This window comes from Mediterranea sp. An20 (genome assembly GCF_002160055.1).
Lineage (GTDB): Bacteria > Bacteroidota > Bacteroidia > Bacteroidales > Bacteroidaceae > Bacteroides > Bacteroides avicola.
On sequence record NZ_NFJV01000004.1, the window covers coordinates 1 to 57,671 of the forward strand.

General features: G+C 51.2%; 56 protein-coding genes and 1 tRNA gene (1 of these 57 running past the window's edge). 34 read left to right on the forward strand and 23 right to left on the reverse strand.

The window, feature by feature from the left end:
* The 4 genes from B5F34_RS03610 to B5F34_RS03625 all read right to left on the reverse strand — a co-directional run.
* The coding region (locus B5F34_RS03610; RefSeq protein WP_087335381.1) for a BT1926 family outer membrane beta-barrel protein at positions 1 to 611 on the reverse strand (611 nt) is incomplete at its 3' end.
* Positions 612 to 641: 30 nt separating this feature from the next.
* Entirely contained in the window at positions 642 to 2,354 is a 1,713-nt protein-coding gene (locus B5F34_RS03615; RefSeq protein WP_140392946.1) for a hypothetical protein, read from the reverse strand.
* Between the two features lie 737 nt (positions 2,355 to 3,091).
* Positions 3,092 to 4,039 carry a GNAT family N-acetyltransferase gene (locus tag B5F34_RS03620; protein WP_087335179.1) on the reverse strand — a complete coding sequence of 316 codons (948 nt, stop codon included), beginning with the start codon at positions 4,037 to 4,039 and terminating at the stop codon, positions 3,092 to 3,094.
* Between the two features lie 2 nt (positions 4,040 to 4,041).
* Positions 4,042 to 4,863 carry a 1-acyl-sn-glycerol-3-phosphate acyltransferase gene (locus B5F34_RS03625; protein WP_087335383.1) on the reverse strand — a complete coding sequence of 274 codons (822 nt, stop codon included), beginning with the start codon at positions 4,861 to 4,863 and terminating at the stop codon, positions 4,042 to 4,044.
* A 410-nt stretch (positions 4,864 to 5,273) separates the two neighbouring features.
* On the opposite strand from B5F34_RS03625, the gene B5F34_RS03630 reads away from it, so the two are divergent.
* A complete protein-coding gene (locus tag B5F34_RS03630) occupies positions 5,274 to 5,777 on the forward strand; it encodes an RNA polymerase sigma factor (protein WP_087335181.1) in 504 nt (167 codons plus the stop codon).
* Between the two features lie 420 nt (positions 5,778 to 6,197).
* On the opposite strand, the gene B5F34_RS03635 is transcribed toward B5F34_RS03630, so the two are convergent.
* Positions 6,198 to 6,641, reverse strand: coding sequence for a DUF3592 domain-containing protein (locus B5F34_RS03635; protein WP_087335183.1), 444 nt, complete (start codon positions 6,639 to 6,641; stop codon positions 6,198 to 6,200).
* A 668-nt stretch (positions 6,642 to 7,309) separates the two neighbouring features.
* Between B5F34_RS03635 and mraZ the strand changes: the two genes are divergently transcribed.
* The 14 genes from mraZ to B5F34_RS03705 all read left to right on the forward strand — a co-directional run bounded on the left by mraZ (position 7,310) and on the right by B5F34_RS03705 (position 23,756).
* Positions 7,310 to 7,792, forward strand: coding sequence for a division/cell wall cluster transcriptional repressor MraZ (gene mraZ, locus B5F34_RS03640; protein WP_087335185.1), 483 nt, complete (start codon positions 7,310 to 7,312; stop codon positions 7,790 to 7,792).
* Positions 7,785 to 8,699: a 16S rRNA (cytosine(1402)-N(4))-methyltransferase RsmH gene (rsmH, locus tag B5F34_RS03645; RefSeq protein WP_087335186.1), complete on the forward strand. Its 915-nt coding sequence runs from the start codon at positions 7,785 to 7,787 to the stop codon at positions 8,697 to 8,699. The genes mraZ and rsmH overlap by 8 nt, the downstream gene beginning before the upstream one ends.
* 32 nt (positions 8,700 to 8,731) lie before the next feature.
* A complete protein-coding gene (locus tag B5F34_RS03650; RefSeq protein ID WP_087335385.1) occupies positions 8,732 to 9,079 on the forward strand; it encodes an FtsL-like putative cell division protein in 348 nt (115 codons plus the stop codon).
* A gap of 48 nt (positions 9,080 to 9,127) precedes the next feature.
* A complete protein-coding gene (locus tag B5F34_RS03655; RefSeq protein ID WP_087335188.1) occupies positions 9,128 to 11,257 on the forward strand; it encodes a penicillin-binding protein in 2,130 nt (709 codons plus the stop codon).
* 46 nt (positions 11,258 to 11,303) lie between these two features.
* On the forward strand, positions 11,304 to 12,767 hold the full coding sequence (locus tag B5F34_RS03660) for a UDP-N-acetylmuramoyl-L-alanyl-D-glutamate--2,6-diaminopimelate ligase (RefSeq protein WP_087335190.1): 1,464 nt from the start codon (positions 11,304 to 11,306) through the stop codon (positions 12,765 to 12,767).
* A gap of 44 nt (positions 12,768 to 12,811) precedes the next feature.
* Positions 12,812 to 14,080, forward strand: coding sequence for a phospho-N-acetylmuramoyl-pentapeptide-transferase (locus B5F34_RS03665; protein ID WP_087335191.1), 1,269 nt, complete (start codon positions 12,812 to 12,814; stop codon positions 14,078 to 14,080).
* A gap of 118 nt (positions 14,081 to 14,198) precedes the next feature.
* The gene (gene murD / locus B5F34_RS03670) at positions 14,199 to 15,545 is read left to right on the forward strand and encodes a UDP-N-acetylmuramoyl-L-alanine--D-glutamate ligase (RefSeq protein ID WP_087335387.1); all 1,347 of its coding nucleotides are present in this window, start codon (positions 14,199 to 14,201) and stop codon (positions 15,543 to 15,545) included.
* A gap of 115 nt (positions 15,546 to 15,660) precedes the next feature.
* Positions 15,661 to 16,977 (forward strand): FtsW/RodA/SpoVE family cell cycle protein, encoded by a 1,317-nt coding sequence (locus B5F34_RS03675; RefSeq protein WP_087335193.1) that lies wholly within the window; start codon positions 15,661 to 15,663, stop codon positions 16,975 to 16,977.
* A gap of 33 nt (positions 16,978 to 17,010) precedes the next feature.
* Positions 17,011 to 18,183, forward strand: coding sequence for an undecaprenyldiphospho-muramoylpentapeptide beta-N-acetylglucosaminyltransferase (gene murG / locus B5F34_RS03680; protein ID WP_087335194.1), 1,173 nt, complete (start codon positions 17,011 to 17,013; stop codon positions 18,181 to 18,183).
* A gap of 13 nt (positions 18,184 to 18,196) precedes the next feature.
* The gene (murC, locus tag B5F34_RS03685; protein WP_087335196.1) at positions 18,197 to 19,585 is read left to right on the forward strand and encodes a UDP-N-acetylmuramate--L-alanine ligase; all 1,389 of its coding nucleotides are present in this window, start codon (positions 18,197 to 18,199) and stop codon (positions 19,583 to 19,585) included.
* 21 nt (positions 19,586 to 19,606) lie between these two features.
* A complete protein-coding gene (locus B5F34_RS03690; protein WP_087335198.1) occupies positions 19,607 to 20,347 on the forward strand; it encodes a cell division protein FtsQ in 741 nt (246 codons plus the stop codon).
* A gap of 60 nt (positions 20,348 to 20,407) precedes the next feature.
* Positions 20,408 to 21,862: a cell division protein FtsA gene (gene ftsA / locus B5F34_RS03695; RefSeq protein WP_087335199.1), complete on the forward strand. Its 1,455-nt coding sequence runs from the start codon at positions 20,408 to 20,410 to the stop codon at positions 21,860 to 21,862.
* 28 nt (positions 21,863 to 21,890) lie between these two features.
* Entirely contained in the window at positions 21,891 to 23,192 is a 1,302-nt protein-coding gene (gene ftsZ / locus B5F34_RS03700; RefSeq protein ID WP_087335201.1) for a cell division protein FtsZ, read from the forward strand.
* A 111-nt stretch (positions 23,193 to 23,303) separates the two neighbouring features.
* Complete coding sequence (locus B5F34_RS03705; protein ID WP_087335204.1) at positions 23,304 to 23,756, forward strand: GatB/YqeY domain-containing protein; 453 nt, start codon at positions 23,304 to 23,306, stop codon at positions 23,754 to 23,756.
* A 128-nt stretch (positions 23,757 to 23,884) separates the two neighbouring features.
* On the opposite strand, the gene B5F34_RS03710 is transcribed toward B5F34_RS03705, so the two are convergent.
* The 3 genes from B5F34_RS03710 to B5F34_RS03720 form a co-directional block, all read right to left on the reverse strand.
* Positions 23,885 to 25,132 carry a glutamate-5-semialdehyde dehydrogenase gene (locus tag B5F34_RS03710; RefSeq protein WP_087335389.1) on the reverse strand — a complete coding sequence of 416 codons (1,248 nt, stop codon included), beginning with the start codon at positions 25,130 to 25,132 and terminating at the stop codon, positions 23,885 to 23,887.
* Position 25,133: 1 nt separating this feature from the next.
* The gene (gene proB / locus B5F34_RS03715; protein WP_087335391.1) at positions 25,134 to 26,255 is read right to left on the reverse strand and encodes a glutamate 5-kinase; all 1,122 of its coding nucleotides are present in this window, start codon (positions 26,253 to 26,255) and stop codon (positions 25,134 to 25,136) included.
* A 267-nt stretch (positions 26,256 to 26,522) separates the two neighbouring features.
* A complete protein-coding gene (locus B5F34_RS03720) occupies positions 26,523 to 27,251 on the reverse strand; it encodes a DNA repair protein RecO C-terminal domain-containing protein (RefSeq protein WP_087335206.1) in 729 nt (242 codons plus the stop codon).
* A 258-nt stretch (positions 27,252 to 27,509) separates the two neighbouring features.
* On the opposite strand from B5F34_RS03720, the gene B5F34_RS03725 reads away from it, so the two are divergent.
* The 3 genes from B5F34_RS03725 (at position 27,510) to gyrB (ending at position 30,186) form a co-directional block, all read left to right on the forward strand.
* Positions 27,510 to 27,581: transfer RNA gene (locus B5F34_RS03725), tRNA-Glu, on the forward strand.
* 40 nt (positions 27,582 to 27,621) lie between these two features.
* Positions 27,622 to 27,876 carry a 30S ribosomal protein S20 gene (gene rpsT / locus B5F34_RS03730; RefSeq protein ID WP_087335207.1) on the forward strand — a complete coding sequence of 85 codons (255 nt, stop codon included), beginning with the start codon at positions 27,622 to 27,624 and terminating at the stop codon, positions 27,874 to 27,876.
* Positions 27,877 to 28,212: 336 nt separating this feature from the next.
* The gene (gene gyrB, locus B5F34_RS03735) at positions 28,213 to 30,186 is read left to right on the forward strand and encodes a DNA topoisomerase (ATP-hydrolyzing) subunit B (RefSeq protein WP_087335209.1); all 1,974 of its coding nucleotides are present in this window, start codon (positions 28,213 to 28,215) and stop codon (positions 30,184 to 30,186) included.
* Positions 30,187 to 30,879: 693 nt separating this feature from the next.
* On the opposite strand, the gene B5F34_RS03740 is transcribed toward gyrB, so the two are convergent.
* On the reverse strand, positions 30,880 to 34,134 hold the full coding sequence (locus B5F34_RS03740) for a S41 family peptidase (protein WP_087335211.1): 3,255 nt from the start codon (positions 34,132 to 34,134) through the stop codon (positions 30,880 to 30,882).
* 492 nt (positions 34,135 to 34,626) lie between these two features.
* Between B5F34_RS03740 and B5F34_RS03745 the strand changes: the two genes are divergently transcribed.
* Genes B5F34_RS03745 through B5F34_RS03755 form a run of 3 tightly spaced genes read left to right on the forward strand, consistent with a single transcriptional unit; the run spans position 34,627 to position 36,522 of the window.
* Positions 34,627 to 35,469, forward strand: a complete 843-nt coding sequence (locus tag B5F34_RS03745) for an alpha/beta hydrolase (RefSeq protein WP_087335213.1) — start codon at positions 34,627 to 34,629, stop codon at positions 35,467 to 35,469.
* Entirely contained in the window at positions 35,466 to 35,945 is a 480-nt protein-coding gene (locus B5F34_RS03750; protein ID WP_239448783.1) for an RNA polymerase sigma factor, read from the forward strand. Before B5F34_RS03745 ends, B5F34_RS03750 begins: the two co-directional genes overlap by 4 nt.
* A complete protein-coding gene (locus B5F34_RS03755) occupies positions 35,932 to 36,522 on the forward strand; it encodes a hypothetical protein (protein WP_087335215.1) in 591 nt (196 codons plus the stop codon). Before B5F34_RS03750 ends, B5F34_RS03755 begins: the two co-directional genes overlap by 14 nt.
* Positions 36,523 to 36,678: 156 nt before the next feature.
* Here B5F34_RS03755 and B5F34_RS03760 read toward each other — a convergent pair whose 3' ends face one another.
* From B5F34_RS03760 to gpmI, 6 genes are all read right to left on the reverse strand, one after another.
* A complete protein-coding gene (locus tag B5F34_RS03760) occupies positions 36,679 to 37,515 on the reverse strand; it encodes a copper resistance protein NlpE N-terminal domain-containing protein (protein ID WP_087335217.1) in 837 nt (278 codons plus the stop codon).
* A 119-nt stretch (positions 37,516 to 37,634) separates the two neighbouring features.
* Positions 37,635 to 37,949 (reverse strand): DUF3784 domain-containing protein, encoded by a 315-nt coding sequence (locus B5F34_RS03765; protein WP_140392947.1) that lies wholly within the window; start codon positions 37,947 to 37,949, stop codon positions 37,635 to 37,637.
* Positions 37,950 to 37,995: 46 nt separating this feature from the next.
* Entirely contained in the window at positions 37,996 to 38,490 is a 495-nt protein-coding gene (locus B5F34_RS03770) for a hypothetical protein (protein WP_087335222.1), read from the reverse strand.
* Positions 38,491 to 38,492: 2 nt separating this feature from the next.
* Entirely contained in the window at positions 38,493 to 39,080 is a 588-nt protein-coding gene (locus B5F34_RS03775) for a DUF3109 family protein (RefSeq protein WP_087335224.1), read from the reverse strand.
* 51 nt (positions 39,081 to 39,131) lie between these two features.
* Complete coding sequence (locus B5F34_RS03780; RefSeq protein ID WP_087335226.1) at positions 39,132 to 39,497, reverse strand: four helix bundle protein; 366 nt, start codon at positions 39,495 to 39,497, stop codon at positions 39,132 to 39,134.
* 133 nt (positions 39,498 to 39,630) lie between these two features.
* The gene (gene gpmI / locus B5F34_RS03785; RefSeq protein ID WP_087335227.1) at positions 39,631 to 41,151 is read right to left on the reverse strand and encodes a 2,3-bisphosphoglycerate-independent phosphoglycerate mutase; all 1,521 of its coding nucleotides are present in this window, start codon (positions 41,149 to 41,151) and stop codon (positions 39,631 to 39,633) included.
* A gap of 291 nt (positions 41,152 to 41,442) precedes the next feature.
* On the opposite strand from gpmI, the gene B5F34_RS03790 reads away from it, so the two are divergent.
* The gene (locus B5F34_RS03790; RefSeq protein WP_087335229.1) at positions 41,443 to 42,369 is read left to right on the forward strand and encodes a magnesium transporter CorA family protein; all 927 of its coding nucleotides are present in this window, start codon (positions 41,443 to 41,445) and stop codon (positions 42,367 to 42,369) included.
* Positions 42,370 to 42,373: 4 nt separating this feature from the next.
* Here the strand turns inward: B5F34_RS03790 and B5F34_RS03795 are convergent, their stop codons facing one another.
* Positions 42,374 to 42,982, reverse strand: coding sequence for a ribonuclease HII (locus B5F34_RS03795; RefSeq protein WP_087335231.1), 609 nt, complete (start codon positions 42,980 to 42,982; stop codon positions 42,374 to 42,376).
* 159 nt (positions 42,983 to 43,141) lie between these two features.
* Between B5F34_RS03795 and B5F34_RS03800 the strand changes: the two genes are divergently transcribed.
* The 4 genes from B5F34_RS03800 (at position 43,142) to B5F34_RS03815 (ending at position 46,771) form a co-directional block, all read left to right on the forward strand.
* Complete coding sequence (locus tag B5F34_RS03800) at positions 43,142 to 43,423, forward strand: LysO family transporter (protein WP_087335233.1); 282 nt, start codon at positions 43,142 to 43,144, stop codon at positions 43,421 to 43,423.
* Positions 43,420 to 44,022: a lysine exporter LysO family protein gene (locus tag B5F34_RS03805; protein WP_087335235.1), complete on the forward strand. Its 603-nt coding sequence runs from the start codon at positions 43,420 to 43,422 to the stop codon at positions 44,020 to 44,022. Before B5F34_RS03800 ends, B5F34_RS03805 begins: the two co-directional genes overlap by 4 nt.
* Positions 44,023 to 44,279: 257 nt before the next feature.
* Positions 44,280 to 45,554, forward strand: a complete 1,275-nt coding sequence (locus B5F34_RS03810) for a DUF4934 domain-containing protein (RefSeq protein WP_087335237.1) — start codon at positions 44,280 to 44,282, stop codon at positions 45,552 to 45,554.
* 2 nt (positions 45,555 to 45,556) lie between these two features.
* Positions 45,557 to 46,771, forward strand: coding sequence for a DUF4934 domain-containing protein (locus B5F34_RS03815; RefSeq protein ID WP_087335239.1), 1,215 nt, complete (start codon positions 45,557 to 45,559; stop codon positions 46,769 to 46,771).
* On the opposite strand, the gene B5F34_RS03820 is transcribed toward B5F34_RS03815, so the two are convergent.
* Positions 46,753 to 47,466 carry a YgjP-like metallopeptidase domain-containing protein gene (locus tag B5F34_RS03820; protein ID WP_204245579.1) on the reverse strand — a complete coding sequence of 238 codons (714 nt, stop codon included), beginning with the start codon at positions 47,464 to 47,466 and terminating at the stop codon, positions 46,753 to 46,755. The two genes, B5F34_RS03815 and B5F34_RS03820, sit on opposite strands and share 19 nt — an antisense overlap.
* A gap of 264 nt (positions 47,467 to 47,730) precedes the next feature.
* Between B5F34_RS03820 and B5F34_RS03825 the strand changes: the two genes are divergently transcribed.
* Positions 47,731 to 48,573, forward strand: a complete 843-nt coding sequence (locus tag B5F34_RS03825; protein ID WP_087335241.1) for a head GIN domain-containing protein — start codon at positions 47,731 to 47,733, stop codon at positions 48,571 to 48,573.
* Positions 48,574 to 48,809: 236 nt separating this feature from the next.
* Here B5F34_RS03825 and B5F34_RS03830 read toward each other — a convergent pair whose 3' ends face one another.
* The 5 genes from B5F34_RS03830 to B5F34_RS03850 form a co-directional block, all read right to left on the reverse strand.
* On the reverse strand, positions 48,810 to 49,304 hold the full coding sequence (locus B5F34_RS03830) for a hypothetical protein (RefSeq protein WP_087335243.1): 495 nt from the start codon (positions 49,302 to 49,304) through the stop codon (positions 48,810 to 48,812).
* Complete coding sequence (locus B5F34_RS03835; protein ID WP_087335245.1) at positions 49,294 to 49,803, reverse strand: RNA polymerase sigma factor; 510 nt, start codon at positions 49,801 to 49,803, stop codon at positions 49,294 to 49,296. The genes B5F34_RS03830 and B5F34_RS03835 overlap by 11 nt, the downstream gene beginning before the upstream one ends.
* A 61-nt stretch (positions 49,804 to 49,864) precedes the next feature.
* Complete coding sequence (gene argB, locus B5F34_RS03840) at positions 49,865 to 50,659, reverse strand: acetylglutamate kinase (RefSeq protein WP_087335247.1); 795 nt, start codon at positions 50,657 to 50,659, stop codon at positions 49,865 to 49,867.
* Between the two features lie 159 nt (positions 50,660 to 50,818).
* Positions 50,819 to 52,711 carry a biosynthetic arginine decarboxylase gene (gene speA / locus B5F34_RS03845; RefSeq protein ID WP_087335249.1) on the reverse strand — a complete coding sequence of 631 codons (1,893 nt, stop codon included), beginning with the start codon at positions 52,709 to 52,711 and terminating at the stop codon, positions 50,819 to 50,821.
* Between the two features lie 63 nt (positions 52,712 to 52,774).
* Positions 52,775 to 53,302 carry a shikimate kinase gene (locus B5F34_RS03850; RefSeq protein WP_087335251.1) on the reverse strand — a complete coding sequence of 176 codons (528 nt, stop codon included), beginning with the start codon at positions 53,300 to 53,302 and terminating at the stop codon, positions 52,775 to 52,777.
* Between the two features lie 156 nt (positions 53,303 to 53,458).
* On the opposite strand from B5F34_RS03850, the gene B5F34_RS03855 reads away from it, so the two are divergent.
* Genes B5F34_RS03855 through B5F34_RS03865 form a run of 3 tightly spaced genes read left to right on the forward strand, consistent with a single transcriptional unit; the run spans position 53,459 to position 54,692 of the window.
* The gene (locus tag B5F34_RS03855; RefSeq protein WP_087335253.1) at positions 53,459 to 53,725 is read left to right on the forward strand and encodes a hypothetical protein; all 267 of its coding nucleotides are present in this window, start codon (positions 53,459 to 53,461) and stop codon (positions 53,723 to 53,725) included.
* Positions 53,713 to 54,051: a hypothetical protein gene (locus B5F34_RS03860; protein WP_239448785.1), complete on the forward strand. Its 339-nt coding sequence runs from the start codon at positions 53,713 to 53,715 to the stop codon at positions 54,049 to 54,051. Before B5F34_RS03855 ends, B5F34_RS03860 begins: the two co-directional genes overlap by 13 nt.
* Before the next feature lie 8 nt (positions 54,052 to 54,059).
* Positions 54,060 to 54,692 (forward strand): ribonuclease H family protein, encoded by a 633-nt coding sequence (locus B5F34_RS03865; protein ID WP_087335256.1) that lies wholly within the window; start codon positions 54,060 to 54,062, stop codon positions 54,690 to 54,692.
* 762 nt (positions 54,693 to 55,454) lie between these two features.
* Here the strand turns inward: B5F34_RS03865 and B5F34_RS03870 are convergent.
* Positions 55,455 to 55,916: a DUF2059 domain-containing protein gene (locus B5F34_RS03870; protein WP_239448787.1), complete on the reverse strand. Its 462-nt coding sequence runs from the start codon at positions 55,914 to 55,916 to the stop codon at positions 55,455 to 55,457.
* A gap of 143 nt (positions 55,917 to 56,059) precedes the next feature.
* Here B5F34_RS03870 and B5F34_RS03875 point away from each other — a divergent pair, with 143 nt between their 5' ends.
* The 4 genes from B5F34_RS03875 to B5F34_RS03885 form a co-directional block, all read left to right on the forward strand.
* A complete protein-coding gene (locus tag B5F34_RS03875; protein WP_087335259.1) occupies positions 56,060 to 56,491 on the forward strand; it encodes a hypothetical protein in 432 nt (143 codons plus the stop codon).
* 118 nt (positions 56,492 to 56,609) lie between these two features.
* Positions 56,610 to 57,338, forward strand: a complete 729-nt coding sequence (locus tag B5F34_RS03880) for a HAMP domain-containing sensor histidine kinase (RefSeq protein ID WP_087335262.1) — start codon at positions 56,610 to 56,612, stop codon at positions 57,336 to 57,338.
* A 12-nt stretch (positions 57,339 to 57,350) separates the two neighbouring features.
* Positions 57,351 to 57,539, forward strand: coding sequence for a hypothetical protein (locus tag B5F34_RS17835; RefSeq protein ID WP_239448789.1), 189 nt, complete (start codon positions 57,351 to 57,353; stop codon positions 57,537 to 57,539).
* A protein-coding gene (locus B5F34_RS03885) for a response regulator transcription factor (protein ID WP_239448791.1) crosses the window boundary here: on the forward strand, positions 57,505 to 57,671 show its 5' end (the start). 349 nt of this gene lie beyond the right edge of the window; only the first 167 of its 516 coding nucleotides appear in the window; it begins with the start codon at positions 57,505 to 57,507; its stop codon lies off the right edge, out of view. Before B5F34_RS17835 ends, B5F34_RS03885 begins: the two co-directional genes overlap by 35 nt.

Below are 57,671 nucleotides of genomic sequence, written 5' to 3' on the forward strand. Positions count from 1 at the left end.
TCGGCACCGATGAAGAATGATTCGGTGAAGAAATAGTCCACACCGGCGGTGATGGCACCGCGGATGTTGAAGGCTTCGCCTACCGATTCGCCCATGTAGGTCTCGTCGTCCGTCATGCTGCGCTCACGACCGTAAGCGTAGCCAACGCGAAGACCCACGTAAGGCAAAAGGCCGTCTACCTTTGTGCGGAAGTAGCGGTCCACACCGGTGTATACTTGGAACTGTATCACCGAGCGGTCCGATACCGCACCATAGTTGGGGATGGAACCGTCACCGGGCTCATACGTCTCGTCTATCGTTCCGGGGACCGGACCGTAGCCGGGAGCCTTGGTGATGTTCATGCCGCCTCCCAAATTCAGTTTCCACAAGTCGCGGAAGAACCAGCCACCTTCTATGCCGACAGACAGTGCCTTGTCGTTCCAGTTGGTGGAGGCTGCCTGCAGGCTGTAATCCGTAAGGTTGCCTGCGGCCGCGTTCTGCATCACACTTGAATTGTAACCAAGGGTAAGCGCTACCGTGAAGTCGCCCTGCTGGGGATTCTTCTCCTGCGCACTTACCGCAAGGCTCATCATGGGCATAACGGCATACAGTAAAAGTTTTCCTATTCTCATTTTACTTGATTTTAAGCCGTTAATAAGGGATTATGCAGCTGCTTCGCCGCCTTCTTCGGGAGTCTCAGGAGTTTCAGGTTCAGACGGAGTCTCTTCATCCAAATCTGAATTGATAGCTGCCTCCAAAGCTGCTTTGCAAGACTCAACAATAACGGTCTGCGCCTTAATCTTTTCTTGCAGTTCTGCAATTGTTGCTTCAGCATTTTCCAAAGTCCAAGTTGCATCAGTCAAGTTCTCTTCTACCCCAGCGATTGTTTCATTAGCTTCTGCTATCTTTCTTTCCAGTTCTGCGATACGAGCATTGATGTCAGCACCAGCTTCTCCATAAGATATAAGGTTATAAATTGCATTATATTCGGCACTCAAATCTCCCAAGTTTTCATTCCATGCTTCTTGCCAAGCAGTATAAGCATCCTGCTGTGCTTCTAACAAGGTCTCAAAGTCTGCAACAGCCTTATTATAAGCATCTACATCCAGAGCAGCAATTGCATCTTTGAATTTCGTCTGATTCTCAAGAGCTTCATCAGCAGCAGCTTGTTTGCCTGCCAAGTTATCTTTCGCCTGCGCTACTGCCAGTTCTGCATCTCTAACGTCTTGAGTATATGTTTTAATGGCTGTTTCCTTATCCATACCATTAAGGACATCATCCTTACCCAAACCATTAGCTTTCGTTAAATTATCCTGAGCAGTCTTCAAATTCTCATTTGCCAAAGCTAACATAGCATAAGCCGTGAGAGCGCCTTCATATTGAGTATCCTTCTTGTCTTCAGGTTTACCCAGTTCTCCGTTTGCTTTAGCGAGTTCATCAGCTAAATCTCTTGTAGCTAACAATGTCTGTTCTTCATTCAGTCGAAGGTCTGAATAAAATGTAACGTATTCCACCTGATAAGCCGGTATGATAGACGTAACAGTCTCATAAATATAGTAAGAAACATAACTATTCAGAGTTCCATCTATAACAGCATAAGTAGTAGCATCTTCGATATCATCTACTAATTCTTGCAGATCTTCAATTTTCGCATCAGCTTCTTGCAAAGGTGCCACAGTTGCCATCAAATCCGAACAAGCCTGGTTGTTTGCAAATGAGGTTGCAGCCATCTCGTATTTAGTACGCGCTGCTGCCAATTTCGCATATAACTCACTGTTATCCAAACCTTCGAAATCTTCACTCTTTAAGACTTCAATTTCTGCATTATATTGGTCAATAAGTTGTTGTTGTTGCAGAATGGTTTCAGCGTTTTCTTTTTCAGCCGTAGTAATTCCAGCTTCCAATCTTGCCAATTTTGCCTGTTCTTTAACTAAATCTTCTTGATAGCCTGTCAAGACGTCTAATTCATAGAAATAGGTACCGAACAGTTCTGTGATGCGCGAGTATTCAGCATCATCAAGTTCATTTTGAGCTTCTTGGATTTTCTTTTGCAAGCGGAGCAAATCAAGTTGATACTGCAAACGGATGTTCTCAATAGCAATGGCGTACTCTTCCTGCGCCTTTTGCAATTCAAATTGTTCTTTGTCAGCTTGAGCTTGTTCATAAGCAGCCTTAGCATTCTTCAATGCAGCTTCAGCATTAGCACGAATCAACTCAGCCTCTGCCTTAGCCTCATTCAGCGTAGCCAGCGAGCGCAGCTGTTCAGCCTTTGCGTCGCGAATGTTAGTTACCGATGCGGACTCATTGTCGTCCACGCACGCTCCCAGGGACAAGGCACCCAAGAGCACTGCTACCATCATTAATTTCTTTTTCATACCTCGTAAAAAAATTAATATAAGTAATTAATAAAATGTTTAAGCAGAAGAAGTTATCCACTCTCTCCTTAGTGGTTCCCTCCGGAAAACGCTTCTTCGTGCATCTTTTGGTGGCAAAATTATCATAAACTTACTAAACTTAACCACTATTGCTGTCGCGAAGATGACACACCTGTGTTGCGAAAATGACACAGTCTGTTTAAAAAGGGTAGAAAAGAGGGTAAAAGAAGGGTATTCTTATATATAATAGGTGTAAAAAGCAAGTGCCGTGCCGCAAAGAAGTCCTTTATTTGAGAAAATGTGTCTATTGTCGGGCAAATTAACCAATAACTATACTTTGCGCGGGGTAGAATTGTGCATATCGCCACATTTTTGCATGCGTTGATAATCCCATAGAGGTTGAACCTAGCACGTCTGATTCTTTCCTGCCCCGCACACTCGGCAACCTCAGAGAGGTTGAACTTTGCTTAACCGCCGATGGCTCCCCGAAGGGGAACACCTGCGGATCTATCCTCTTTCTCTCCGAGGTTGCCGAGTACATGCAGGGCAGGCAATGTGGAAATGCACAATTCTAACCCGCGCAAAGTATAACAATAGAAGCAGCCGGCTCCCCTTGTGTTGCAGTAAACACAAACCGAAGCTTGTAAATACCAGTTTCGTGGTCATAAATCCCATACCCCCAAATATCCAGAAACTGGAAAAAACAGAATGCAACGCACAGACTTTCCGCATTCCGGTCACGCCTTGCGGTGCAGTTCCTTTTCGATATAAGACTGTATGTGCCTCATGCGTTTCTCTTCCAAGATTTCATTCACCGCAATCAGAATGCCCGTTTCCTCCACATTGCCGAACTCCGGATTGATGGCCGTACCGAACATGCGCATGGTGGGACTGAGGCTCATGTAGGCATTCACCAACGGCGGTATGTTGTAGCCCAACTTGCGCACCTCGGCATTCAGAATCTTATAGTTTTCCTTGAAGGTATCTTTGCAGAACAAAGCCGCCAGCTCTTTCTCGTCCGTCTCGATTTCCAGCGGGTGGATGGGAGTAACCAGCTTCTCCTTGTCGCCGAAATGCTTGCGCAGGAAATAGAGAATCATATCGCGCCCGGGACGCGAATAATTGGGATACATCGTGACTTTGCCGAAGAAGTAGCGCACCTCAGGCATGATGACGGTCAGGGCTCCCAGTCCGTCCCACAAGTTGTCGAGGGCAAAAAGCCCCTTGCTGTCCATGCGCGTAGACTGATATTCGAGCGTAACGAACGAACGCGCCAACTCGATGGTAGTGGGAAGATAGTCATTCAGGAACCTGTCGGAGAAATGAAACATGTGAGCCGTGGCCAGCAGCGGTTTTCCCGCACTGTCAAACCGCACGTCGGTGCCCAGAATGTAACGGTATCCGCCCAGAATCTCTTCTGCCTCCGGATTCCATACGATGAGTTGTTTGTAAGGATGTTCCATCACATCAAACTCATCGATGTCCACCGACTTGCCCGTACCGCCGCCGGCAGCCCGGAAAGCAATTTCGCGCAACCGTCCGATTTCCTGCATCACATGAGGCGAGTCATGCGCCGTAACGATGTAAATCTGGTTGTTGCTGCGGTTAGTCATACGCAGGCGTTTATCTTCAGTCAGTTCCGCCTTCAGCAGTTCTTTGCTTACCGGTGCAATAATATCTTCCATATTCAGTTCAAATTATACACGATGTCTTTAACATATTGCGCCCACTGCTGCGGCGTCTTCGACTTGTCGAACGTCTGCCAGGGGATGGGCTTCCCGATGGTGATGGTGAATGTCTTGTGGCGGTTCTTCAGCATCTCGTCCGCCAGATACAGCATGGCAATGTTAAACTTGATGCCCAGCGCCTTGCAGAGATTGGCCAAGTTATAAAAGAAATTGGAATTCTGCCCGTCGAAGTGGATAGGCACCACATCGCGCCTGTGCTGCACACTTTTCACGACAAAAGCCTTTTTCCACTCCAAGTCACGGATTACCCCCCGCTGACGGCGCGAGCAAAGTCCGGCAGGAAACATCAGCAGTTGGTTGTCCGATGCAAAAGCCTCTTCGACCAGCCGCGGGAAATCCTTCGCCTGCTTTCCGGTCTTGTTGATGGGTATGCAGAGCGGTGCCAGTCCGTGCAGGTTCATCAGCAGGTCGTTGACCATATATTTTATCTTTCCCTGATAGTGCGTGCCCAGCACATACCCCAGCGCCAGACCGTCCTGTCCTCCCAAGGGATGATTGGACACGAATGTATAAAGCCCGCCCTCAGGAAGGTTCTCAGCCCCCTTCACCACGAGCCGGGCATCCAGGAAATCCAGGCTGGCCTTCAGGAAATCTACTCCCACCTTGTCTTGCGCACCGCGCAGAAAGCCGTTCAGCTCATCCTGATGGACAATGCGCTTCAGATAAGAAACGACAAAGCGGGGGATGTATCTGACCTTGTCCGGAGCTTTCTCCCGCAACACCTTATCTATGTCAATCAAAAATAATGAGTCGTCAGCCATGCTTAAATGTTTGAAATAACAGCGCAAAATTAGCGCATCTTTTTAATTTATTGCAAGAATTTGTCAGAAAACTATCCCTTCCATCCACCAAAAACATGCAATCTGCCTGCCAAGTGTCAGTTTAGACCGTCAATATTGCGCAAAACGCTCCAGAATGTGCAAAAAATGACCAGACTCCGGAGCCAGTCTTATGAAGGCAACCCTCTTCCACTTTCCACCTTTTCGGAGCCTCCGAACAGACTTTTCCGGCCAAAAAACAGAGTAAAACAACCATTTAACAGTTTTCACCCTAAAGATTACCTGAATTCCCCCCATCCAAACCGGAAAAACTCCGTAAACTTGCAACATAAAACAATCATAGAGAAAACGGCTGAAGAAAAGCCGGCCTGAACCTATAAAAAAAACAGATTATGAACAGTGTAACATTTACAAAAGAATTAGTAGGCGTACAAGACGAACTCTTGCGCTTTGCCTATAAACTGACAGCCGACCATGAAGACGCCAACGACCTATTGCAGGAAACGTCGCTCAAGGCGCTGGACAACGAAGACAAGTATGAACCCCAGACCAACTTCAAGGGCTGGATATATACCATCATGCGCAACATCTTTATTAATAATTACCGCCGCATTGTGCGCGAACAGACCTTTGTAGACACCACCGACAACCAGTATCACCTGAACCTTTCGCACGATGATGCCTTTGAAAGCACGGAAAGTGCCTACGACCTTAAAGAAATGCGCCGCATTGTCAACAACTTGCCGAAGGAATACCGCGTGCCCTTCTCCATGCACATCGCCGGTTTCAAATATCGCGAAATTGCCGAAAAACTGGGTCTTCCGATAGGAACAGTGAAAAGCCGCATCTTCTTCACCCGACAAAGGTTGCAGGAAGAACTGAAGGACTTCCGATAAAAGGAGACGTGACCTCCGCAGCAAGAAAGAGTCGAAATAGGGGGAGAGTGTGCCGAAAATGGAAAACGACTTTCATTTCGGCACACTTTCTTTTTGTTTATTTTTAAGTAGAAAATAAGTGTGTGCCTGCCTCATGAATCGGATGACATAAACAGAAGAATTCGCACTGATTTTCTCCTTACACATTGAAAGCAACTTTCTCAGCCCTTGGAAGCACGGTTCTTATTGCTTGGAAGCAAGCGGCATCTCTATAAGAAGGCCCATGAAAAGGAACAGTGAAAATTGTGAAAGACGCGTGAGGGATGTATCCTTCACAGCAATACACTAAATCACAACGAGTTATTTGCGCGTGAAGCCGTGAAGGGAGTTCGAGAGATTCTTGTTCTTGGAATACATGGCAGACCTCATGCAGATAAGCAATCAGTCATATTTAGCGTTCAGAGTTTTTTGATGCTGCACCTGTGCCATACGCCAGCCCACAGCCACCAGCAAGGCTCCAAAGGTCAAGAGTATGCCGTAGAGCAAGCTCTCCCACCCCGGAAAACGGACATGACGCGGCAAACGTGGATTGTAAAGAATATCCACCGAATCGCCTTCTTCCAGTAAAAAGGGAACATAGAAATCCAGCGTGACGTGCATTTTCCCATAGAGCGTGGTTTCATAGCACACATCCACATCACACGACGTCCGGATTTTTCGGTGCTTGTATGAACGTTCAAAATGCACCTTGTCTACCACTCCCGTAGTGCTCAAGTAATCATCGGCGGCATCTGCCAGCGAACAAAATCCGTAAATTCCGCCTGCCAGCAGACAAATGCCAACCACCCAGAAAACTGCAATCCAAAATCTGTATGGAGCCTTCATAACTGTAACTCTTTTAAGAAACTTACTCCGACCTTTTTCAGAAGCCTAAAAGCCTGTCTAAATTTCTTGAATATCCGCAAAGCTCCTATTCAGTGACAAGCTACTAGCTACGAGTAAGATTGCCTGTAAGACTCAGGGCGAGTATGTTTGTAGCTCGTAGCTCGTAACTGGTAGCTGAATGGCCGATTGCGGACATTCATATTAAATTTTCCTCTGTTTAGATTTATATTCAGCTTTCTTTGAGCCTCTTCCCAGTCTCTTTTCCCGACATACTTTGTCACGTAGCCCGCTACACCCTTCAGTACACCGGGAAAATATCCTCGGAAACAGCACTCAAAATAAAGCTGAGCAAAATTTAAACAGGCTCTAAGCGAGCGTAAAGATAGGAAAACAGCCACAAAAATCCAAATAAAAGCAGCGACTCCCGCTTTCCGCCGTGTTATCTGCCAAGCACCTGCCCGAAGCCCGGCAGGGGTATCTTTCTTCCGAAAATGCCGCAATCCCCCACCAATAAAGACTTAGGCGAGCCTATTCATTTTCAAACGGATAAGCTATCAACCGGGTGTTGAAAACTTATTTGAAAGTTTTTCGGGCAAACATAGTGGGGAATTGTGGGGAATTGTGTACTTTTACCCCCGCTTATATAATAAGGTAAAATAAAGAGAGAAATGATACGTTTTTTGGGTAACATAGAGGCAAAGACAGACACGAAGGGAAGAGTCTTCATCCCTGCCGTGTTCCGCAAGCAGCTGCAAGCCGCCGGCGAGGAAAGCTTAGTGCTGCGCAAAGACGTATTTCAGGACTGCCTGGTACTTTACCCGGAAAGCATTTGGTTCAAGACACAGACTGAACTGCGCCAACGGCTGAACAAATGGAATGCCCGCCAGCAAGCCGTATTCCGCCAGTTTGTCAGCGATGCAGAAGTGGTGATACCCGACGGCAACGGGCGCATCCTCATCCCCCGCCGCTACCTGCAAATGGCCGGCATCGAAAGCGAGGTACGCTTCATCGGCATGGACAACACCATCGAAATCTGGGCCAAAGCACGCGCTGACGTGCCTTTCATGGAGGCCGAAGCCTTCGGTGAAGCACTGCAGGAAGTATTGGGCAGCGAATCATGGAACCATAACGGAGATTGGACAAATGACTAAGGACATACAGACATATCACATCCCGGTGCTGCTGAAACCTGCCGTGGACGGACTGGACATCCGCCCGGAAGGAACGTATGTAGATACTACCTTGGGCGGTGGCGGACACACGCGGGAAATCCTCTCACGCTTAGGGCCTCAAGGACGGCTGCTGGGCTTTGACCAGGATGAAGACGCAGAGCGCAACATACCAGACGACCCGCGTTTCACCTTCGTACGGAGCAATTTCCGCTTCCTGCACAATTTCCTGCGCTATCACGGCATCAGCCAGATAGACGGCCTGCTGGCCGACCTCGGAGTGTCATCGCATCACTTCGACGACAGTGAAAGAGGTTTTTCGTTCCGGTTCGATGGAGCATTGGACATGCGCATGAACAAACGGGCCGGACAGACAGCCGCCGATATTGTGAACACATATAGCGAAGAGCGGTTGGCCAATGTCTTCTACCTGTACGGCGAACTGAAGAACAGCCGCAAACTGGCGGCAGCCCTCGTAAAAGCACGGGCGGCGGCTCCGATAAATACCATCGGTGCATTTCTGGACATCGTGAAACCATTCTTCGGCCGCGAACGCGAAAAAAAGGAAATGGCACGCGTATTCCAGGCGTTGCGCATCGAGGTGAACCAGGAAATGGAAGCCCTGAAAGAGATGCTCTATGCCGCTACCGATGCCCTCCGCCCCGGCGGACGGCTGGCTGTCATCACGTACCATTCGCTGGAAGACCGAATGGTGAAAAACCTCATCAAAACCGGAAACGTGGAGGGGAAGATGGAAAAGGACTTTTTCGGCAACACCCAAACCCCGTTCCGCGCAGTGAATAACAAGGTCATCGTGCCGGACGATGATGAAACGGCCCGCAACCCGCGCTCGCGCAGCGCCAAACTGCGCATAGCAGAAAAACTCTGATGCCGGAGATAACTCATAAAAGACCCGAGATTATGAAAACAGAAGAATCCAACCAGAAACGGAACACGAAACATACATCGTGGAGAAGCATCATCGGCGGCGACTTCCTGGCTACCGAGTTTGTTCGCCGGCAGGCACGTCTGCTGGTGCTTATCATGGTGCTCGTGCTGTTCTACATCAGCAACCGCTACGAATGCCAGCAGCAGATGATCCGCATCGAAGACCTAAAAGAGAAACTGACTGATATCAAATACGACGCCCTGACGCGCAATTCCGAACTGATGGAACGCAGCCGCCAGTCGCGCATAGAGGAATATGTCGTTACCCAACAAAGCGACCTGCAGACGGCCACCACACCGCCTTATCTGATAAGAAAATAAAAAACGGAAAAGGAGACTAAGACCATGCCTGTAAACAGAAAAAGCATAATGAACCGCTACTTCTTCATTGTGGTAGTCTTGCTGCTGCTGGGTGTATTCGTTATCATCAAAGCAGCCGTCATCATGTTTGCCGAACGGCAATATTGGCAGGAGGTAGCCGACCGATTCGTGAAGGAGAACGTAACCGTACGCCCTAACCGGGGAAATATTCTGTCGGCAGACGGCAAGCTGATGGCCAGTTCCTTGCCGGAATACCGCATCTACATGGATTTCATGTCGGGGGAAAAGGATGAAAAACGACGCATCAAGGATCAGCAAAGACGCGACGCCGCCCTGAAAGACAGCATCGACAGTATATGCCAGGGGCTGCACCGTATCTTTCCGGAAAAGAGCGTCGCTTATTTCAAACGGCACTTGCAACAAGGACGGCGCAAGAAAAGCCGGCATTGGCTGATTTACCCGAACCGCATTTCCTACATCCAGTATAAAGAAGCCAAACGGTTGCCTATCTTCCGGCAAAGCATTTATTCGGGAGGATTCCACGCACAGGCATACAACCAGCGCAAAAGACCGTTCGGTTCTTTGGCCGCCCAGACATTGGGGCGACTTTATGCCGACACGGCCTTAGGAGCAAGAAACGGCATCGAACTGGCTTTCGACTCGGTATTACGCGGCCGGAACGGCATCACACACCGCCAGAAAGTAATGGACCGCTATTTGGACATTGTAGACATACCGCCTGTAGACGGATGTGATGTTGTATCGACAATAGACGTCGGGATGCAGGACATCTGCGACAAGGCCCTGCGCGACAAACTGGAGGAAATCAACGCATACGTGGGCGTGGCTGTGCTGATGGAGGTAAAGACCGGCGAAGTAAAGGCCATTGTCAACCTGACCAAGGGCAACGACGGGAAGTATTATGAAATGAACAGCAATGCTATCAGCGACCTGCTGGAACCGGGGTCCACATTCAAGACGGCTTCTATTATGGTAGCCCTGGAAGATGGAAAAATTACTCCGCACACTTTGGTCGATACAGGCAACGGCGTAATGAACATGCACGGCAGCAAGATGAAAGACCATAACTGGTATAAAGGAGGATATGGAGAGATAGACGTGACGCGCATCCTGGAGGTATCGTCCAACATCGGCGTTTCGTATCTGATAGACAAATACTATAAAGATGACCCGCAAAAGTTTGTAGACGGACTAAAACGAATGAGTCTGGACCAGCCGCTGCACCTGCAAATACAAGGCGAAGGCAAACCTAACTTAAAGGGACCGGACGAACGCTACTTTGCCAAGACCACTCTGCCGTGGATGAGCATAGGCTATGAGTCGCAATTGCCGCCCATGAACATCCTGACATTCTACAATGCCATTGCCAACGATGGCGTAATGGTGCGCCCCAAGTTTGTAAAAGCATTGATGAGAGACGGTAAAGTCATTAAGGAATATCCTACTGAAGTGATTAACCCGAAAATCTGCTCGGACAGTACGCTGGCACAAATCCGGACCATCCTGCGCAGCGTAGTGAAAAACGGACTGGCCAAGCCTGCCGGGAATGACCAGTTTGCTGTATCGGGCAAAACCGGAACCGCGCAGATTTCCAAAGGGAAAGCCGGTTACAAGACGGGACGCACAGATTACTTGGTAAGTTTCTGTGGATATTTTCCCTCAGAAGCGCCTCAATACAGTTGTATCGTATCTATCCAAAAGCCGGGATTGCCAGCTTCGGGCGGACTGATGGCAGGCAGCGTATTCGGTAACATTGCGAAACGTGTCTTCGCACAAGACCTCCGTTTCGACCTGAACAGCGCCATAGACAGCACGGCCAATCCGATTCCCGCAGTAAAAACCGGCGAACTGGAAGAAACAGCGGAGGTGCTGGAAACTTTGAAAGTACCCTTAGAAGAACGTATTGCCTCGACAAACGGGAAAGAAGTATGGGGCATCTCGCACGCAGACTCTTCCGCCGTGCGACTGGAAGAACGGAAGCCTAAAGCAGGACTGGTGCCTAACGTAATAGGCATGGGAGCCAAAGATGCCGTTTTCCTGATGGAGAAACAAGGGCTGAAAGTACATCTCAGCGGCATAGGACGTGTACGCCGACAATCTATCCCGCCCGGCAGCAAGGCTGTAAAAGGACGTACGGTGGCATTGACATTGAAATGACTTTGCACATATTTATAATAAAGGAATTTGTAAACAGAATGATAAGATGAAACTGAAGGAACTGATAAAGACTTTGCAGCCGATAAAGGTCATCGGCGACAAAGACATCGAAATAAAGGGAGTAGACATAGACTCCCGCCTGGTGGAAGAAGGACACTTGTTCATCGCCATGCGTGGAACGCAGACCGATGGACATGCCTATATTCCGGCAGCTATTGCCCAAGGAGCCTGCGCCGTGATATGCGAAACGCTCCCCGAAAATGAAGAGAAGACGACGCAAGAAACTGTGACATACGTAATTGTAGAAGACAGCGAAGAAGCAGCAGGCAAGGTATCCACATTGTTTTATGGCGACCCTACCTCCAAGCTGGAACTGGTAGGCGTGACGGGCACTAACGGCAAAACAACAACTGCTACCCTGCTCTACCGTCTGTTCCGCTACTTCGGATACAAAGTGGGACTGATTTCAACTGTATGCAATTATATTGACGATGAACCCGTCCCCACAGAGCATACCACCCCCGACCCCATCACGCTGAACAGTCTGCTGGGCAGGATGGCTGATGCGGGATGCCGGTATGCTTTCATGGAAGTCAGCTCCCATGCCATTGCCCAGAAGCGCATCAGCGGCCTGCGTTTTGCCGGAGGAATCTTCACCAACCTGACACGCGACCATTTAGACTATCACAAGACTGTAGACAACTATCTCAGAGCCAAAAAGAAATTCTTCGACGATATGCCACGGAATGCCTTCAGTTTGGTGAATCTGGATGACAAAAACGGCATGGTGATGGTGCAGAACACGCGCTCACAGGTTCACACTTATTCTCTGCGCAGTCTATGCGACTTCAAAGGCCGCATTCTGGAATCGCACTTCGAAGGTATGCTGTTGGACTTCAACAACCATGAGGTAGCCGTACACTTCATCGGACGGTTCAATGCCTACAACCTGCTGGCGGTGTTTGGCGCGGCTGTATTGCTGGGACGAAAAGAAGAAGAAGTGTTGGTAGGATTAAGTACCCTCTACCCGGTAGCCGGACGCTTCGAATCTATCCGTTCACCCAAGGGTTATACGGCTATTGTAGATTACGCCCATACTCCAGACGCATTAGTAAATGTGCTGACTGCCATTCACGGCGTACTGGAAGGACGTGGAAAAGTAATCACGGTGGTAGGAGCCGGGGGCAACCGCGATAAGGGGAAACGCCCCATGATGGCCAAAGAGGCTGCCCGGCTGAGCGACCGGCTTATCATCACCAGCGACAACCCCCGGTTTGAGGAGCCGCAAGACATTATCAACGACATGCTGGCCGGACTGAATGCGCAAGACATGGAAAAGACACTGAGCATAGCAGACCGACGCGAAGCCATCCGCACCGCCTGCATGCTGGCACAGAAAGGCGATGTCATTCTGGTGGCAGGCAAAGGACACGAGGATTATCAGGAGATAAAAGGAGTGAAACATCACTTTGACGACAAGGAGGAACTGAAAAAGATGATGGGATGCTGAATATCCGCCATCAGATTTGAACCATATAATACGAACAAGAAGCAATGTTATACTATCTATTTCAATGGCTTGACCAATACGACTTTCCTGGAGCGGGCATGTTTTCCTACACCTCGTTCCGCTCACTGATAGCCGTCATACTGGCACTGCTCATTTCAAGTATCTGGGGAGACCGGTTCATCAACATGCTGAAACGGAAACAGATTACAGAAACCCAACGCGATGCCAGCATCGACCCCTTTGGCGTGAACAAGGTAGGTGTGCCTTCCATGGGGGGCATCATCATCATTGTAGCCATACTCATTCCTTGCTTGCTGCTTGGCCGGTTGGGTAACATCTACATGGTGCTGATGCTTGTTACCACCGTATGGCTGGGCGTATTGGGCGGAGCCGACGATTACATCAAAATCTTCAAACGCGATAAGGAAGGACTACATGGAAAATTTAAAATCATAGGCCAGGTAGGATTGGGACTCATCGTAGGACTGACACTCTACCTCAGCCCACAGGTGGTCATCCGCGAGAATATCGAAATGCAGAAAGAAGACGGCAGCATCGAAGTCGTACATGCCGCCAAAGAAATAAAAGCCACGCAGACCACCATCCCCTTCGTGAAAAGCAACAACCTGGACTATGCCGACATTGTAGGCTTCTTAGGCGAACATGCCCAGACAGCCGGATGGATTCTGTTCGTATTGGTCACTATTTTCGTGGTGACAGCCGTAAGCAATGGTGCCAACCTGAATGATGGGATGGACGGTATGGCAGCCGGCAATTCGGCCATCATCGGACTGACGCTGGGCATACTTGCCTACGTATCGAGCCACATTGAATTTGCCGGCTACCTGAACATCATGTTCATACCAGGTTCTGAAGAGCTGGTGGTATTCATCTGTGCCTTTGTCGGCGCGCTCGTCGGGTTCTTGTGGTATAACGCCTATCCGGCACAAGTATTCATGGGTGACACAGGCAGCCTGACCATCGGAGGCATCATTGCCGTGCTTGCCATCATCATACACAAGGAACTGCTCGTGCCTGTGCTGTGCGGCGTATTTCTGGTAGAGAATCTCTCTGTCATTATGCAGCGGGTGTACTACAAGGCCGGCAAACGACATGGCAGGAAGCAACGCATGTTCAAGCGTACCCCTATCCACGACCATTTCCGCACGGCACTGAGCCAGGTAGAACCGGGATGCAGCGTGGTATTCGCCAAGCCCGACCGCGTATTTCATGAAGCCAAAATCACAGTCCGATTCTGGATTGTCACTATCGTGCTGGCGGCCATCACAATTATAACATTAAAGATAAGATGAACAAGACCAGTAAGACATATCAGACAGGATAATATCGGGAAACAGGCTGGCTCTGCACCAACCTTGATTCCAGACGGGTCCGACCCAAACAAATAAGAACAGAAAAAAAGATATGGATATGGATACAAAACAAAAACGAATCGTTATATTGGGTGCTGGCGAAAGCGGCGCGGGAGCTGCCGTGCTGGCACAGGTGAAAGGGTTGGATACATTCGTGTCCGACCAAGGCACTATCAAGGACAAATACAAAGCCCTATTGAATCAATACGGCATAGATTGGGAAGAAGGTGGCCATACGGAAGAAAAAATCCTCAATGCCGATGAAGTCGTGAAAAGTCCCGGCATCCCCTGCGACACACCGCTGATGCTGAAACTGAAAGCCCAGGGCACACCTGTCATCTCCGAAATAGAATTTGCGGGACGATACACGGATGCCAAAATGATTTGTGTAACAGGTTCCAACGGAAAGACCACCACCACCTCGCTCATCTATCATATTTTCAAGAGTGCCGGCATGAACGTGGGCCTGGCAGGCAATATAGGGCAAAGCCTTGCCCTGCAAGTAGCCACGAAACATTACGATTACTATGTGATAGAACTAAGTTCGTTCCAATTGGACAACATGTATAAATTCCGCGCCAACATCGCCGTGCTGATGAATATCACACCCGACCACCTGGACCGATACAATCACTGCATGCAGAACTACGTGGATGCCAAATTCCGCATCACACAAAACCAGACACCGGACGATGCCTTCATCTTCTGGAACGATGACCCTGTCATACGCCGCGAATTGGCGCGCCACGGTCTGAAAGCTCACCTTTATCCTTTCGCCGCCGTAAAGGAAGAAGGAGTCATTGCCTATGTGGAAGATGAACACGTGAAGATTGACCAGCCCATCGCCTTCAACATGGAACAGGAAGAACTGGCCCTGACAGGTACGCACAACTTGTATAACTCGCTGGCAGCCGGCATATCGGCCAATGTGGCTGGCATACGCAAAGAGTGTATCCGCCAGGCATTATCCGACTTCAAAGGTGTGCCGCACCGACTGGAATATGTTGCATCGGTACGCGGCATCCGCTTTGTCAACGATTCAAAGGCTACCAATGTCAACTCGTGCTGGTATGCACTGCAAAGCATGAAGACACCCGTAGTGCTTATCTTGGGAGGCAAAGACAAAGGCAACGATTACCACGAAATAGAAGACTTGGTACGACAGAAATGCCGCGCCCTTGTTTTCCTGGGATTGCACAACGAAAAGTTGCACGCCTTCTTCGACCCCATGGGATTACCCACTGCCGAGGTACAAACGGGCATGGAAGATGCCGTGGAAGCCGCTTATCGCCTGGCTGAAAAAGGTGATACGGTATTGCTTAGTCCTTGCTGCGCATCATTCGACCTTTTCAAAAGTTATGAGGACCGCGGAGACCAATTCAAGGAGAGTGTAAGAAAACTGTAGGACTCTTGACCAGTGGTTCCTGATGGGCAACGGCTGACAACCATCCCGTTTCCCAATCGTTGACCGACCAAACTGTCCTTTATCATTAATCATTCACCATAAAGCACTAAAGAAAGTGGACTTATTACGCAACATATTCAAAGGCGACAAGGTTGTATGGATCATCTTCCTGTGTCTGTGCCTGATTTCGGTGGTAGAGGTGTTCAGCGCCTCCAGCACCCTGATATATACGTCGGGCAACCACTGGGCACCCATCACACGTCATGCCAGTTTCTTGCTGGGAGGCGCGTTAGTAGTCCTGCTGTTCCACAACATACCCTACCGCTGGTTCCAACTTTTTCCTCGCGTATTGTTACCCCTGTCGGCCTTCTTCCTGATATTGCTGCTATTGTTTGACAATCTGCATTTGGGCGGTTTCCTGGTCATTGAGAAAACCAATGAAGCCGGACGCTGGGTGAAATTCTTCGGACTGCCTTTCCAGCCTTCGGAGTTCGCCAAAATGGGTGTAATCATAGCTACAGCCTACATTCTGTCGCGCGGACAAACAGAAGAGGGAGCATCGCCCAAGGCTTTCAGGCAAATATTGAAGGTAGCGGGCGTGATGTGTCTTCTTATCCTGCCGGAAAACTACTCGACCGGCGTGCTGCTATTCGGAGTAGTCTACCTGATGATGATTGTAGGACGCATTCAAACACGCAAGTTACTGATGTTGGGCGGCGCCTTGGCAACAGTGATACTGCTGTTTGTTGGCTTCCTGTTTATTACGCCCAATGACACCTTGGAGCAAATCCCGTTGGGGCACCGCTTCACCACGGTAAAAGCCCGCATCGCCGACTTTACCTCAAGCGAAGAGGTTCCTCCCTCTAAATTCGATGTCGATGACAACGCACAGGTAGGACATGCTCGCATTGCTGTGGCAACCAGCAGCATCATCGGCAAAGGACCGGGCAACTCCGTACAACGCGACTTTCTGAGCCAAGCCTATTCAGATTTTATCTTCGCCATCATTATCGAAGAACTGGGGTTGGCAGGAGGAGGTTTTGTTGTATTTCTCTACCTGTGGCTGTTAATCCGCTGTTGGCGAATTGCCAACCGATGCGAACGAACATTTCCCGCATTTTTGGTGTTGGGTATTGGACTGATACTGACAGTACAGGCCATGTTCAACATGATGGTAGCCGTCGGACTGGCCCCTGTCACCGGTCAACCTTTGCCCCTCATCAGCCGCGGCGGAACCTCTACCCTCATCAACTGCGTATATATTGGCATTATCCTGAGCGTCAGCCGCTACAACATAGAACAGCAAGAGAAACGCAAAGCCGAAGAAGAAGCGGCAGCCGCCCACACCGAATTGCCCAACGCCCTTGCGACGGTGACTGGTCCGGCCGAGCCCACTGCTGCTTCGCTGAACAATGATGACGAAATGGCATGACCCTCACTGAAAACTGAAAACAAAAACAGAATTATGGATACAAAACATACTGAAAATATCAAGAACCTCCCTTCCTCCCCGCGAATAATCGTCAGTGGCGGGGGAACAGGAGGACATATCTTCCCGGCCATCTCCATCGCCAATGCACTGAAAGAATTGTGCCCTGATGCAGACATCCTCTTTGTAGGAGCTGAAGGGCGCATGGAAATGCAGCGGGTGCCCGATGCTGGATACCGCATTATCGGCCTGCCCGTAGCCGGCTTCGACCGCAAACATCTGTGGAAAAATGTATCTGTACTCATCAAATTGCTGAAAAGCCAGGCCAAAGCACGCCGCATCATCAAGGAATTCCACCCGCAAGTAGCTGTAGGCGTAGGTGGTTATGCCAGCGGCCCCATGCTGAAAGCTTGCGCTTCGGCCAATATCCCCACACTGATACAGGAGCAGAACTCCTATGCAGGGGTGACCAACAAGCTGCTGGCACGGCAGGCATATAAAATTTGCGTAGCCTACGAAGGCATGGAACGTTTCTTCCCTGCCGAGAAACTTATCCTGACAGGAAACCCCGTACGGCAGAATCTGCTGGGCACACCTGTCACACGCGAAGAAGCTGCCACATATTTCGGGTTGGACGCACAAAAGAAGACGGTGCTTATTTTAGGTGGAAGCCTGGGGGCCAGAACGTTGAACCGCACAATGGAAGCGGGCCTTCGCACCATACTGGGCCATCCAGAAATACAGTTTATCTGGCAGACAGGTAAAATATACATTGACGAGGTGAAGGCAGCCATCACTTCTTTCACAGGCGAACCCATGCGCAACGTACACTCGCCCAGTCTGCCCAATTTGTACGTATCTGATTTTATCAAGGACATGTCCATGGCTTATGCTGCCTCTGACTTGGTGGTTTCGCGTGCCGGGGCCGGTTCTATATCTGAATTCTGCCTGTTGGGCAAACCGGTCATTCTGGTACCCTCGCCCAACGTAGCTGAAGACCACCAGACAAAAAACGCACTGGCACTGGTCGACAAGGGGGCTGCCATTTACGTGAAAGATGCCGACGCTCCCACCCAACTGCTGGACACAGCACTGAAAACGGTGACCGATGAAGCCCAATTGCACAAACTCAGCGAACATATCATTCGCCTGGCTCTGCCAAATTCGGCCAACCTCATCGCACAGGAAGTATTAAAACTCATAGAATAAAAAGGAGAACAGGATGAACAACATCGAAAACATACAATCTGTTTATTTCGTCGGTGCCGGAGGCATTGGCATGAGTGCCCTCATCCGCTATTTCTTGTCGCAGGGTAAACAGGTGGCAGGCTACGACCGTACGCCCAGTCCGCTTACCGCACGACTCATCAAGGAGGGAGCACGCATCCATTACGAAGAAGACGTGGAACTTATCCCCGATGATTGCCGCCGGAAAGAAAGTACACTGGTAGTCTACACGCCGGCTGTGCCACAAACGCACCAGGAATTAACCTGGTTCCGGGCACAAGGCTTCGAAATGCACAAACGGGCACAAGTGTTGGGACTCATCACGCGCAGCACCAAAGGACTGTGCGTAGCAGGGACTCATGGCAAAACCACTACCAGTACCATGGCAGCCCATCTGCTCCACCAATCACAGGTAGGGTGCACAGCCTTTTTAGGCGGCATCTCGCAGAACTACGGCACCAACCTGCTGTTGTCGAAAGAAAGCCCCTACACCGTCATAGAAGCCGACGAGTTCGACCGTTCGTTTCATTGGCTTACTCCGTGGATGAGTGTCATCACAGCCACAGACCCTGACCATTTAGACATCTACGGCACCCGTGAGGCCTATTTGGAAAGCTTTCGGCACTACACCACCCTCATCCGTCCGGGCGGTGCACTGATTATACACCGGGGACTGGATTTGACCCCTGACGTGCAACCGGGTGTACGTATTTATACTTACGACCGGGAGAAGGGTGACTTCCATGCTGAAAACATCCGTATCGGAGGGGGAGAAATCATCATGGACTTTGTAGCTCCAGATACCCGCATTGCAGATGTCCACTTAGGGGTGCCAGTCAGCATAAATATCGAGAACGGTGTAGCAGCCATGGCCTTGGCACACTTGAACGGGGTTACGGACATGGAAATCAAACAGGGTATGGAAAGCTTCAGAGGTGTGGAACGGCGCTTCGACTTCAAACTGAAGACGCCCTGCACGGCCGTACTGTGTGATTATGCTCACCATCCGGCAGAAATTGCCCAAAGCATCCGCTCCATACGGGAACTATACGCGGGACAAAAAATCACTGCAGTCTTCCAGCCTCATCTCTATACACGCACAAGAGATTTCTACCAAGAGTTCGCCGACAGCCTCTCTCTGGCAGATGAAGTAATTCTGACGGACATCTATCCGGCCCGCGAAGAGCCCATACCCGGAGTAACAAGCGAGCTTATCTACAACCATCTGCGCCCTGGCATCAGAAAGCAGTTGTGCCGCAAAGATGAGGTGCCCGAACTGTTCCGACAGAAAGAGGCAGAGAAAGGCGTTGTCATTCTGCTGGGAGCCGGAGACATCGACCGCTATGCGGACGACATCGCCCGACAGTTTGCAGATAAAATATAAATCATAAAACCAAGAAGAGCCATGCTGAAGAAAATCCTGACAACAGTCTGTACTGTACTGGCAGCGGCCTACCTTTTTCTGGCCGTCACTGCTTTCAACCGCAAACCTGCCGGAAGAGTGTGCGAGGACCTCGAACTGGTCATACGTGATACGGTATATGCCGGCTTTATAACCCAAAAGGAAGTGATTTCCTTACTGGACAAGAGCGGACTGAATCCCGTAGGAAAGAACCCCGACGCTACAGACACACGCGCCATGGAACAGGCATTGGCCCAACATCCGCTCATTGATGGGGTGGAATGCTACAAAACTCCCAGCGGGAAAGTCTGCGTAGAAGTAAGCCAACGTATCCCCATACTGCGCATCATGAGCAACAACGGAGAGAACTACTACGTGGATAACCGAGGCAAGGTGATGCCTGTCAGCGCCAAATGCATAGCGCACGTGGCGGTGGCTACGGGAAGCATCAGCCAGGACTTCGCCACCCGGCAGCTCTACCCTTTCGGACTCTTTCTGCAGAACGATGCTTTCTGGAACGCGCAGACAGAACAAATTCATGTGCTGCCCGACAACACCATTGAATTGGTGCCGCGGGTGGGCGATCATCTCATTTATATGGGTAAGCTGAAAAACTACCGCAGAAAGTTAGAGCGAGTCAGGTTGTTTTATGAAAAAGCACTGAACCAGGTGGGATGGAACAAATACTCACGCATCAATGTAGAGTTTGACAACCAAATTATCTGCACGAGACGGGAACAATGATAGGAACCCCGTTCCTACAGTTCAACAAGGAAAAAATAAAACAATATAAAAACAACAACTATGTCAACAACCGATTTTATAGCCGCCATCGAACTGAGTTCGTCCCGCATCGCCGGTATTGCCGGAAAGAGGCAGAACGATGGAAGCACTGAGGTCCTGGCTTATGCCTGCGAGGATTCCTCTGCTTTTGTACGCAAGGGACAGGTTTACAACATCGACAAAGCCGCCCATGCCATACAGAACATTGTGACAGAACTGGAGAAACAGCTCGGCACTACTGTGGCCAAGGTCTACGCCGGAATAGCCGGGCAGTCGTTGCGCACAGTAGAGAACCGCGTCAACCACACGCTGGAAGAGGAAGACATCATTTCAGCCGGATTAGTAGACCGGCTGTGTGATGAAAACCGCGACCTGCCGCTGGCCGACATGTGTGTACTCGATGTTGCCCCGCAGGAATACAAGATTGACAATGCCCTGCATACCGACCCCGTGGGAGTGGCCGGACGCAACATCACAGCCCGTTTTCTCAACATTATCGCACGCCACCAGCTGCGAAAGAACTTAGAACAAGCCTTTGAGAAAGCCGGAGTCAAAGTGGCCGACATGCTTGTGGCACCTCTCGCCATGGCCCACGCTGTATTGACCGAAAGCGAAATGCGCGCCGGATGCGCCTTAGTAGACCTCGGTGCAGGCACTACTACCGTGCAGGTATACAAAAACAACATCCTCCGCTACCTCTGCGTACTTCCGTTGGGAGGCAACAACATTACACACGACCTTACCAGCCTGAAGATTGAGGAGGGTGAAGCTGAGAACCTGAAACTGCATTATGGAAATGCCATTTGCACGGACGACGATGACGATGATGAGGCTTCTGTACCTTGTCGGCTGAACGACGGACGCGATGTGAAACTGCATGAACTGAATGACATCGTTGGCGCACGAGCCGAAGAAATCATGTCTAATGCATGGAACCAGATTCAACTGTCGGGCTACGAAAACGAGCTATTCGCCGGAGTAGTGCTGACAGGAGGAGGCTCATGCCTGCCGGGCACAGAAACCCTGTTCCGCAACGTCAGCCGTACTGACAAAGTGCGTACGGCGCGCTTCGTACGCGAAAGTCTCCACGGGCACGAAGAAGAACTTGGCCAGGATGCCCGCTTGAACACCTTGCTGGGACTGTTGCTGGCAGGACGCGACAATTGCGCCCGCCCCTCCTCTGCCAGTCGGCCAGCACAGGCTTCCATCTTCACACAGGAGGAAATGAAACCTGACACGCCCCCCACCCCAGCCCAGACAGTAGAAACACCCCACACTGAAACTACACACAAGACTGAGGAAAACGAGAAGCCCGTGCAAGATACCTCCAAGACTCCCGAAAAAGAGCAAGAAAAGGAAGACAAAGGGAAAAACAAGAACCACGGTAAAGATAAGAAGAAAAGTTCCCCCTTCGGAAAAATCATCGACCTCTTCCGCGACGGTATGCTCGACGAGAGTGATTCCATCAAGAACTGAAATATAGAACAAAGAAAAAATAGAAGATATGGACGACAGAGTACAATTCGACCTGCCCGCTTCACCGAAAATCATTAAAGTCATCGGCGTAGGCGGGGGTGGCGGCAACGCCGTCAACCACATGTATCGCGAAGGTATCCACGAAGTGACCTTCGTAGTATGCAATACCGACCGCAAAGCACTTGAAGAATCGCCTGTGCCCGTTAAACTACAACTGGGACACGAGGGACTGGGGGCCGGCAACCGCCCCGGAAAGGCTAAAGAAGCCACCGAGGAAAGTATCGAAGAAGTAAAACAGATGCTCAACGACGGTACACGCATGGTGTTTATCACGGCCGGAATGGGAGGAGGTACCGGAACGGGAGCAGCACCCACCATAGCGCGCGTCACCAAAGAGATGGACATCCTCACCGTGGGCATTGTCACCATTCCATTCCGCTGGGAAGGCGACCGCAAAATAGACCAGGCCCTTGACGGCGTGGAAGAAATCAGCAAAAACGTCGACGCTCTGCTGGTCATCAACAACGAGAAACTGGGCGAGATCTATCCCGACCTCTCTGTCAGAAACGCTTTTGCCAAGGCTAATGACACATTGCTCGTTGCTGCCAAGAGCATTGCCGAAATCATCACCATGCGCGGCATCATCAACCTCGACTTCAACGATGTGAAAACTGTCATGAAGGATGGAGGCGTAGCCATTATGAGTACCGGTTACGGCGAAGGAGAAAACCGTGTCAGCAAGGCTATCGACAATGCCAAGCATTCACCCTTGTTGAACAACAACAACATCTTCGACTCAAAGAAAGTGCTGCTCAACATAGCCTACAGCCCTGAGCACGAACTTATGATGAGTGAGATGGATGAGGTGAAGGACTTTATGAACCAATTCAACCGCGACTTCGAGACCAAATTCGGTATGGCCGAAGACCCGCAGCTGGGCGCACAGGTCAAAATCACTTTGCTTGCCACCGGCTTCGGCATTCAGGACATACACATGAAGGAGATGGACGAACGCATCGAACAGCGTACCCTTGAGGAACAAAAAAGGCTGCAGGAACTGGCTGCACGGCGCGATGACTACTACGGCAAGGATGCTCACGGCAAATACCGCCCCGGACGCCACCGCCAGATTTTCCTCTTCTCGCCTGCCGACCTCGACAACGATGAGGTGGTCAGCCTTGTAGAAAATTCACCTACCTGGCGACGCACCAAGACTACCCTCAACGCCATCCGGAATAAAGCCGAGCAAGAAAGCCATGCGGCTACAGAAGGTACTGCTCCCGGAACTGATGCTACAGAAACAACAGAAGAAGGCGTTATAACATTCTGATAACCTCATACAAGACTACGGGTAAAGCTGCCGTTTTCCATATATCCGGCACTGCCCGTAGCCCCATTAACCATTAAGCATTAAGCATTAACCATTAACCATTCAGCAATCATGGATTTATTCGACAAAGTCAGCGAAGACATTAAAACCGCAATGAAGGCCAAAGACAAAGTAGCCCTCCAGACACTGAGAAACATAAAAAAGGTATTCCTTGAAGCCAAGACCGCACCGGGTGCCAATGATACACTGAACGATGCCGATGCCTTGAAGCTCATTCAGAAACTTGCCAAACAGGGCAAAGATGCCGCTGCCATTTACGTAGAGCAGGGACGGCAAGACCTGGCAGACGAGGAACTGGCCCAGGTCAAAGTAATGGAAGCTTACCTGCCCCAGCAGATGACGCCCGAAGAGCTGGAAGCTGCCCTGCGGGAAATCATTGCCGAAACCGGTACTGCCGGTCCCAAAGACATGGGCAAAGTGATGGGGCTGGCCACCAAACGGCTGGCAGGACAAGCCGAAGGACGGGCCATCTCCGCTAAGGTAAAGGAACTGTTGAACAATTAAATCGGCACACAAGCAGGCTATAAGGCATTCTCCCTCTGCTGCACCAGAAAAGCGAAGCATCAGAGTGGCAAATCCCTGTAGCCTGCTTGTTTTTTACACTTTCTCCCGATGACGTAGTGCTATTCTGCCTACACTCTCACTTGACCATCCCCCTCAATCAGCCACTTATAAGTCGTGATTTCTTCCAGTGCCATGGGCCCACGGGCATGCAGTTTCTGGGTGCTGATGCCTATTTCTGCTCCGAGGCCGAACTGGGCTCCATCGGTAAAAGAAGTGGGAGCATTATGATACACACAGGCTGCATCTACCTGGCAAAGGAAACGGGATGCCTGCTCCCGGTCTTCCGTCACGATAGACTCACTGTGGCGGGAACCATACCGGCTGATATGCTCCAAAGCCTCTTCCAAAGAAGAAACGGTCTTGATGGCCATCTTGTAATCCAGATATTCTGTGCCATAACTCTCCGGCACCGCAGCCTGCAACAGGGTGGAAGGATAATGCCCGGTCAATGCCGCCAGGGCAGGTTCATCGGCATAAATCAGTACACGACTCTGCGACAATGGTGCACAAAGAGCCGGCAAATCGGCCAAACGGCTGGCATGAACAAGCAGGCAGTCCAAAGCATTGCATACGCTGACCCGCCTTGTTTTGGCATTATGGATTATAGCGGCACCCTTGACCACATCGCCGGAAGAGTCAAAGTAGGTGTGACAGATGCCGGCACCCGTTTCGATGACCGGCACCCGGGCATGCTGTTTGACAAACTCTATCAATTGTCGGCCCCCGCGAGGAATAAGCAGGTCTATGTAGCGGTCGGCCTGGAGCAGACGCATTGTTTCCTCATGTCCGGCAGGCAACAACTCCACGATGTGTTCGTCCATGCCCATGTCGCGCAAGACAGCCCGGATAACTGCCACGATGGCCCGGTTGGAACAGTCGGCATCGCTTCCGCCCTTCAGCACACAAGCACTGCCTGCCTTCAGACAAAGGGCAAAGACATCGAAACTGACATTGGGACGGGCCTCATAGATGACACCTATCACGCCAAAAGGCACACTGACACGCCGAAGGCGAAGGCCGTTGGGCAACGTGCTTTCCTTCAGCACCCGTCCCAACGGAGACGGCAAGGCCGCTACTTGGCGCAAACCGGAAGCAATCTCCTGCAGACGCCCTTCGGTCAGCCTCAAGCGGTCATACTTGGGACTGGCGGAATCCATGCGCGCCAAATCCTTGCGGTTTGCCTCCAGAATAAATGCCGCCTGTCTCATGGTTTCGTCGGCTACGGCCTCCAACACCCGGTTGATTTCTTCATTGCTCCGGGTAAGCAACTGCCGACCGGCCTCCCGGACAGCAGCCAAGGTATTCTCCCAATCCATATCATTCCATGTATAAATAATCATAATGCACCACCGGCTTTTTACCATGTTTCCCAGCCGCCTCGCGGACTTCTGCGGAACTGAAATTTGTTTTGCCCACTCCTATCGGTGTACCGTCAGCATGCAGGATGCGCACAATATCGTCTTTCTCAAACTCTCCACCGACAGCTACGACGCCTACCGGCAACACACTGACGGCCTTGTCGGACAGCAACAGTTCGGCTGCCTGACTGTTCAAGTATATAGCTCCTTTGGCAAAGCCTTCACTGTGGGCTATCCATTTCTTGACCCCCGACACCGACCGGGCAGCTGGCACAAACCGGGTATAGGCAAAAGGCGGGTCTGGCAAGGCTGGCGCGTTCTGTTCCATCCGGAGTGCCTCGTACTTTAAGATTTCTGTCAGCACATTCTCCCGTCTGCCATTGGCAATGAACACCGCAATCCCTTCATCGGCCACCTTGCGAGCAATGCCAGTCTTGGTCAGCATGCCTCCTCGCCCGAAACCGGAACGGGCTGTCTGTATGCAACCGGAGATGTCTTCACCGGAACGGATTTCGCGAATCACCTGCGAAGAAGGGAGGGAAGGCGGGCCGTCAAAAATGCCATCTACATTAGTTAATATAAGCAAAGCCTGCGCATCCATCATAGAAGCAATAAGGCCGGAAAGTTCGTCGTTGTCGGTAAACATCAGTTCACTGACGGCGATGGTATCATTTTCGTTCACGACAGGGAGGACACCGTTTTCCAGCATGACGGCCATGCAATTCTTCTGATTGAGATAATGACGCCGCGTAGCAAAACTTTCTTTCATGGTAAGCACTTGGGCCACGGTGATGCCGTATTCGCGAAACAATTCATAATAACGGTTGATAAGCTTAACCTGCCCCACTGCCGAGAAAAGCTGACGCTGATCCACACAGTCCAGCTTGCGCACAGGATGCAGTTCGCTCCGCCCCGAAGCAACCGCTCCGGAAGACACCAAGATAACTTCGATACCCATGCGGTGCAAGCCGGCTATCTGGTCTACCAAAGCCGACATACGCGTCACATCCGGCGTGCCATCCGGACGGGCAAGCACATTACTGCCCACCTTGACAACGATGCGTGAAAAATAATGTTTCATAAGCGCCATGACAAAAAGAATGTTAGCCTACTACAAAAGTAGGTATAAATCACGATTTATATGCCAGTGTGACAAGAAAAAATCAAATCTTCTTCAAAAGGAAGCTGCCAAGCAATTGGAAGCAGACTGCCAAGCAATTGGAACCTGGCTGCCAAGCGATTAGGAAAAGAGCCACGCTATATAAACGGCAATCATCTGATTACGGGCAGCATACAGACAGACTTTTTCTCCCCGATCGGTAGCGGTTTCCTGCCACACCCCGCACCTTCAGTCGAACAACTCATGCAGCACCTCCAACGACTTCGGCCGGTGAAAGCCGGGCACATGCAGGCAATAATAATCGATGATGACATCAAGGCAACGCGCACGCTGCTGACGGCTGAACGTAAAGAAACGCATCGTATCGAAATTCATCCGCAACAGCCGCGGAAGCAACTCTGCCTCCTGAGGCCACAAATAGTCAGAATGTGCCACAGGCCTTGCTGCAGTAAAGCAGGCACTCCGCAAATCAAACCAACAACCCGGTACATACCCCTCCACATTAGGATGCAGCCCGACGAAACGCAACAGACGCATCAGAAAGACCAAGTGGAAATTGGAAAAGCCTTCCGGACAACGGTCCAACCATATCAGCGCATTCACTAAATAAGCAAACAACGGGCTGTCTTCTCCCCCCTCACACAATACTTCATATAAGACCTCGGCAAGAAACAATGCCATCGCCGACTTATAAGGATGAAAAGGCAACGAAACAAACGGGACAAACGGCCGTGCCCCATTAAGCACGCACACACGGGCCGTGCGTCTGAAATCGGCCTCCAACTCCACAAGAGCTAAAGGCTGAAACTGCGAGGACCTGACCGATGCATGCCGGGAACGAGTCACCGGTACTCGAAACGATACACGCCCCGCCACCTCGGTATAAATCGTGGCAATCTGGGCAGTGTCCTTATATTTAATGGTGCGCAACACAATGCCGCGCGTCTTCTGCAACATAACAGGAAGGTTTTTATAGATGAATATCGCTCGCAAAAATAAGAAAAGATAATGAAAACACCACCCGACAAAACCTTCTACACCCGCATTATCCCCCTCAAACAAGGCAGAAAATCCCCCGAAAACAAAAAAAATGCACTTTTCTCTCATTTTTTTCAGAGAATGTTTTGCCAATTCAAAAAAACGCTCTATCTTTGCACCCGCAAACGAGAGATAAGCCGGTTGCAAAACAAAAGCGGAAACGCTTACACAAAGGCCGGCCCCTTCGTCTATCGGTTAGGACGCAAGATTTTCATTCTTGAAAGGGGGGTTCGATTCCCCCAGGGGCTACAAAATAAAAGAATAAACGAATTAAAACAGATTAGTCGAGATGGCAAATCATAAATCATCACTGAAAAGAATCAGACAGGAGGAGAAAAGAAGACTCCACAACAGATATTATGCAAAGACAATGCGTAATGCCGTGAGAAAGCTTCGTGCCACTACGGAAAAGGCTGATGCAGTAGCTATGCTGCCGGGAGTGGTTAAACTGTTGGATAAGTTGGCAAAGAAGAACGTTATCCACAAGAACAAGGCGAACAACTTGAAGTCTAAGTTGGCTCACCACATCAACAAACTGGCATAAATAAATATAATTATAATCTCAGGAAAGCTTTTCTTCAGTGATGAAGGAAAGCTTTTATTGTTTCCAACAGAGACGTTTCCACAACATACAGAAGAGTGAGAGAAAAGTACCTATAGTCTTTCAAAAAAACATGACCTGCTCTCTCTTCTGGGCGAAGGAAAGGTCCGAACTTTCCTCGAAAACTTTACGGAAGACGACAATCCCTGCCTCATCCGCTACCGGCTGAATGCGGAGATGTTCAAACCATAACTATGTCCAAGAATATTCAGACCACAGACTTGCCCACCTCGAAGATTTTCACTACTTTTGCTCAGTTATTTGGAAATAGGTTTTAGTATGACAGAAGAAGAAAAGATAATGGGCGAGAACAACTACTCGGCCAGTAATATCCAGGTGCTCGAAGGCCTGGAAGCTGTGCGCAAGCGTCCCGCCATGTATATCGGAGACATCAGCGAAAACGGTCTGCACCATCTGGTCTATGAAGTGGTGGACAACTCCATCGACGAAGCCATGGCCGGTTATTGCGACCACATCGAAGTAACCATCAACGAAGACAACTCCATCACCGTCCAGGACAACGGCCGTGGAATCCCCGTGGACTTTCACGAAAAGGAAAAGAAATCGGCCTTAGAGGTCGTAATGACGGTATTGCACGCCGGCGGTAAGTTCGACAAAGGGTCTTACAAGGTATCCGGCGGATTGCACGGCGTGGGCGTATCGTGCGTCAACGCCTTGTCTACACACATGATTACGCAGGTGTTCCGCAACGGCAAAATATATCAGCAGGAATATGCCTGCGGCAAACCCCTCTACCCCGTCAAGGAAGTAGGCACGTGCGAAGCCGGGTTCACAGGCACCAAGCAGACATTCTGGCCGGACGGAAGCATCTTCACCGTCACCGAATACAAGTTTGCCACGCTGGAGAACCGCCTGCGCGAACTGGCCTATCTGAACAAAGGAATCCGCATCACACTGACGGACCTGCGCCAGACGGACGAAGAAGGCAAACCCGTCACCGAACATTTCCATTCGGAAGAAGGCGTCAAGGAATTCGTGCGCTATCTGAACAGCAACAATACCCCGCTCTTCAACGATGTCATCTACCTGAACACGGAAAAGGCCGGCGTACCTATCGAGTGCGCCATCATGTACAATACCGGCTACCGTGAAAACCTGCATTCTTACGTCAACAACATCAATACCAAGGAGGGCGGTACACACGAAGCCGGCTTCCGTGCTGCCCTGACCCGCGTATTGAAGAAATATGCCGACGACAATTGCGCCAAGGCTCTGGAGAAAGCTAAAGTGGAAATCAGCGGCGAAGACTTCCGCGAAGGACTGATAGCCGTCATCTCTGTCAAGGTGGCCGAGCCTCAGTTTGAGGGCCAGACCAAGACGAAGTTGGGCAACAACGAAGTGAGCGGCGCCGTCAACCAGGCTGTGGGCGAAGCTCTGACCAACTACCTGGAGGAGCATCCGAAAGAAGCCAAACTTATTGTAGATAAGGTGTTGCTGGCTGCTACCGCCCGTGTAGCCGCACGCAAGGCCCGCGAGTCGGTACAACGCAAATCGCCCATGAGCGGTGGAGGACTGCCCGGCAAACTGGCAGACTGTTCCAGCAAGGACCCGGACGAATGCGAACTGTTCCTCGTCGAGGGTGACTCGGCAGGCGGTTCGGCCAAGCAAGGCAGAGACCGTCGTTTCCAGGCCATCCTGCCCCTGCGAGGCAAGATTCTGAACGTGGAGAAGGCCATGTGGCACAAGGCTTTTGAAAGCGATGAGGTGAACAATATTATCCAGGCACTGGGCATCCGCTTCGGAGTGAACAGCGAAGAAAGCAAGGAAGCCAACATCGACAAGCTGCGCTACAAGAAGATTATCATCATGACCGATGCCGATGTCGATGGCTCTCACATCGACACGCTGATTATGACGCTGTTCTTCCGCTACTTCCCGCAAGTCATCGAAGAAGGCTATCTCTACATCGCCACGCCGCCCCTCTACCGCTGCACCAAGGGCAAGGTATCGGAATACTGCTGGAACGACCAGCAACGCCAACGCTTCATGGACACCTATGGCGATGGCACGGAGAACGGTATCCACACGCAACGCTACAAAGGTCTGGGTGAAATGAATCCCACGCAGCTGTGGGAAACAACCATGGACCCCGAAAACCGTATGCTGAAGCAGGTGACTATCGAGAATGCTGCCGCTACAGACTATATCTTCTCCATGCTGATGGGTGAAGACGTGGAACCGCGCCGCGAGTTTATCGAGAAGAACGCTACGTATGCCAATATTGACGCGTAAATAGACATAGGGGAGCTGTATTTTCTTCACTCACATCTTACAATCTATACGCCGGACAGAAGGTTCCCCCTGTCCGGCGTTTTTGTTATGCACAATTTGTGTGAAGGATGTGAAAGATGGGTGAAAGATGTTATCTTTCACAGCAACACGCTAAATCACAACGGGTTATTTGCACGTGAAAGCGTGAAGGCAATTGGGAAGATTTCTTGTTTATGGGATAATGTGAAATCATACCGGCATTTGATAACCTCCTGCCCTCGATAGAGATGCAATTCATTTCATCTGAAGAGGGAAGTCCGTACAAACATCTGATAATGAATAGAATGCTGTGAAAGATACATGTTGGTATATATGGGTGTATGCTAAACCTTCATGTTAGCGTGCTAAACCTCCATGTTAGCGTGCTAAACCTTCATGTTAGCATGCTAACTTTAATGTGAGCCATGCAGACAGTTTAGCACTGCCGGGAATAGAACGCCCTCTGGCTTATAGCTTCAAACTTGATATAGGAAATGTAAATGTGCCACCAAATCCGCTACTGCAGTAACAAGAGACCTTAAAAAGAATTGAACGGAAACAGCACTCAAAATAGGACTGAGCAGAATAAAAACAGACTCTTAGTAAAGAAAGGGTTCACCCTTCAAATTTATGTCAGGTGAACCCTTTCTTTTCATTTTATACTACGATGATGAATCACTCCACCCCCAAATCCTTCATCGTCCGCGGCGCAGGCACGCCCGGCAGGGGCTTGCGGTCCTTCAGCTGCTCGAGGGCCACTTCGATAGCCTTCTCCAACTGCTGGTCAACGCCGGATTGCTCTTGGATGGGGTCGTTGTCGATGAGGATGTCCGGGTCAACACCGTGGTTCTCCACAATCCACTGGCCGGTCTTGGCATCGTAGTTGGTGAAGAAAGGCACGCGGATGTCCGTACCGTCCATGTAGGGCAGGGAGCCGCTGATGCCCACGATGCCGCCCCACGTGCGGGTACCGATGACCGTGCCCAGTTTGTTGGCCTTGAAGCTCCAGGGGAAGAGGTCGCCGTCCGAAGCCGAATACTTGTTGATAAGCAAAATCTTCGGGCCATATTGCGTGGCATCGGGGATGGTGCCCGTCTTGGTGGAAACGCGCGACATGGTCATGCGATAGGGCTTGCGGAGCAGACGCTCGATAATCATGGGCGATACGTTGCCGCCGCCATTGGCACGGTCGTCGATGATGAGGGCTTCCTTGTCGAGCTGCGGATAGAAGTAGCGGGCAAACTCGTTCAGGCCTTCGGGACCCATGTCGGGGATGTAGATATAGCCCACGCGGCCGTTGGTAGCTTCTTCCACGCGGCGCAGGTTCTTCTGCACCCAGTTGTAGTGATAAAGCGGATATTCGTTGTCCGTGGGTTCTACCACCACTTTGCGGGCACCGTCGGCAGAGGCCTTGGTATTGACGGAAAGTTCGGTCAGCACGCCCGCCTTGCCGATGAGCAACTGGTAGATGTTATCCACGGAGGCAGTAGATATGCCGTCGATAGCGGTGATGTAGTCGCCTTCCTTAATCTCCATACCCGGCTCGGTAAGGGGCGAACGGAGTTTCTCGCTATACGGCGCGCCGGGCAGAATCTTGTCGATGCAGTAGAAGCCCGACTTTTCATCGCGGCTCAGTTCGGCACCCAGCAATCCCATGTCGATACGCTCAGGCTTGGCATACTCGCCGGGGTTGACATAAGCGTGTCCGCAGGCCAGTTCGGCAATCATTGCGCCAATGAGGTAGTTCAGGTCGAGGCGCGTCTTGACGTAGGGCAGCATCACGGCATACTTCTCCTTGATGGCTTTCCAGTCCACGCCGTGCATGTTCTCCACATAGAAGCCGTCGCGGTAGGCACGCCAAGCCTCGTCGAAGATTTGCTCCCATTCCTGCTCATAGTCTATCGGGGCTACCATGTCGTTCAAGTCTACCTTATCGTCCAATGTTACCTTGCGCGTAGAGAGTTCGCCCACGTAAAGAGAATTGCCGCGCATGTAGAGTGCCTTCTTGCTGCCGCAGACGGGTGCCAGGGCAGCACCTTCCGCCACCAGTTCGTCTTTCTGCTCCTTCAGACTGAAAGCGTGCGTGCCACCATCGCCGTAGTACCACACCGTTTGCCCGTCGCTATACAGGTTCCAATAATTGCCTGCCCGGAGAGGCAGCTTGACGATACGTCCTTCGATGCCTTCGGGGTCAATCTGCACCGTCTTGTCCTCGGCTTTCGTGTCTTTCTTCTTCTCGTTCTTGGCAGGGGCAGGTTTCTCTTCCTCCTTGCCGCTGTTCACTGCCTCATCTGCGGGCAGGAAGGGCGAGGGAGTGTCGTCCGTCAGCAAGGCCAGGTAGATGCCGCCCATACGGGTATAGACGTGGTTCCACTCCAGACGTCCGTAGATGGGATTGAAATCGCGGTCGGACTCAAAGACCAGGTATTTGCCGTCGGTACTGAAGACAGGTGACGAGGAGTTGTACCACTTCTCCGTCACGGGATATTCTTTCTTCTCCACCAGGTTATACACATACACCACGGAGAAATCGTTCTTGGCGGGCTTGGTGTAGGTCAGCCAACGGCTGTCGGGCGAGAAAGCCACGCCGTAGAATTCCTGTTCGGGGTTCTGCATCACTACGGTCTTCTGCTTCGAAGCCACGTCCACGGTAACGATGCGGTTCTTGCGGTCGGTGTAGAGCACGGTCTTGCTGTCGGGACTCCACAGAAGGCTGCGGATGTAGGTATCATTGCCCGTAGTCAGCTGGATGGGATCGCCTCCCTCGGCGGGTTGGAGATAGATTTCCGTTTCGCCCGTGCGGTCGGAGATGTAGGCAATGTACTTGCCGTCGGGGCTCCAGTCGGCTCCGCGCTCGTTGGCACCGGGCGTGCGGGTGATATTGCGCGTCACTCCTTCTTTGGCAGGCACGTCGAACACCTCGCCTCGGGCCGTCACAGCCAAGCGTTTGCCGTCGGCAGAGAGTCCGGCAGCCGTCACATAATTGGCCACATGCTTCTGCTCGGTGCGGGCATAGACATTCTCCGCATGAAGCGTGATGTGAATCTGCTCGGCGCGGCGCGTCTGCGGGTCGAAGCGGTAGAGGTAGCCGCCGTGTTCGTAGACAATCTGACGTCCGTCGGTGCTTGGGAACTTGATGTCGTAGTCCGTATAGTCGGTCACCTTCTCCGTCTGCCCGTTAGCGGTGTGGTAGACAAAGAGGTTCATCGTCTTGTCGCGGTCGGAGATGAAGTAGATGTCCTCGCCAATCCACATCGGGCAGATGTCCTGCGCCACGTTGTTAGTCAGGTTCTCCACCTTCTTGGCCGCGGGGTCGTACAGCCAGATGTCATCGGCCATGCCGCCGCGATAATACTTCCAGTTGCGGAACTCGCGGAAGACGCGGTTATAGGCCATGCGCTTCCCATTGTCCGGCGAGAAGCTACAAAATCCACCCTCGGGCAAAGGCAAGGCATGAGACATACCGCCAGAGAGCGGCGCCACCCACAGCCGTCCGTCAAAGCCGTCGCTGATGCGGTTGCGATAAACCACTCCCTCACCATTCGGCGTCCAGGTCATCACGATGTTGTTCGGGCCCATGCGGTCGCCCACGTCATCGCGCGCATTAGTCGCCGTGTAGGTCAGTCGCCGGGGTTCGCCACCCTCGGCAGGAATGACGTAGACTTCGCGGTTGCCATCGTATTCGCCAGTGAAAGCAATGGTCTTGCCGTCGGGCGAGAAACGCGGAAAGATTTCATAACCCACGTGTGACGTCAGCCGCCGCGCTTCGCCACCCGTCAAAGGTGCTGTGTAGAGGTCGCCGGCATAACTGAACACCACGTCTGTGCCATTCGTCGCGGGGAAGCGGAGCAGGCGTGCCTCGTCGCCGTCGGCCTTGGCTCCTGTCGCCACGCTGAGGGCGAGCAGGGAGAAAAGGAATTGCTTCTTCATATTGCTTCTGTATGTTTTTTGATTAAACCACCACAAAGTTAAGACGAAAAAATCGAAATCCGGTGCCGTGCCACCTGCTTTTTCCTGCCTGTATGTACGTTTTGCAGCAGTAAGAGAGGGTCGTGGCAGTAACTTGAGGTGTGCTTTGTCCTGTAAGGGTATGATGAAAAAGGCTTTTTAGTCATACTAACAAGAGTTCTTCTGGTCCTCAAGGTAAAGGGAAGAGCATTTCTTGGCAGAAGATAGAACTGCTCATAGCCTTGACAGGATAAACATTTGCAATCCACCATAAATTCCCGGATGCATTCTAAATAAAATTCATACCTTTGCAGATAGTGCCACATCGCTGGTAAGACGAATGGCAATAATCAGAACAACCGGACATATTGTGGAGTATGAGATAGCTGAAAATGCAAAGACAAAAAACACCGTCGGTTGTAACATTTCCACCGATTCTTTATCTAAAGAGCAAAGACAAAAAGAGAAAGAAATATGAAACAGCTTATCTTTGTATGGCTGCTCCTCTGCCTGGGGACAGCCGCTTATGCCCAGTCCTACTCCTTTGCCGTCAAGACATACGGCACGGGGAAACAAACCCTCGTTTTTATTCCTGGCTTTGCTTGCTCCGGCGAAGTATGGCAGGAAACGGTCAATGCTTTGCAAGACCGCTACACGTGCTACGTACTTACCATGCCCGGCTTTGCCGGTGTGCCGCCCGAAACCTCTCCTTCGTTTGAAGGGTGGAAGAAACAAATCATCCATTTCATCCGTGACAGGCAGCTCCGCAAGCCTTACCTCGTGGGGCACAGCATGGGTGGAGGACTGGCCCTGGCCGTAGCTGCCGATTGTCCCAACCTGTTGCAAGGCGTAGTGGTAGTAGATGCCTTGCCCTGCCTGGCAGCCCTGTACCGCCCCGATTTCCAGCCTTCGCTAGAGGAACAAAACCAAACCTGCAACAGCCTGCTGCAACAACTCAACGCGATGAGCGACGAGCAATTCATCCGCCAACAACGCCTCAGCGCCGCTACCTTGTGCGAAGATTCCACCCGACAGGAAGCATTAGTGCGCTGGAGCACAGCTTCGGATAAACGAACCTTCGCACAGTTATATGCCGACTATGCAAACACTGACCTAAGGCTCCGGCTGTCTGCCATCCACGTGCCGGTACTTGTATTACTGGAACCTTCATTCCACCGGGTTGAACCGCTGGTGCGCGAACAGTTTGCCGGACTGCCCGATGTCCGGCTGGAATATGCCCCGCAGGGTCTGCACTTCCTGATGTTCGATGCGCGGGATTGGTTCCTGCAGCAGTTTACCGCCTTCATACACCCATGAAGATGGATTTCAACGAGATATACAAACGCTATTGGGACAAGGTGTACCGCCTCTGCATGGGTTACTTCAATCGGCCCGCCCTGGCGCAAGACCTAACGCAAGACACTTTCGTGCAGGTATGGAAGCATCTCTCCTCCTTTCGGCAACAGGCAGAAGTCGGCACATGGATTTTCCGCATCGCCACCAATATCTGCCTGCGCCAGTCCCAACTGCAACAACGCATGCCTACCACAGAACTGACTACCGAAATTGAGGAAGAAGAAACGGTGGAAACCGACCACCGTGTCCACCAGTTGTATCAATCCATCTCCCAACTGCCGGAAATAGACCGTCTGCTCATTTCCCTTTATCTGGAAGAAGTGAAACAGGCGGAAATTGCCCAAATCACCGGCCTATCCGAAACCAATGTGCGTGTCCGTATCCACCGCATCAAATCGGCCTTGGCCCAACAAATGAAGAAATATGAGACAGAATAACGATACCGACCTACAGGCGCTCTGGAGCAAGCAGACCGTCCCTTCTGCTAATCTGCAGAACATTCGACAGGAAATCAGATGCTTTCGCCGCCGCCAAATCGCCTTTTACCTGATAACAGGACTGCTGATGTTGCTCACCATAGGCTTTGCCCTCTTCATCGCTTTCTATTTCCGTCCCCGCCTGACAAGCACTTACATCGGACTGGCATTGGGCGGTAGCGCTTTTCTGCTGGCACTATTCTCTGCCGGAAGGAGTGCACGCCTATATCACAGGCTAAACGATACTTGCCCCAACACGCAATACCTGCAAGCTCTGTCATCCCTCCGGAAGCAGGAATATTTTCACCGCCACACGATGCTGACCGCGTACTTCGTCCTTCTGTCCCTGGGTCTGTGCCTATATATGTATGAATACACCTTTGCCCGCTCCTGGCCAACTGGCATAGCAGCATACGTCGGTCTGGCCGGATGGATTGCTCTCAACTGGTTCTACTTCCGTCCGCGCATTTTGCGAAAGGACAAACAGCGGCTGGAACAGTTCATCGGCCGAAACAAGGAACTGAGACAGCAATTGTAAATTCCCTATGCCGCTTTGTCGGACATAACCCCACCAGCGTTAACCGCATACACCGGAAATACCTTTTAAAGACAAAAATTACGCGAAATACACGGATTTGCAGTTAAATTCCGGCATAATCCATGCATTCCGCACGACATAGAGCATACGATGAGCTCATTCCGTACGCTTCAAGCTGTAATTCAGTTGGGAATCGTTCTTCTCGAAATCCTTGTTCAGCAGGGTCAGCGTCTGGTCGTCATCGAGCAAAAAGTTGAATGTATCTTTCTCTTTGCCGTCCACCAGCAATTGCCAGACGGTGGCATCAGCGTCGGAGGGAATGCCGCGCAGGGTCAGCCGCCGCCCGGTGTAGGAAAAGGTGATGTCCTTGCCGTCTTCTGCCTCCAAGTAAGTCATTTGTAATTGGAAGGTGCCGTCGCCGCTGTGCTCGCGATGACGGAGCGTAAGCGCATAACGGATGCCCGGACAATCGGCTGCCGGAAGGACCCCTTCATAGTGAAGCTCTTGCCAGGCACCCAGAGTGGCGTCGTTATCCGCCTTGGGCTGGCTGAAGATAAGCTTTCCGCGGCGGCTGATGGTCCATGCGCCGTCGGTGTAGCGCAGGTTCTTGGTGTCGTCGTCTTCCACGTTCCACACGTGTCCTCCGGAGGGCAGTGTGCGGCGTTCCAGCACCTCGCTGCCTTCTGATTCGCTGCTGAACAATTCCGCTTTCAGCGAGTCGGGACTGAAGACCACGTACATCACTTGTCCGCTCCCGTCGACTGCTTCCGTACGGATGCCGACTTCAAACAGTCGGATACAGTCCTTGCGCACTTCGCTCCACGTGTAACCCGCCGAGCCTATGCAGCCGTGCTCGTCGCGGTCGGCACCTACCGTTTCAGTCGATGCAACCACAGCCTTTTCCGTTTCCACCTCTTTAACATTTCCCTTTCCGGCGGAACCGGCACAACCGGTCAACAGGATGCCGCCTATCATCCAAAACAAACTTTTCATATCTCTATGCGTTTAGTGAAGCTCCAAAATAAAGCAAAAAAAAGAAAGCCTCCCATGAGGAAGGCCTTTTTTTGAGGAATGTTCAGGGTATTTAATGGATATTGCTTACCTTACATCGGTTATTGAACCGGCCTGTTGTACCGCTGCACCCATATAGCCGTCCCGATGGTTCCGATGGTAGAAATAATCACGGTGGACAGACAACCCGACAGTATTTTATCCACGCCTGCCAGCCGCATTAACGCGTGAGCAACAACCATCAATGCCGCTATCCAACAAAAAGCCTTGTAGAAACAATCAGCAGTCTGCCGCGCCACCCGTTCGCGGCGTTCCTTCGGAATTGAGTAATACCCTGCCATCACCGAAGGGCTGTGCTTCACCCATCGCCCGATGGCGTAAAAAAGCAGGGAATAGAGAAGGACAAAGATATCCATGAAAAAATTATATTGTGTCACTATTAAAATGGGAAATTAATTATACCTATTTTTTTTGACAAGCATTACAATTCAATCCCTCAAATTCAGAAGGGTATAGATTCTCACGTCGAGAAATTGAGTATCTTTTAGGAGGTTCTATAAAAGCCTTCAAAACTGAATTATAACCATTGTAATACCAAACAGCATTATATTCTCCGTACCCTTTGCTTTCATATGGAACAAATCTTCCATAGTCATCACCGTTATTTTGCGTAAAATACCATCGCATAATCTCTCCTATTTTGGGAAAGCATATTTGAGGAGACTTTAAGCTATGATTACATTTTTGACGCACTAACTCCTTTGTTAAGGCACAATAAATTAACTCCATAGGTACATCATGCCGAATCTCAAAATATACTCCAGTATGAATACCTAATATCCCCTCATCTGCAATATTAAACGAAACATTTTTCCGATGAACTGATTTACAAAGTATTTGATATACTTTTTCGAAATCATTTGAATATAAATCTACAATAACTTCATCAAACTCCATATCTATACATTTAAATAATTTTGCTTTTTCAGTTCCTCCACCGACGTTTCCAACTCAGCATACCAATCAGCTCCAAACTTGCGGATAAGCGGTTCCTTCAAGAACTTATAGACGGGCAGGTTCTCTTTCTGCCCCAACAGCATGGCCGCCTTGCAGACGTCCCACCGGTGGTAATTGACGCCCTTGAACTCGCCGAAGTCCTTCACCCGTATGGGATAGAGATGGCAGGAAACGGGTTTGAGGAAGTCGGTCTTCCCCTCACGGCAAGCCTTCTCGATGGCACAATAACAGCAACCCCGGTCATCGTGGCAGGTAAACACACAGTCCTTACCATTGACGATGGAAGTCACCAGGTCGCCTTCCTGGTCCACGTAGGCCACGCCCTGTTTGTCGATAATGGCCTGCGCCTCGGGCGACAATTCCTCCCAGATGAGGGGCAGGACTTCTTCAATCTTTTCTATCTCGTCCAGTTCCAGGGGAGCACCGGCATCACCCTCGATGCAGCAGGCACCGTGGCAGGCAGACAAATCACACAGGAACTTTTCTTTCAATACGTCGAAACTGACGACAACGTCTTGTATCTGTAACACTTCTTAAATTGAGAATTGAGAATTAAAAATTAAAAAATGATAGTGCTTGACTCATCTGCCAAGATTATTCTTCATGGACTTGACGATGCTGACTAAGAGCGCAATAATCTCGTTGCAATCTTTGGCTATCGAATCATATTGTTCTATTTCTAGATAACCTGTATCTTTCAATAAGGACAGCCAGTAGGAGGTCTCATTGGCTTCTTTTAGTGCTATATTCATTTTATTCAGGAAATCAGCACTGCTTTGGGCATGATGAACTTCTGCCACTAACGCACCAATAGCTGTTCCACTGCGTAACATTTGCTTGGATAGGACATATTCTTGTTGAGAATTGCATAAAAAACGATATGCGTTCACTACGCGAATAGCGAACGCATACGTCTTAACATGGATAACATTATCCCTGTCTGTCATTCCTTAAATTGAGAATTAAAAATTGAGAATTAAAAAATAGAATGTCCACGCTTTCTTGATATAAGAATAAAGAATTGAGAAATCAAGAGCAGTTCTGCGCTGCCATTATTTCTCAATTCTCAATTTTCAATTCTTAATTTCTAATCAAGTCCTTGCCCGTCATGTCAGCCGGCTGTGCCAGACCCATGATGTGCAGGATGGACGGAGCCACGTCGGCCAATACGCCGTTTTCTACCTTAGCGTCCTTGTTCGCTGTCACGTAGACGAAGGGTACGGGGTTCAGCGAGTGAGCCGTGTTGGGGGTACCGTCTTCATTGATAGCGTGGTCAGCATTGCCGTGGTCGGCGATGATGATGACCTCGTAGTCATTGGCCTTGGCAGCTTCTACGGTGTCACGCACGCAGTTGTCGATGGCAACTACGGCCTTTTCGATGGCTTCGTACACACCCGTATGGCCCACCATGTCGCCATTGGCATAGTTCACCACGATGAAGTCATATTGCTGCGTGTTGATAGCCTCCACCAGCTTATCCTTCACCTCATAGGCACTCATCTCCGGCTTCAGGTCGTAAGTAGCCACCTTGGGAGAGGGCACCAGGATACGGTCTTCGCCTTCAAACGGAGCCTCGCGTCCGCCGTTGAAGAAGAAGGTCACGTGTGCATATTTCTCTGTCTCGGCAATGTGCAATTGCTTCTTGCCCTGCTTGCTGAGATATTCGCCCAGCGTGTCGGCCACGTTCTCCTTGTCGAAGATGATGTGTACGCCCTTGAACGAAGCATCGTACGGCGTCATGCAGTAGTATTGCAAGCCGGGGATGGTCTTCATGCCTTCCTCGGGCATATCCTGCTGGGTCAGTACGACTGTCAGCTCCTTGGCACGGTCGTTGCGGTAGTTGAAGAAGATAACCACGTCGCCTTCCTTGATGGTGCCGTCGAAAGCGCAGTTGTTGATGGGTTTGATGAACTCGTCCGTCACACCCTCGTCGTAAGATTCCTGCATGGCCTTCACCATATCGTCAGCCTGCTTGCCCTGGCCGTTCACCAGCAGTTCGTAGGCTTCCTTGATGCGTCCCCAACGCTTGTCGCGGTCCATGGCATAGAAGCGTCCCACGATGCTGGCGATGCGTCCGGCGCTCTGTGCGCAGTGGTCGGTCAGTTGCTGGATGAAGCCCTTGCCGCTCTTAGGGTCAGTATCACGGCCATCCATGAAGCAGTGGATGAAGGTGCGTTCGCCGATGCCATATTCCTTGGCAATGTCGCAGAGTTTGAAGAGGTGTTCCAGCGAGGAGTGTACGCCACCGTTGGAGGTCAGGCCCATGAAGTGGATGTTTTTGCCGTGCTCCTTGGCGTAAGAGAAGGCAGAGACGATTTCCTTGTTCTTCAGGATGCTGCCGTCGGCACAGGCGCGGTTGATTTTCACCAAGTCCTGGTAAACGATGCGTCCGGCGCCGATATTGAGGTGTCCCACTTCAGAGTTACCCATCTGTCCGTCGGGCAGACCCACGTTCTCGCCGCTGGCTTGGAGCTGCGAGTGCGGATAGTTGGCCAACAGGCTGTCCCAGTAAGGAGTGGGGGTTACATAGATTACATCATCTTTCTGGCGGTCGCCAATGCCCCAACCGTCCAGAATCATTAAAAGAGCTTTCTTAGCCATAATATGAAAATTTAAATTGAACTTTTTCCTTATGCGGTGCAAATTTACAAAAATCCCGGCGGGTAGCAACGGGACAGAGGCATAAAAGAACTGAAAATGTTGGGAGAAAGCAGACTAATGTCCTGTAACGTGACAGTATCCACGGCACGCCAGGTGATACCGGAAGTGACAAACCGCGAATATTAAAAGTATTGAATAAAACCGGAATACAAGAAAAGGACGCATGCCTGGTTCGAGAACTTTGACTACCTTTGCCTCTCCCCAACCATATTAAGACTTATATTTTTAGCAATGAGGAAATATCTCTACAGCGAAAACGGATTCATTGAGAAGCCCGAGTGGATGCCCAACTGCTGGGTGAACGTGGAATGCCCGGACAACAACGACTTCGACTTCCTGACCCAGGAGCTGAAGGTGCCCGAAGCTTTCCTGACGGACATTGCCGACGTGGACGAACGACCGCGCACTGATACCGAGGGCAACTGGTTGCTCACCATCCTGCGCATCCCCATGCAGAATGACAAGCCGGATATTCCGTTCGTCACCGTGCCTATCGGCATCATCACCAACAACGATGTCATCATCTCCGTCTGCTACCATCATACGGAAATGATGGACGACTTCATTGAGCACACGCGCCGCAAAAGCATTGTGGTCAACAACAAGCTGGACCTCATCCTGCGCATCATCTACTCGTCGGCTGTATGGTTTCTGAAATACCTGAAGCAAATCAACAACGTAGTGACCGAAGCGGAAAAAGAACTGGAACGCAGCATCCGCAACGAAGACCTGCTGCGGCTGATGAAACTGCAAAAATCGCTGGTCTATTTCGACACAAGCATCCGCGGCAACGAGGTGATGATTGGGCGGCTGAAAAACATCTTCCAAGACACGGACTACCTGGACATGGGTCTGCTGGACGACGTGCTTATCGAACTGAAGCAAGCAGTAAACACGGTGAATATCTACAGCGACATCCTGACGGGCACCATGGACGCCTTTGCTTCCATTATCTCGAACAACGTGAACGCCATCATGAAACGCATGACCAGCCTGAGCATCACGCTGATGATTCCCACGCTCATCGCCAGTTTCTACGGCATGAACGTAGACGTACACATCGAACACATTCCCTATGCGTTCGGGCTAATCATCGTGGTGTCGGTGCTACTGTCGGCGGGGACGTTTGTACTGTTCCGCAAAATCAAGTGGTTCTGACCCTTCACTCAAACTTCAGTTCCAGCTGACCGTCGCCTCCCAGCAGATTGAACGACTGCCGGTGATGAGGTGTGGCGCCATATTCGGCAATGGCTGCGCGGTGTTCGCGCGTGGGATAGCCTTTGTTGCGGTCCCAGCCATACGACGGATATTCGGCATGAAGACGCAGCATATAATCGTCGCGATAGGTCTTGGCCAGGATAGAGGCAGCAGCAATGGAAAGGTACTTGCCGTCGCCCTTCACCACCGTGGTGTGCGGAATGCCGGGATAAGGACGAAAACGGTTGCCGTCGATAAGCAGGTGTTGCGGACGGACCTTCAGCGCATCAATGGCACGGTGCATGGCCAGGAAGGAAGCGTTGAGGATATTGATTTCGTCTATCTCCTGTGGAGAAACCACGCCCACGGCCCATGCCAGAGCTTCGCGCTCGATGACTTCGCGCAAGGCATAGCGCTGCTTCTCCGTCAGCTGCTTGGAGTCGTTCAGCTGTTCGTTATGGAAACCGGGAGGCAGAATGACAGCAGCAGCATAGACGGCACCTGCCAGACAGCCGCGACCCGCCTCGTCGCACCCGGCTTCGACCAAATCTTTATGTAGACAAGACAATAACATGGCGGCAAAGATACGCAGAATCGGACAGAAAGTCTATCTTTGCGGCCGGAAACTCGTGAAATGAAGAAGAAAGAACGAAGAATTTCTTCGGCTTCTGCTTTATTCCTCACTCTACATTCTTAATTCTCAATTTTTAATTTTTAATTTTCAATTTACCCCGTGTTTACCGTCATCTCACTCATGCTGACCGGCATTCTCGCCGGATTCCTGTTACGCCGCCGCAAGCTGGATGGCGTACACCGTCTCATCACCGTACTCATCTGGGGATTGCTTTTCCTGCTTGGCGTAGAGGTAGGCAGCAACGAACGCATCATCCGCGGACTGCACACGCTGGGGTTGGAAGCGCTGGCCATTGCCGTGGCAGGTACGCTGGGCAGTGTGCTGGCGGCATGGGGGCTGTGGCAGATAGCGGCACGACGCAGGAAGGAGGACCAGGCATGAAGGGCAGTCTGATTATCATCGCTTTCTTCGCGCTGGGTGTGGCATGCGGACTGGGGCGGGTTTTCTCCATCGACCTGGCGCAGACGGACATCAGCTTCTATACTCTCTGTGCACTGATGTTCTGCGTGGGGGTAGGCATCGGCAGCGACCCGCAGACACTGCGCAATTTCCGCTCGCTCTCGCCTCGACTGATGCTGCTGCCCGCAGGCACCATCGTGGGCACGCTGGCAGGGGCGGCAGTCGTGAGCCTGCTGCTGACGCACCGCAGCACAGGCGACTGCTTAGCGGTGGGTGCAGGCTTCGGCTATTACTCGCTGTCGAGCATCTTCATCACCGAATACAAAGGGGCGGAACTGGGCACAGTGGCACTGCTTGCCAACATCATCCGCGAGATTCTCACCCTGCTGCTGGCACCGCTGCTGGCGAGGCGTTTCGGACCGCTGGCACCCATTGCCGCCGGAGGTGCCACGACGATGGACACCACGCTGCCCGTCATCACGCAGGCATCGGGGCAGCAGTTTGTCATCGTATCTATCTATCATGGTTTTTTAGTAGACTTCAGCGTGCCGTTTCTCGTCACCTTGTGTTGCGGGCTGTAAAGTCGCAGCGCCCTGATAATCAACCGTTCATGCTTAGCGCTGGGAAGTCCGCTCCAAAGGCACTGGAAGCACGCTCCGAAAGGCTTGGCAGTCTGTGTCCATAGGCTTTCCCGGTGCTACAGAGGCAACGACGGGAGCCTATCTGCCGAACCGCCAGACTAAGTTTTAAAAAAATTAAAACAATCTCGTGCCTTTACCAGAAAGAATAGGTAAATGTCTATCTTTGCCCATACAACCTGAAAAACGTATCATTCCAGATGAAAAAGAGAAAACTGTATGCATACGCCGTTGCCCTCGCCTGCCTGCTGACAGCCTGCGGCAGCAACCCGAAGAGCACCTCTACAGAAGACGGACTGGCCATTATCAATGTAGAAACCGCCGTGAACAACCTGCAGGAACTGAAACTGTCGCAGTTAGGCAACCGTGTGCGATACGTGCCGCTGGAGACGGGCGACTCGTGCTTCATCGGGCGGTATGCCAAAGTAAAAATTTGCGGAGATTATATCATTGTAGCAAGCAGCAAGCAAGCCGGTGCCCTCTATGTTGGCGACAATTGTCTCAGTTTCGACAAAAAGAGCGGGCAATTCGTCACCAGCATCGGACATGTTGGACAAGACCCGCAAGGATACAGCCAGATTATCAACTTATACTACAACGAACAGAACGGTATGCTCTATTTTGAGCGTACCCCCAACCAACTGCAGAAGTACGACCTGCAGGGGCGTTACCACGGACACGTCACGATTCCTACGGAACGTTTCTTGCCGCCGACCCTTGCTTTCGGCGATTCGGTCATCATCGGACACTACTGCTATGGCATGCTTACCCCGCAATGGAGCCATAGCCGGGCATCGCTGATTTTCGCATGCGACGGACAACTGACGGATAGCATCAACACCCGACTGCCCCTGCCGAACCTCTCCAACGATGAGAATCCGCGCATCGTCCTCAAGACATTCGGGCAGACCAGCTTCATCATCAACCAGTCCAGCCAATCTACCGAACGTATCTACCGCAATCTCTCGTTGTGGACCTGCCTAGGGGAAGTGCGCTTCAAAGAAGATTTCAGCGATACCATCTATAACATAAAAGACAACCGCCTGCAACCGCTCTACGTCTTCCAGACGGGACAATGGCAATTCCCCACCGAAGCCATTACCGACGGGACGGGCAACAGCAACAAGATACTAACTGCATACGCGCTCGAAACCCCGCAGAAGTTCTACTTCGTATGCCTTCGCGACCTGTATGGAGACAAGACCGAGGTGCTGCACGGCATCTACGACAAGCAGACCGGCATCACCCTCATGGGCCCTGAAAAAGATGGCCTGACAGACGACATCAACGGCTTCCTGCCTTTCTGCCCCGAATCGTGTAACGACCAGGGGGAATACGTCGCCCTGGTCTGGCCGGAAGACATCCTGCCCTGGCTGGACGAGCATCCCGAAGCCAAAGACAATCCGGCACTCGCCCCACTGCTGAAGATAGAGGAAGAGGATAATCCCGTAGCTATCATAGTAACACAAGAATAAGCATGAAAATAAAATCTCTACTGACCGTCGCCCTCGCTTGTCTGCTGACAGCCTGCGGCAGCAACCCGAAAAGCACCTCTACAGAAGACGGACTGACCATCGTCGACGTGGAAACCGCCCTGGAGAATCTGGAAGAAGAACTGAAGATGTCCACCGAGTTCGACTCCGTGCGCTACGTGCCGTTGGAAACCAACGACTCATGCCTCATCGGCAAGAACCCGTACAACGTGATTACGGACAAGTACATCCTTGTCACCTACGAAGAGGCAGATGCCATTTATACCTTCGACAAGCAGACCGGCCGTTTCCTCGCCCGGATTGCCCACCGGGGCGAAGGCCCGCAGGACTATTCCGTCAACCAGATCTGCTACAACGAACACGATGGTCTGCTCTACTTCCTGCGCGAACCTAACCAACTGCAGAAGTACGACCCGCTGGGTGGTTACCACGGACGCATCGTCCTGCAAGGAGTGACACGCGCATCCAGCAACTTCACGTTCACCGACTCACTCATCATCAGCAGCCGATTTGCCATGATTACCCCCGACGAGCACATCTTAGACATCTTCAACTACCGGGGAGAACAAGTGGACAGCCTGATTGACCCGGCTGTAAAGGCCAACTACGAAGGAGGACAGATTCTTCAACTGATGATGAAGTCCGTGGGAGGCAATACACTACTCTGGGCAGACTACGGCAACGGCCGAATCTGGGCAGACATTCCGTACAGTAACGGAACGCTGGACGGGGTCATCAAATACCGCCGTGCTTTCTGCGACACCATCTATGCCCTGCGCAACGGGCAGTTGCAGCCGTCCGTGGTGTTCCATACAGGCAAATACCACTTCCCGACGGAGGGACGCACACGCACCACAGGCGTGGCCGACAAACTGCTCATCACCAGCACAGCTGAAACAACGTCGCATGTCTTTTTCTACTGCTCACGCAACATCTACGGCGACGAGCCGGAAAACTTCCGGGGTGTTTACGACCGCCAGACCGGTATCACCCGCCTGGCTCCCAGCAAAGGCGGATGGAAAGACGATCTGACAGGCTTCATGACCTACACCGGTCGCCCGCACGAGGCTTACAAGGTGGTGGAATGGCTGGCAGAGCATCCCGAAGCTAAAAACAATCCGGCAATTGCCCCGCTGCTGGACATCGGTGAAGAAGACAATCCCGTGGCAGTGGTAACCAGTCAGAAGAGCGAGCAGTGATATTGCCGCAACTCGTCGCGCAACGCCCGCGCCCTGCCGCCGGTCATCCGGTCCAGTAAGGCCCAGAAGCGCGGGCCGTGGTTCATCTCACGTGTATGCGCCAGTTCGTGCAGCAATACATAATCTATCAGGTGCAGGGGCAGCAACATCAGGTAAAGCGACAGGTTGATGCTGCCCCGCCCCGAACAACTGCCCCAACGCCCTGCGCTGCTGTTTATCTTCACCGCACTGTATGTCAATCCGTTCGACCGCGCCAACATCTCCAACCGCAGCGGCAGGACTTCCTTGGCACGGCGCCGCAAGGCTTCTGTAACCACTTGCCGCAGCCATTCCTGCCGGCCACTGTCTGCAAAATCCGTATCCGGCGGGCAGACAACGCGCACCTCCTCTCCGTCGCGGCGCAGCAAGAAACGCGAACCCGTGCCCGTCTCCAGCGAAAGACGGATGCAGGGGGCCTCAATCCGATACTTCAAATCGATGACAGGTGGCGTGAACGCCCTGTCGAGCAACGTACGCAACCGAGGGCGTAGGCTGTCGATGGCACGTTTCACCTCGGACAGCGAAGCCCCCACAGGGATAGTGACCCAAAACTCGCGCTCCTTGGCACGGAATGTCAGACGGCGGGCCCGGGTGCTGACGCAGACATGGAAACGCCCCAGTTCCGGGTCGTCGCAGGTATATATTTCATTATTCATTGCCATGACACAAAAGAACAAAGAATGTACGACACAGCCAAATAAAAGCGGACATTTACCAACACAAAAGCGGACAGTGTGTCCGATAACGGACAAGTGTATAAAAGATACCATGCTCACTATCAAGCTCTTTCATTTCTGGCACGGATATTGAATCAGAACAGGCAGCAAGTAATGCCGAAAAAAGAGAAAGAGACATGCAACTTTTCATGCCTGCATTACGTCTAATAAACAAGAAGGAACAAACCATTAAACAAATAAGATATGAAAGCAACATTCTGTATCGCCCTCGCAGCTTTTGCACTGACAAGCTGCATGACCAACGCCCAGTCATGGGGCAGCAAACGCATCAAGGAAAGCAAGAACTACGTGACCAAAGAAATCAAAGTGGACAATTTCAACAAGATCAGTCTGATTGGCAGTCCGACCGTTAACTTCACCCAGAAAGCGGGCAAACCTCAAGTCAGGGTCTACACCTCAGACAACATTGCCGAAGTGCTGAACATCTACGAAAAAGGAGGAACGCTCTATGTCGGTTTCAAGAAAGGCTACAGCGTGAGCTATACCAAACTGAACATTGATATCTCTGCCGAGACCCTGAACAGCATTTCCTTGTCTGGCTCGGGTGATATAAACTTGAAAAACGGTGTGAAGACCGATCGGCTGGTCCTCTCCTTGTCCGGTTCGGGCGACATCAACGGTAGCCACATCCGTTGCCAAGAGCTGATTACTTCGATGGCTGGCTCCGGCGACATAGAGCTGAGTGATGTCTCTTCCTCTACAACCAAAGTTTCCATAGCCGGTTCGGGCGACATCGCGCTGAAAGCATTGTCTGCTTCTTTTGTCAAATCCTCGATTGCAGGTTCTGGCGATATTGTCTTGGACGGACAAGCCGACGAAGCCTCTTACAGCGTGGCCGGTTCAGGCGACATGCACGCAGTCAATTTGAAAGCCAAGCGCGTAAACGCCAGTGTTTCGGGCTCCGGTTCCGTAAAATGTTACGCCAGCGACTACCTGAAGGCACGCACTACGGGTAGCGGCAGCATTGGCTACAAAGGCAACCCCCAGGAACTGGACCTGCCGCGCAAGAACATCTACGAACTCTGACAGACGACATAATTCTCTCTTAATACATAAAGCCTGCCTCCACATCTCCGTTGATGGAAACTATGGAGGTAGCATCAAAAAAGGGACGCTGCTCACGCGGCATCCCTTTTTTATGTTAGTTTTTTCATAAGATTTTGAGAGAGAATTGAAACTTCACAGCCTCAACTGTCTAATAAAGCACACTAACTATATTTAAAGCAAATGAAAATGTTATATGAAACGCAAATGAAAAAGAGTCAATGTTGTGTGAACGGCTCCATCGGCTTCTCCACCCTTGCCAGGCTGTCGAGCTTCTGTTTTTCTGCCGTCCCATCGGAAACCTCACCCGACAGAGCTACCGACGGCGCCGAAATCTGCCGCCCGATGGTATCGGGCACAGCCACTTCCTGTCCGCCGTGGAAGAACGAACGCTGCACCACTCCTCCCAGTCCTATCACCACGGCCACCACAGCCACTGCTTTCAGCAAAGGGGCAAAACGGCCGACCATTGTGATACGCCGCGCCTTCACCACCGGCACTTCCACCTGAGACAGCACCCGGGCATCGAAATCATTACCCAAGCCCTCTTCCTGCTGGTTACCGGTATAGGCAAACCAATCCTTGCAGGCACGCAAGTGTTGGGGCACCTCCTGTCTGGCAAAGAAGGCACGCAACTGTGCTTCCTCCTCGGGGGAAGTCTCACACAGCCAATAGCGCTGCAAAAGTTCTTCTATATGCTTGTCAGAGTCCATAATTTTCCCTATCAATAAACTGTTGTTTCACTTTCTGCCGCGCCCTGAACAACGTCACCTTGACCTGTTCCTCAGTGATGCCCAGGATTTCGGCAATTTCTCTGTAACTTTTTCCTTCCACGTCACGCAACTGCAACACGGTGCGCTGTTTCTCCGGAAGACCGGCAATCAGCCGATGCAACAACAGCATCCGCTCTTTGCTCACCAGCAATTCGTGAGGGCTGGAAGTATCGGGTGTCTGCTCAGCTTCCGCAGTCAGTTCCACGGTGCGTGCATCCATCCGTTCACTACGGTCGATGGCCAGGTTCCGTGCCACCGTCAGGCAATAGGCCTCGACGGAAGAAAACGACGACCATTCATCCCGCCTGCTCCACACCCGAATCATGGTTTCCTGCACAATATCCTCCGCCTCAGCCCGGTCATACGTAATCCGCAGAGCCAGCCGGAAGAGCTTATCTTTCAGCGGAAGAATATCACGACGGAAATCGAGTGTCTGCATCTCTATTAGGAATGACGGTTGAACAGGAAGAAAGTTACGGGCTTCATTTGCTTTTTTGCATTTATTTAGATTCGGGCTCCTCTGGCCAGGTAATCCGGGTACCGCCACCCGTAGCAATGTCCGCAGCAGAAGTAATGACAACCCGGCGCACTCCCGCCTTCAATGCCTCAAAAGCATTCTCCAGCTTGGGTATCATGCCGCCTTGTATGATGCCATCGGCGACGTATTGGCGGAATTCCCGGGGAGTCAGTGCCGGGATAACACTTTCGTCATCGTCCGCATCACGCAGCACGCCCTTCTTCTCAAAGCAGAATACCAGCGTGACGTCAAACCGCGAAGCCAATCCCTTGGCTGTTTCTCCGGCGATGGTATCGGCATTGGTGTTGAGGATGTGTCCCTCGCCGTCGTGTGTCAGGGGAGCCATGACAGGCACAATTCCCCCGGCAATCAGTTCGCCCAGCCGTTCGCCGTCCACCTGCTTCACATCGCCCACGAATCCATAATCCACTCCGTCTTTCACCGGACGCTTAGCCGAACGGATGACGTTCATATCGGCTCCCGTCAGTCCCAGTGCGTTCACGCCCCGCGCCTGCAGGCCCGCCACGATGTTCTTGTTCACCAGTCCGCCATAGACCATGGTCACCACCTGCAACATATCGGCATCGGTGATGCGTCGTCCGTTCACCATCCGGCTTTCAATGCCCAAGCGGGTTGCCAGCGCAGTAGCCGAGCGTCCTCCACCATGCACCAGCACCTTGTGCCCTTCGATAGCGGCAAAATCGTCCAACAATTTATGCAGGGTGGCTTCTTCTTCCACAATCTTGCCACCCACTTTAATAACAGTCAGTTTCTCCATAACTAATAGCCCCTCCCCAACCCTCCCCCGAAAGAGAGGGAGTAAAGAATGCTACATTCTGCATCGGGGAGGTGTTTAAACATTTATAGGGTGATACAAAAGGGCAGGCTTCCCATCCCCCTCCCCGTCGGGGGGAGGACCGGGGTGGGGCTCCTCCCGTTATTCCAAATAGGTATATCCGTAAAGTCCCGAACGGTAATTGGTCAGGAATTCTTTGCCTTCTTCCAGCGTAATCCTACCCTCCTTGACCGACTGGCTGACCCACGTTTCCAGCTTGCTCACCAACCGTTTGGGGTTGTACTGCACGTAGTCCAATACTTCTGCCACGGTCTCACCGTCGATTTGCTGGTCGATGGTATATCCCTTGCTGTTGACAGAAATGTGCACGGCATTCGTGTCGCCGAACAAGTTGTGCATATCGCCCAGAATCTCCTGGTAAGCCCCCACGAGGAACACAGCCAAGTAGTAAGGCTCGTTGCTGCGCAGCGAATGCACGGGCAGGGTGCTGGCATCGGGACGCGAAGTGACGAAGTTGGCAATCTTGCCGTCCGAGTCGCACGTCATGTCCTGAAGCGTGGCTTCGCGGTCGGGCTTCTCGTCCAGCCGCTGGATGGGCATGATGGGAAACATCTGGTCGATGGCCCACGAGTCGGGCAAGGACTGGAAGAGTGAAAAGTTGCAGAAATATTTATCGGCCAGCAGTTTGCTGAGTTTGCGGAACTCTTCGGGGCAATGCTTCATATTGCCGGCGATGGAACTGATTCCGCGACAGATGCTCCAATACAGTTTCTCAATCTGCGCCCTGGTGTTCAAATCCACGATGCCGTGGCTGAAGAGGTCGAGGGCTTCTTCGCGTATCTGCTGCGCGTCGTGCCAAGGCTCCAGCATGCTGCGCTGGCTCAGAGTGTCCCAGATTTGGTAGAGCTCCTTCACCAGTTCATGGGCATTCTCGTCGGGTTCCCAGTTGTCGTCCATTTCCGGCAGCGAGGCCGTTTCCAGCACCTCGATAATCAGCACGGAGTGATGAGCCGTCAGGCTTCTGCCCGTCTCGGTGATGATATTGGGATGGGGGAATCCGTGCTTGTCGGCAGCATCCACGAAGGTAGAAACCACGTCGTTGACGTATTCCTGTATGGAGTAGTTCACGGAGCTTTCGCTACTGCTGGAACGTGTGCCGTCGTAGTCCACACCCATGCCGCCGCCCGTGTCTACAAACTCCAGGTTGAAGCCCATCTTGTTCAGCTGCACATAGAATTGCGAGGCTTCGCGCAGGGCGTTCTTGATGCGGCGTATCTTGGTAATCTGGCTTCCGATGTGGAAATGTATCAGCTTCAGGCAATCCTTCATGTCCTTCTTCTCCAGGAAGTCGAGTGCTTCGAGCAATTCGCTGGAGGTGAGGCCGAATTTGCTGGCATCGCCTCCGCTCTCCTCCCACTTGCCGCTTCCGCTGGAGGCCAGCTTGATGCGTATGCCTATGTTGGGGCGCACCTTCAGCTGCTTGGCGATGCGGGCGATGAGGTTCAGTTCGTTCAGTTTCTCCACCACGAGGAAGATGCGCTTGCCCATCTTCTGGGTCAGCAAGGCCAGTTCGATGAAGTTCTCGTCTTTGTAGCCGTTACACACCACCAGCGAGTCGGGGTCTGTGTTCAAGCCGATGACGGCATGCAATTCGGGTTTCGAGCCGGCCTCCAGCCCCAGGTTGAACTTCTTGCCGTGGGTAATCATTTCCTCCACCACGGGGCGCATCTGGTTGGCCTTGATGGGATAGATGATGAAATTCTCTCCCTTGTAGCCATACTCCTCGGCCGCTTTCTGGAAACAACACGAAATCTTCTCGATGCGGTTATCCAAGATGTCGGGAAAGCGTAACAGCATGGGAGCCGTCACATCGCGCAGTTGCAGCTCGTCCACCAATTCTTTCAGGTCAACGGCCACGCCATCCTTGCGTGGGGTTACGACTGCATGTCCTTTCTCATTAATGCCAAAGTAGGAAGTGCCCCAACCGGTGATGTTGTACAGCTCTTCCGAATCTTCAATACGCCATTTTCTCATTTTTCAGTTACTTGCTGTTGTTTTATCGTTATACAATAATCATAATTCCTTCTGTCCACCTTATTACACGCCCAGCAACGTCCGCAGCCGTTCCACCGACCCTGCAATCTGCGAACGGCTCTCCAACCGACTGCCGTCAAAGCGGTAGCGTGCCTGTCCGTAGTAAGCAGTCCGGCTTGCCAACGCTTTTCCGATGAAATCGCGCAATTCTTCCGATGACTTACCCTGGAGGATGGGCCGTTGCTGGGTGGCCACGCGCAGACGCCGGAAAAGCGTATCGACATCCACGTCCAAAAAGACGGTCTGCCCTTGGTGGTTCATGTAATCCATGTTGTCGAAGAAGCAGGGAGTGCCTCCGCCGGTGGAGACCACCACGTTTTCAAACTCGCCCACCTCGTGCAACATGTTGCGCTCCAGTTCGCGGAACCCCGTCTCTCCCCGCTCGGCAAACAACTGGGGGATTGTCTTGTGAAACCGTTCCTCGATGTACCAGTCCAAATCGACAAACGACACTCCCAGTTCGCGGGCAAAAGCCTTTCCTAAAGTCGTCTTGCCGGCTCCCATGTAGCCGGTCAGAAAGATACGTACCATATTCAGTTCTACGTTTGCGGGCAAAGATACGCATTTACAGTAAGATGCGAAAGGGAAAGGAGGTATTTATTAACGAACTCTTGCCAGTTTGCCGCCAAAAGGCTACCTTTGCCGGAAAGAACAGCTTTATCCACCATCCATTAAACCATAAGCATCATGTTAGTTGTCACCGACGCCCAATTCAAGAGCAACCCACAGGCCTACCTCGACCGGGTGGACGAAGGAGAAGAAGTGCTGCTGCAACGCAGCGAAGGCCAACGATACCTCATCATACCCGCCCAAGACGAACCTTCCGACCAGGAAGATTATTTTCTGGAGCCGGACGAGGACTTGGAACGTGCCATATCTTTGGATGAACTGCAAGCAATGCTCCGCAGAGACATTCACGAAATGTTTAGAACGCCTCCCCTATGCCGACAATAAGAATCATTGCATTGCCGACAGTCAGGCTATACCTGAGAGAACTCGTACAGACTCTCTACGACAAGGGATATTTTGGATTTGAGGAGTTTGCCCAACAATATGTGGACGACCTGATTGCCGACATCCGCACCGACCTCTCCGTAAAGCTGCACAAACCTGCCCCGCCCTACTTCGACCGCTACGGCAGGCACATGCTTTACGCCGCTTTCCGGAAGAATAAAGGCACACAATGGTACGTCTTCTTCAACCTCTACCGGAGGGGCGAAGAAATCATCTACCTCATCCGCTACATCAACAACAACCACTTCATCGCCCAATACCTATAGTTTTCGACATGAAGAAACCGAAATTCTACGTTGTCTGGGCAGGCGTCACCCCCGGCATCTACCGTTCGTGGACCGACTGCCAACTGCAGGTAAAAGGCTATGCAGGCGCCCGCTATAAATCGTTCGACACCCTTGAGGAGGCAGAAGAAGCCTTTGCCTCCTCGCCCGCCGACTACATCCGACCCGCCACATCCACCCATACCTTCCCAAAGCCTTCTGCCCCCACCCTGCCCCCTAGCTTCACGGGACAGGCACTGGCCGTAGACGCGGCGTGCAGCGGCAATCCGGGGCAGATGGAATACCGCGGCGTGTACCTGCCCGCCTTCCAGCAGGTTTTCCATTTCGGCCCGGTGTACGGCACGAACAACATCGGCGAATTTCTTGCCATCGTCCATGCCCTGGCCCTGCTGAAGCAGAAAGGTCTCGACATGCCTATCTACAGCGACAGCCGGAATGCCATCAGTTGGGTGCGCCAGAAGAAATGCAAAACCAAACTGCCCCGCAACGCCCGCACCGAAACCCTCTTCCAACTCATCGACCGCGCCGAGCGATGGCTCCGCGACAACGCCTATACCACTCCCATCCTGAAGTGGGAAACGGAGCAATGGGGAGAGATTCCGGCTGACTTCGGAAGGAAATGAACAAGCTGCGTTCCTAACTCTGCCTATGAGCAACGTAAACCTCTATTTGAGCATCGTAAACCTTCATTTGAGCACCGTAAACCTTCATTTGAGCAATGCCATCTGTCCCGGTGGATGCAAGCAGGGACTTTCGATTTTCCGGATATTTCCGATGTGCATTTTATGTGCATTTTTCCATACTCCCCTGCCTAGCCGATGTCTTACACTCCTCTTACTAAATGCTCATGAAACTGCCCTCACGCCTTCACACGACTATAACACATTATGTGACAATGAATTATTGTGAAAGATAATTGCTTTCACGCATCCTTCACGCCCTTCACATGCCTTTCTCTGCTTCCAAGCACGTAGAAGCCGGGCTTCAAGCCATAAGAAGCCGACTCCCAAGCGATAAGAAATCGACTTTCAGATTATAAGTGCAAGTCAGCAGGAATCAGTCTCACCCGTATCACCAGGGATTGCAAAAAGCGAATGTGAAAGACTGGTGAAAGATGAATCCTTCACCATATCGTTCGTATTATCAAGCGGTTGGATTTCCGTGAAGGCATGAAGGATGTTTAAGGAGACTTAATTGTTCGGTTCCTTTTACACGGAATGAAGCAGAAAATCACCTCAATTTCATTTACAAAAAACAGCCTCTTTCAAATTATCAACATCCTATCCATCAAATAAATACAGTGAAAGATAGGCTAAAAGCGTTTATAAAATACGCGATTTCAGCCTATCTTTCCATAATAGAGTAACAAGTTGCAAGTAACCCCCTTATTTTGCATCTTGCAGTGCCTGCTGAATCTCACCGGCAAGCTCCATGCCCAACTGTTGTCCCATCTTCGTGCCTTCTAAGGTGATGGAAGGCGTGGCCTCGCCCCACTTCTTGCCAGCGGGGGTCTGGTAGAAAGCCACAATCTGCTTCAGGTCGTCCAGCGTCAGGTATTTTATGTAAATAGGAGCATACAAGTCCACCATACGGTCTATCACTTTCACATTGAATGTTTCTTCCACTTTGCGACATGCTTCATCGGAAATTTCGGGCTGCTGTTGTTTCACCAGTGCCAACAACTGAGGCACCACCTGACGCGCCCCTTCCAACGAGCCGGACACAGTAAGCATCTCACGCAACTGCGACTTGTATTCATCACTCACGTCCTGTGCCGACACACGGGACGAATAAACAAACAACATGGCAAAAACAGCCACCCACATCGAAAAAATTCTCTTTTGCATAACGATATTTTTTAGATTGAACATTGAATTAAACATGCCGCAAAGATAAAGCATTTCTTCAAGCACATTTATAACAAAAACATCATCTTTTCATCCTATTTTTGCCACAAAATTATTATGTTTGCGACACAAAAAATTATATCATGAAAAGATACTACTATATCACCCTATTAGCAACCTTAGCCGTAATTTGTCTGCAAACGAGCTACGTATATAGTTTATATAAGAACTACAAAGAAGAAAAAGCTATCAAGCTACACAAAGCATTCAAAAAGGCCATTGAAGATGAACTGACGTTCAACGCTTGGAAAAATGCAGATATGAATAAAGTCAAAGAACTAACGAAAAAATTTGAACAGGAACATAATTCAACCATTACAATGAACAACGAAGAATCAAAAACAGAGTCTGCACTTAATTGGCTACAAGATATCAGACTATACACAAACGATTATATTTGCATTGATATTTTGGCTAACTATTTCAGTACAAATATCCAAGCTAACGAACACAATTACGCAATTTATCTCTTAGACAAGAATAAAAACGTCGTCAATTTTATCGACAGTCTGTAAGGACATCGCCCTAACTACATTTCCGACCCAATCTCTATCAGCGCTTTCGGCCTGCAATACATCCGTTTGGACGCCTACATTCCCCCTTCCAGCTTCATCTTGCAAAACATCGGTATCGTTGCTGTTGGCACTCATCGCCCTGCTGTGCGTAGGACTGCAATTGGGCAAGATACGGCGCGAGGAAACCATCAACGGCACGATACACGACCTGAAGTCGCCCCTGAACAGCGCCTTCACCACCTTGGGGTGGATTGCCTCCGGCGAAACCAACGAAGCCAAACGGAAAGCGATTGAACGGGTGCAGGCCGAGGTGAAGCATCAGGTGAGCAACATCGAAGCATTGCTCGTCACCGTAAGGAAAGACAGGAACAGGCTCGTGTTGAAGAAAGAGGACATCGACATGCCGCGACTGGCAGAACTGACCATAGGCAGCCTCAACACACTCTACCGCGAAAAGCCCCACCACATCGAACTGGTCAACCGACTGCCCCAGGGCATCCGCATACACGCGGACGGAATGTACATCGAAAACGTGCTGAGGAACTTTGTGGAAAACGCCCTAAAATATGCAGACGACGGCGTGGAGGTGACCGTCACCCTAAGCGCCGATGCCCGGAACCTGAACGTGGACGTGGCCGACAACGGATGGGGCATCGCTCCCTGCCACCTGAAAAAAATCTTCAGGCAATTCTACCAGGTGCCGCAGACCGAAGAACGGATCCGGAAGGGATACGGCATCGGACTGGCCCAGTCGAAATACATTATTGACGAACACAAGGGAAAAATCAGCGTGAGAAGCACCGAAGGGAAAGGAAGCACCTTCTCATTCAGCATCCCGCTGGAGTAAAAAACGAATCGTATGGACAAGATAAAAGTTTTATTGGCAGATGACGATATTGCCTTGGGCAACATCATCACCCTTGCCTTGGAAGAAGAAGGCTATGAGGTGCATTACCAGACCTCGGCAGCAGGTCTCGCTGCCATTGTGAAGGAATGGCAACCCGACATCATTATTGGACGTAGAATTAGGACGCAGCAGCGGCATTGACCTGGCACCGCAACTGAAAGCGCTGGCACCGGAAACTCCCCTGCTGTTCATTTCATCGCACGTGGGAGCGGAAACCGTGGCGCAAGCCTTGGAAACCGGTGCCGTGACCTACCTGAAAAAGCCTTTTGAAAT

Bases quoted from the DNA above. Each gene is read 5' to 3' on its own strand.
- B5F34_RS03615 (WP_140392946.1), bottom strand. From the start codon at position 2,354: ATGAAAAAGAAATTAATGATGGTAGCAGTGCTCTTGGGTGCCTTGTCC.
- B5F34_RS03620 (WP_087335179.1), bottom strand. From the start codon at position 4,039: ATGGAAGATATTATTGCACCGGTAAGCAAAGAACTGCTGAAGGCGGAA.
- B5F34_RS03625 (WP_087335383.1), bottom strand. From the start codon at position 4,863: ATGGCTGACGACTCATTATTTTTGATTGACATAGATAAGGTGTTGCGG.
- B5F34_RS03630 (WP_087335181.1), top strand. From the start codon at position 5,274: ATGAACAGTGTAACATTTACAAAAGAATTAGTAGGCGTACAAGACGAA.
- B5F34_RS03635 (WP_087335183.1), bottom strand. From the start codon at position 6,641: ATGAAGGCTCCATACAGATTTTGGATTGCAGTTTTCTGGGTGGTTGGC.
- mraZ (WP_087335185.1), top strand. From the start codon at position 7,310: ATGATACGTTTTTTGGGTAACATAGAGGCAAAGACAGACACGAAGGGA.
- rsmH (WP_087335186.1), top strand. From the start codon at position 7,785: ATGACTAAGGACATACAGACATATCACATCCCGGTGCTGCTGAAACCT.
- B5F34_RS03650 (WP_087335385.1), top strand. From the start codon at position 8,732: ATGAAAACAGAAGAATCCAACCAGAAACGGAACACGAAACATACATCG.
- B5F34_RS03655 (WP_087335188.1), top strand. From the start codon at position 9,128: ATGAACCGCTACTTCTTCATTGTGGTAGTCTTGCTGCTGCTGGGTGTA.
- B5F34_RS03660 (WP_087335190.1), top strand. From the start codon at position 11,304: ATGAAACTGAAGGAACTGATAAAGACTTTGCAGCCGATAAAGGTCATC.
- B5F34_RS03665 (WP_087335191.1), top strand. From the start codon at position 12,812: ATGTTATACTATCTATTTCAATGGCTTGACCAATACGACTTTCCTGGA.
- murD (WP_087335387.1), top strand. From the start codon at position 14,199: ATGGATACAAAACAAAAACGAATCGTTATATTGGGTGCTGGCGAAAGC.
- murG (WP_087335194.1), top strand. From the start codon at position 17,011: ATGGATACAAAACATACTGAAAATATCAAGAACCTCCCTTCCTCCCCG.
- murC (WP_087335196.1), top strand. From the start codon at position 18,197: ATGAACAACATCGAAAACATACAATCTGTTTATTTCGTCGGTGCCGGA.
- B5F34_RS03690 (WP_087335198.1), top strand. From the start codon at position 19,607: ATGCTGAAGAAAATCCTGACAACAGTCTGTACTGTACTGGCAGCGGCC.
- ftsA (WP_087335199.1), top strand. From the start codon at position 20,408: ATGTCAACAACCGATTTTATAGCCGCCATCGAACTGAGTTCGTCCCGC.
- ftsZ (WP_087335201.1), top strand. From the start codon at position 21,891: ATGGACGACAGAGTACAATTCGACCTGCCCGCTTCACCGAAAATCATT.
- B5F34_RS03705 (WP_087335204.1), top strand. From the start codon at position 23,304: ATGGATTTATTCGACAAAGTCAGCGAAGACATTAAAACCGCAATGAAG.
- B5F34_RS03710 (WP_087335389.1), bottom strand. From the start codon at position 25,132: ATGGATTGGGAGAATACCTTGGCTGCTGTCCGGGAGGCCGGTCGGCAG.
- proB (WP_087335391.1), bottom strand. From the start codon at position 26,255: ATGAAACATTATTTTTCACGCATCGTTGTCAAGGTGGGCAGTAATGTG.
- B5F34_RS03720 (WP_087335206.1), bottom strand. From the start codon at position 27,251: ATGTTGCAGAAGACGCGCGGCATTGTGTTGCGCACCATTAAATATAAG.
- rpsT (WP_087335207.1), top strand. From the start codon at position 27,622: ATGGCAAATCATAAATCATCACTGAAAAGAATCAGACAGGAGGAGAAA.
- gyrB (WP_087335209.1), top strand. From the start codon at position 28,213: ATGACAGAAGAAGAAAAGATAATGGGCGAGAACAACTACTCGGCCAGT.
- B5F34_RS03740 (WP_087335211.1), bottom strand. From the start codon at position 34,134: ATGAAGAAGCAATTCCTTTTCTCCCTGCTCGCCCTCAGCGTGGCGACA.
- B5F34_RS03745 (WP_087335213.1), top strand. From the start codon at position 34,627: ATGAAACAGCTTATCTTTGTATGGCTGCTCCTCTGCCTGGGGACAGCC.
- B5F34_RS03750 (WP_239448783.1), top strand. From the start codon at position 35,466: ATGAAGATGGATTTCAACGAGATATACAAACGCTATTGGGACAAGGTG.
- B5F34_RS03755 (WP_087335215.1), top strand. From the start codon at position 35,932: ATGAGACAGAATAACGATACCGACCTACAGGCGCTCTGGAGCAAGCAG.
- B5F34_RS03760 (WP_087335217.1), bottom strand. From the start codon at position 37,515: ATGAAAAGTTTGTTTTGGATGATAGGCGGCATCCTGTTGACCGGTTGT.
- B5F34_RS03765 (WP_140392947.1), bottom strand. From the start codon at position 37,949: ATGGATATCTTTGTCCTTCTCTATTCCCTGCTTTTTTACGCCATCGGG.
- B5F34_RS03770 (WP_087335222.1), bottom strand. From the start codon at position 38,490: ATGGAGTTTGATGAAGTTATTGTAGATTTATATTCAAATGATTTCGAA.
- B5F34_RS03780 (WP_087335226.1), bottom strand. From the start codon at position 39,497: ATGACAGACAGGGATAATGTTATCCATGTTAAGACGTATGCGTTCGCT.
- gpmI (WP_087335227.1), bottom strand. From the start codon at position 41,151: ATGGCTAAGAAAGCTCTTTTAATGATTCTGGACGGTTGGGGCATTGGC.
- B5F34_RS03790 (WP_087335229.1), top strand. From the start codon at position 41,443: ATGAGGAAATATCTCTACAGCGAAAACGGATTCATTGAGAAGCCCGAG.
- B5F34_RS03795 (WP_087335231.1), bottom strand. From the start codon at position 42,982: ATGTTATTGTCTTGTCTACATAAAGATTTGGTCGAAGCCGGGTGCGAC.
- B5F34_RS03805 (WP_087335235.1), top strand. From the start codon at position 43,420: ATGAAGGGCAGTCTGATTATCATCGCTTTCTTCGCGCTGGGTGTGGCA.
- B5F34_RS03810 (WP_087335237.1), top strand. From the start codon at position 44,280: ATGAAAAAGAGAAAACTGTATGCATACGCCGTTGCCCTCGCCTGCCTG.
- B5F34_RS03815 (WP_087335239.1), top strand. From the start codon at position 45,557: ATGAAAATAAAATCTCTACTGACCGTCGCCCTCGCTTGTCTGCTGACA.
- B5F34_RS03820 (WP_204245579.1), bottom strand. From the start codon at position 47,466: ATGAATAATGAAATATATACCTGCGACGACCCGGAACTGGGGCGTTTC.
- B5F34_RS03825 (WP_087335241.1), top strand. From the start codon at position 47,731: ATGAAAGCAACATTCTGTATCGCCCTCGCAGCTTTTGCACTGACAAGC.
- B5F34_RS03830 (WP_087335243.1), bottom strand. From the start codon at position 49,304: ATGGACTCTGACAAGCATATAGAAGAACTTTTGCAGCGCTATTGGCTG.
- B5F34_RS03835 (WP_087335245.1), bottom strand. From the start codon at position 49,803: ATGCAGACACTCGATTTCCGTCGTGATATTCTTCCGCTGAAAGATAAG.
- argB (WP_087335247.1), bottom strand. From the start codon at position 50,659: ATGGAGAAACTGACTGTTATTAAAGTGGGTGGCAAGATTGTGGAAGAA.
- speA (WP_087335249.1), bottom strand. From the start codon at position 52,711: ATGAGAAAATGGCGTATTGAAGATTCGGAAGAGCTGTACAACATCACC.
- B5F34_RS03850 (WP_087335251.1), bottom strand. From the start codon at position 53,302: ATGGTACGTATCTTTCTGACCGGCTACATGGGAGCCGGCAAGACGACT.
- B5F34_RS03855 (WP_087335253.1), top strand. From the start codon at position 53,459: ATGTTAGTTGTCACCGACGCCCAATTCAAGAGCAACCCACAGGCCTAC.
- B5F34_RS03860 (WP_239448785.1), top strand. From the start codon at position 53,713: ATGCCGACAATAAGAATCATTGCATTGCCGACAGTCAGGCTATACCTG.
- B5F34_RS03865 (WP_087335256.1), top strand. From the start codon at position 54,060: ATGAAGAAACCGAAATTCTACGTTGTCTGGGCAGGCGTCACCCCCGGC.
- B5F34_RS03870 (WP_239448787.1), bottom strand. From the start codon at position 55,916: ATGCAAAAGAGAATTTTTTCGATGTGGGTGGCTGTTTTTGCCATGTTG.
- B5F34_RS03875 (WP_087335259.1), top strand. From the start codon at position 56,060: ATGAAAAGATACTACTATATCACCCTATTAGCAACCTTAGCCGTAATT.
- B5F34_RS17835 (WP_239448789.1), top strand. From the start codon at position 57,351: ATGGACAAGATAAAAGTTTTATTGGCAGATGACGATATTGCCTTGGGC.